Below are 56,825 nucleotides of genomic sequence, written 5' to 3'. Positions count from 1 at the left end.
ACAAGATCACCATGGTGGCCTTCGACGCCGCGGGCGACCCGGACGCGTACCCGGACTCCGGTGAGCCGTGGCAGCCGCTGAAGCTGTATTACAACCAGGGCATCTCCCGGGCCCGGATCGAGGCGCTGCACGAGGGCATGCTCAGCCGCGGCCTGGAGTCGCCCTACGGCGAGTGGCTGGAGCGCTGGGGCGACCGCGACGAGCGGGACATCACCACGCGCATCCCGTGCGCCGACTGGTTCGAGACCCGCGACCGGGCGCTGATCGCGCACGCCACCCAGGTGGACCCGGACGGCTTCTGGTTCCGGGTGCCGATCTCGGTGCAGCGCGAGGTGTGGCCGACCGAGGACTACGAACTGGTCCGCTCGCTGGTGGACACGGACCTGCCCGAGGACGACCTGTTCGCGGGTGTGCGGGTCGGCGTGCGGAGCTGACCGGCGGAGTCGCGAGGACCTCGGCGTATCTCGGGGTGACCTCGGCGTACCTCGGGGTGACCTCGATGGCCGCGGTACGACCCGAACGAGGGCCCGGAGAGCATCTCTCCGGGCCCTCGGTGCATACGTCCCGCCGATCGGGTGTCACTCTTGTTCACAAGGGGTTCCGATCCAGGAGGTAGTTCGTCATGACACCGCTCGCGCTCCAGCTCGCGGTCGAGGAGAGCAAGGTCACGCCCGGCCTGCTCGGATTCGTGGTGGTCGCCGCGATCGCGGTCGCCACCTGGCTCCTGCTCAAGTCGATGAACAAGCAGCTCAAGCGGGTGGACTTCGAGGAGAGCGACAAGCCGGCGGTCAAGTCCGACGCCGAGGCCGACGCCGAGGCCGACGCCAAGCGCAAGGAAGGCAACGGGGCACCGGTGGCCTGAGCGGCCGACGGCGTCGCCCCAGCCGGATCGTCTGGTGGCAGCGGGCCGATGCGCGCTTTCCGCTCGCGCGCGGTCGTACCTCCCGGTGCGGGTCCGGGACGAACGGTGGGTCGTCCCACTCGGCAACGGGACCGGTGGGTAGGTCGCGTTCGAGGTCGGCCAGGAGGGCGAACCACGCGGGGCCGTCGGCCGACCGGGCGGTCGCGAGCGTGCCGTTGGCGACCGCCCACGCGGACACGCCCTAACGGTAGAAGGTCCGCCCCCCGGGGCCGGAGGACACGGACCAGACCTCGCTGATCAAGCCGCCGGTGAGCCTGAGGGTGTCGGTTCCGCTCCTTGCCACGGGCCGGCCGTCGGCGTCCGTGTAGCCGGCGCGATACGGCCGGGCAACCAGGCCGGTCGGAGCGCCGTCGCCGGATCGCAGGTCCACGACCGGCGAGCCCTCGGCCTCGAAGCGCAGGCCGGGCCGGCTTCGGTGCCAGGCCGCGATGATGTCGGCGAGTTGCCGCGGAGTATGGGCATCGTCGAAAGCTTCGGTGCCCGGCTGGGCATAGCGCAGAGTGAATTCCGGGGCCATGATCTTCTCGGCGAGGTCGAGGCCGCCGTTCCACATGGCCGTCCACTGGTCATAGGTGCGGATGCCGAACTGCCGCACGTCGTTGTCGCTCATGAAGAGGCCCTCTGTCCCGGGTCGGATGGATCAAGCTCGCGACTCTAACGAGGGCTCCTGACAACCGCGTTGGCCGGCGGACCCGGCAAGCGAGAACAGTCGCTCGCTGAGCACCCTTCCCGCGCTTCGGACCGAACGCCACCCCGCCTCGTCGGTCTCCACCTGTCCGCCGACAGACCCGCACCGACGCTGGTGACCATGGCCGGTGTCCCGCTCGGCCGCCGTTCGCCCAACGTCGGACGACGATCCCGCCCGCCCATCCGGTCGACCCCGGGAGGGCCCTCCCGCGATTTTGGGGTGGGGCGCGCGAGGATGGCTCCATGCCGAATCGTCTCGCTGGGTCCACATCGCCGTACCTCCTGCAACACGCCGACAACCCCGTCGACTGGTGGCCGTGGGGGGAGGAGGCGTTCGCGGAGGCGCGCCGCCGTGACGTCCCGATCCTGCTCAGCGTCGGATACAGCGCGTGCCACTGGTGCCACGTGATGGCCCACGAGTCCTTCGAGGACGAGGCCACCGCCGCGATCGTCAACGCGAACTTCGTCGCGATCAAGGTCGACCGCGAGGAGCGCCCGGACGTGGACGCGGTCTACATGGAGGCCACGGTCGAGATGAACCGCGGCCAGGGCGGCTGGCCGATGACCGTGTTCGCCACGCCCGACGGGGAGCCGTTCTACTGCGGCACCTACTACCCGAGCGAGGCCCGCCGGGGGATGCCCTCGTTCCGGCAGGTGATGTACGAGATCAACAAGGCCTGGGTCGACCGCAACGACGAGGTGCGGCGCACCGGCCTCCAGATCGCCGCCTCCCTGGCCGCCCCCCGCGATCTGCACACCGGCGGCGAGGCACCGACCGCCGAGGACCTGGACGCGGCACTGACCCTGCTCGCGCGCGACTACGACGCCACGCACGGCGGCTTCGGTGACGCGCCCAAGTTCCCGCCGTCGATGGTGCTGGAGTTCCTGTTGCGCCACCAGGCCCGGACCGAGTCCGAGGCGGCCCTGGAGATCGCCCAGGAAACCTGCGAGGCGATGGCCAGGGGCGGCATCTACGACCAACTCGGCGGCGGCTTCGCGCGCTACTCGGTGGATGCGGCGTGGGTGGTGCCGCACTTCGAGAAGATGCTGTACGACAACGCTCAGCTGATCCGGGTGTACACCCACCTGTGGCGGGCCACCGGGAGCGAGTTCGCGCGCCGGATCGCGCTCGAGACGGCCGACTTCGTGGTCCGTGAACTGCGCACTCCCGAGGGCGCGTTCGCTTCCGCGCTGGACGCGGACAGCCTGGACGCGCAGGGCCGGTCGGTGGAGGGCGCGTTCTACGCCTGGACCCCGGCCCAGTTGATCGAGGCGCTCGGCGAGCAGGACGGCGCGTGGGCGGCCGAGGTGTTCGCGGTGACCGAGGAGGGCACCTTCGAGCACGGCATGTCCGTACTGCGACTGCTCGACGACCCCGAGGACATCGAGCGACTGACCGACGTACGGGCGAGGTTGCTGGCGGCACGCGCGGAGCGGGCCCGGCCGGGCCGCGACGACAAGGTGGTGGCCGCGTGGAACGGGCTGGCCATCGCGGCGCTGGCCGAGGCCGGCACCCTGTTCTCCCGCCCCGACCTGCTCGACGCCGCGCTCGCGGCGGCCGACCTGCTGCTCGCGGTGCATCTGGGCGGCGACGAGGACGACGAACTCGGCGACCGGCTCGTGCGCACCTCGCGCGACGGCCGACCGGGGCCGAACGCGGGTGTCCTGGAGGACTACGCGGACGTGGCCGAGGGCTTCCTCGCGTTGTACGCGGTGACCTCGGACGATGCGTGGCTGACCTTCGCCGGCGTGCTCGTGGACGTGGTGCTGGGGCACTTCGTGGACGAGGACGGCGCGCTGTACGACACCGCGGACGACGCCGAGGAACTCTTTCGCCGACCGCAGGACCCCACCGACGGGGTCACCCCGTCGGGCTGGACCGGCGCGGCCGGCGCCCTGCTCGGCTACGCGGCGCACCTGGGTTCGCCCGAACACCGCGAAGCCGCCGGCCGCGCGCTGGGCCTGGTCCGGGTGCTGGCCGCCCGCGCCCCGCGCGCGATCGGCTGGGGCCTGGCGGTCGCCGAGGCGTGGTTGGACGGGCCGCGCGAGATCGCCGTGGTCGGCCCGCGCGACGACGACGCGACCTGGGCGCTCTACCTGACCGCGCTGATGTCCACCGCCCCCGGCGCGGTGGTCGCGATGGGCGACCCGGCCGAGGAGTCGCCAGTGCCGCTGCTGCGCGATCGGCCGCTGGTGGGCGGCCGACCGGCGGCGTACGTGTGTCGGCACTTCACGTGCGATGCCCCGGTGACCGATCCGGAGCAACTGGCCGAACAGGTCCTGGCCAAGGCGGTGGCCCGGGCCTGACATCGGCGCTGCGGCGGCGGGGTCACGGGCTGTCCCGCAGCCCCGCCTCCAGCATCGCCAGGGCTTGGTCGACCAGCTCGACCAAGTCCTCGGTACAGCCGTTCCGGGCCCAACCCATGATCGCCTCCGCCATCGCCGCGTTGATCGAGGCGCCGGCGACCCGCAGTTCCAGATCGTCCGCCGAGCGCCCGGTACGAGCGGCGAACGCCTCGGTGATCAGGACCCAGGTCTGCATCTGCTGCTCGTAGGTGCGCCGGCGCAGCGCCGGGACGTTCAGCACCAGCGTCATCCGGGTGGCCATTTCCTCGCGATCCACGCGCAGGATCTCGCGCAGGGCGTCCAGGACACCGGTGCGCACCACCCGGACCAAGCTCGCGCCCTTGGGCGCGGTCCGCAGGATCTCCACCAGCAGGGGGTCGTACTCGTCGGTGAGTACGAGGTCTTCCTTGGTGGGGAAGTAGCGGAAGAACGTACTGGGTGAGATTTCCGCGGCCTCGGCGATCTGGTCGACGGTGGTCGCGTCGTAGCCGTGCTCGCGGAAGAGCCGGTAGGCCTCCCGGCGGATCGCCTGGCGGGTCTTGATCTTCTTGCGCTCGCGCAACCCCAGGGGCGAGCCGGGCAGGTCAGGGATGGAGGACTCCTTCGCGGTCATGCCCCGATTCTCCCGGTCCGGTGGGGCCCGGCGCCGGCACAGGGGTGGCGACGGTTCGGCGAGGGAGGAAGATCGCCACCGCGACGGCCATCAGCACCGAGGCGACGCCGCAGATCAGCAGACTCAGGTCCATGCCGTGCACGAACGCGTCGCGGGCCGAGTCGAGCAGCGCCGGGTCCCCGGTACGGCCCGCCGCCTTGACCGCGCCGCCGATCGAGTCGCGCGCGGTGTCGGCGATCTCGTCGGGGCGACCGTTCGTGTCGATCCGGTCCAGGTACGCGGACGCCAACACGCTGCCCAGGATCGCCACCCCGAGTGCGCCCGACACCTGACGCAGGGTCTGCACCAGGGCCGAGCCCATCCCGGAGCGTTCCGGTGGCAGATTGGCCATCACCGCGTCCATCGCTGGCACCAGCGACAGCCCGATACCCAGGCCGGTCACGACGAGCCAGGCCGCCGTCCATCCGTACCCGTCCCCGGTCGAGCCGGTCGAGCCCATCAGCAGCCCGCCGCCGAGCAGGAGCAGTCCGCTGGGGATGACCGCCTTGTAGCCGAACCGCAGCACGAGCTTGTCGCCCGCCAACGAGGTCACGAACAGCCCGCCGAGCATCGGCAGCAGGCGCAGGCCGGTACCGAACGCGTTGTGCCCGTCCACGCCCTGGAACCGCTGTGGCACCAAGAACAGCACGCCGGCTATCGCGAAGGAGGGCACCAGGGCGGCGACTGTGGCCCACAGGAAGTTGCGGTCGCGGAAGAGCCGGAAGTCGATCATCGGCTGTCGGGCCCTGGTCTCGCGCACCACCACGCTCACCAGCAGCAGCGCCGCCGCGCCGAACAGCACGAGCACACGCGCGTCGGCCCAACCCCACTCGGGCGCCTCGATCAGCGCGAAGATCAGCGTGGTCAGCCCCGCGACCACGAGCACTGTGACCGCGATGTCCACCTTCGGAGCGCTCGCCGAGCGGGACACCGGCAGCAGGAATCCGCACACGAGCAGGGCCAGCGCGACCATCGGGATGTTGATCAGGAACACCGAACCCCACCAGAAGTGCTCCAGCAGCAGCCCGCCGAGGATCGGCCCGAGCGGGATGCCCAGGGCGGTGCTCGCGGCCCAGACCGAGACCGCCTTGCCGCGTTCGGCGGCCGGGAACAGCGAGGGCAGGATGGACAGCGACAGCGGCATGATGAACGCCCCGCCGATGCCCATCAGGGCGCGCGCCGCGATTACTCCCTCGACCGAGCCGACCAGCGCGCCGACCACCGAGCCCAGGGCGAATATCGCGAGCCCCACCAGCAGGAAGAGCCGCCGGCCGTAGCGGTCGCCGATCAGTCCGGCCGGGAGCATCAGCGCCGCGAACACCACGATGTACGAGTCGGCGATCCATTGCAGGTCGCCCGTGCTCGCGCCCAGTTGATCGCTCATCGTCGGCATCGCCACGTTGATGATCGTGGTGTCCAGGCCGACCACCAGGAGGCCGACCACCAGGGCGCCCAGCGCCCACCACCGCCTCGGGTCGGGCGGCGCGTCGGCCTCGTTCGTCCGGTCCGGCCCATGCTTCGTCGTATCCATGACAGCCCCAATTGATTGAGTGTCTCTACCTTATGACAGTAGCTCTCAAAATCTAGCGGCAGTCAGATTTCTCGGCAAAGAGCAGCCCAAGCCCGGGGGAAAACCCGGAAAAGCCCGAAGGCCCGCAACTCCGAACGGAGCGGCGGGCCTTCGGGCCGATGGGGCGAGGGGGTGATCAGCCGAGTGCCACCAGGGCAACGGCGACGAAGTGGCTCGCGAAGGCGAGCAGCGTGAAGGCGTGGAAGACCTCGTGGAAGCCGAACCACTGCGGCGAGGGGTTGGGTCGCTTGATCCCGTAGACCACCGCGCCGAGGCTGTAGAGCACCCCGCCGACGACCACCAGGACCACCACCGCGACGCCGCCCTCGCGCATGAACTCGGGCAGGTAGAACACCGCCGCCCAGCCCAGCGCGACATAGATCGGGGTGTAGAGCCAGCGTGGTGCGCCGATCCAGAAGACCCGGAAACCGATCCCGGCGAGTGCCCCTATCCACACCACCCACAGCAAGATTTGGTCACTTTTGCCCAACAATAGGATGGTCAACGGGGTGTAGGTGCCCGCGATGATCAGGAAGATGTTGGCGTGATCCAGCCGGCGCAGCACCGCTTCGCCGCGTGGCCCCCAGTTGCCTCGGTGGTAGACCCCGGACGTGCCGAAGAGCATCGCCGCGGTCAGCGCGAACACGCCGCACGCTATGCGGGATTTGGTATCCCCGGCCAGGGCGACCAGGACGATGCCGGAGGCCACGGCGAGGGGAAAGGTCCCCGCGTGGATCCATCCGCGCAGCTTGGGTTTGATGGGCGTCAAGGGCGCCGTCAAGGCCTGTGCGTCCACACTCATGTCGCCGAGTGTACTTACGCCGACGTAGGTTACTGGTAGGTACGAAGTGAGACACATCACGGGAGATCTTGTCCCGGAGGGGCGCGAAACCGCACGTCTTTGGGGTTTTCGGTCCGGTACGGGGCACAACTTCCAGGTGGGGCCCTGTCCCGGGCGGTTCCGCGTCCGGTCGACCGGATAAAATCCCCGCAACCCTCAACCCCGACGCCGGGGACTCGCCGTCCCAGGCGCGAAATGGAGCGATCGTGGCCAACGAGGTCCCGACGAAACACAGGCAGCTGCTCGACTGGGTGAGCGAGATCGCCCAGCTGACTCAGCCCGACCGGATCGAATGGTGTGACGGTTCGGACGAGGAGTACCAGCGCCTCGCCGACCTCCTCGTCGAGAAGGGCACCTTCCGCAAGCTCGACGAGAACAAGCGCCCCAACAGCTACTACGCGACCTCCGACCCTCGGGATGTCGCGCGCGTCGAGGACCGGACCTACATCTGCTCCGAGAAGGAGGAGGACGCGGGTCCGACCAACAACTGGATAGCCCCGGCCGAGATGCGCACCAAGCTCGGCGGCCTGTTCGCCGGCTCGATGCGTGGCCGCACGATGTACGTGGTGCCGTTCTGCATGGGGCCGATCGGGTCGCCGTTGGCCGCCTACGGCGTGGAGATCACCGACTCCGCCTACGTCGCGGTCTCGATGCGCACGATGACCCGGATGGGCCGGGCGGTGCTGGACTTCCTGGGCACCGACGGCGAGTTCGTCAAGGCCGTGCACACCGTCGGGGCCCCGCTCGCCGAGGGCGAGGCGGACGTGCCGTGGCCGTGCAACAGCGAGAAGTACATCACGCACTTCCCCGAGGACCGGGAGATCTGGTCCTACGGTTCGGGCTACGGCGGCAACGCCCTGCTCGGCAAGAAGTGCTACGCGCTCCGGATCGCGTCGGTCATGGCGCGCGACGAGGGCTGGATGGCCGAGCACATGTTGATCCTGAAGCTCACGCCTCCCTCGGGCGCCGAGCCGAAGTTCATCGCCGCGGCCTTCCCCTCCGCGTGTGGCAAGACCAACCTCGCGATGCTCCAGCCGACCATCCCGGGTTGGAAGGTCGAGACCGTCGGCGACGACATCGCGTGGATGCGGTTCGGCGAGGACGGCCGGCTGTACGCGATCAACCCCGAGGCGGGCTTCTTCGGTGTCGCGCCGGGCACCGGCGAGCACACCAACGCCAACGCCATGAAGACCATGTGGGGCAACTCGGTCTTCACCAACGTCGCGCTCACCGACGACAACGACGTCTGGTGGGAGGGCATGACCGAGGACGCGCCCGCGCACCTGGTCGACTGGAAGGGCAACGACTGGACTCCCGAGTCGGAGACCCCCGCCGCGCACCCCAACGCGCGGTTCACCGTCCCGGCCTCCCAGTGCCCGACGATCGCGCCCGAGTGGGAGGACCCGAAGGGTGTGCCGATCTCGGCCATCCTCTTCGGCGGTCGGCGGGCCAGTGCGGTGCCGCTGGTGACCGAGTCCTTCGACTGGCAGCACGGTGTCTTCCTCGGTGCCAACGTCGCCTCGGAGAAGACCGCCGCCGCCGAGGGCACGGTCGGCGAGCTGCGTCGCGACCCGTTCGCCATGCTGCCGTTCTGCGGTTACAACATGGGCGACTACATGGCGCACTGGCTGGACATCGGCAAGGCCACCTCGGCGGACAAGCTGCCGAAGATCTACTACGTGAACTGGTTCCGCAAGGACGCGGACGGCAAGTTCGTCTGGCCGGGCTTCGGTGAGAACAGCCGCGTGCTCAAGTGGATCGTCGAGCGCCTGGAAGGGCTCGCCGACGGCGTGGACTCCCCGATCGGCGTACTGCCGACGCGGGAATCCCTGGACCTCAAGGGTCTGGAGTTCACCGACGCGGAGCTGGACCTGCTCCTGAGCGTGGACCGGGAGATCTGGAAGCAGGAGGCCGCGCTGGTCCCCGAGCACCTGGAGAAGTTCGGCTCGCACACCCCGCAGGGGCTGTGGGACGAGTACAACAAGCTGGTCTCGCGACTCGACGGCTGAAGCTGACTCGACGTCAAAATACCGGTACGCTCCGGGCCCGGCGGGATCTCTCCCGCCGGGCCCTCGGCGTTCGGAAAGCCGCCCTCGGATGAGCGCGCGACACGCCGTCCGCGAGCCGACCTTCACCGCATCTTCACGCCCGCCCTCCGCCGCGTGATGTCGAGCGGGTGTCGGACGGGAGTAGGGTTTTCGGCGCGGATGATCACGGACGGAGGAGCAGGTGGACATGGGCCTGCGGGACCTCGCATACGGCGCGTACGGCAAGCGCATCGAGGCGTCGCTCGACCGTACGGTGATACCGCGTCACGTCGGCGTCATCCTGGACGGCAACCGCCGCTGGGCGAAGGCGTACGGCGAACAGGTGGCCGAGGGTCACCGCAAGGGTGCCGACAAGATCCACGAGTTGCTCACCTGGTGTGAAGAGGTCGGCGTCGAGGTGGTCACGCTGTGGCTGCTGTCCACCGACAACCTCAATCGGCCGCCGGAGGAACTGGCCGATCTGATGGTGATCATCGAGAACGCGGTCACCGACCTGGCCGCCGCGCGCCGCTGGCGGGTGCACCCGGTCGGCGCACTGGACCTGCTGCCCGAACACACGCGCGAGGTGCTCAAGCGCTCCGAGGCCGAGACCGCGGACCTGACCGGCGTGTTCGTCAACGTCGCGGTCGGCTACGGCGGCCGGCACGAGATCGCCGACGCGGTCCGCTCGCTGCTCGTGGAGCATGCCGGCAAGGGCACCTCGATCGAGGAACTGGCCGAGGTGCTGGACGTCGAACACATTGCCGAGCACCTGTACACCCGCGGCCAGCCCGACCCGGACCTGGTCATCCGAACATCGGGTGAACAGCGGTTGTCCGGTTTCCTGTTGTGGCAGAGCGCGCATTCGGAGTTCTACTTCTGCGAGGCCTTCTGGCCGGACTTCCGCAAGGTCGACTTTCTCCGGGCGCTGCGCGACTACTCCGCCCGGCATCGCCGCTACGGCGCCTGACACCTCGTCACCGCTCCTGCTCACGGCCGGGTTTCCATCGGCATGTGATCATCCGTTTTGTGTTGGCAGTGCCTGGGACGGGAATAACCCCGTCGGGCCGGCGCACATCCGTGTGGGCCGGTGCGATATGTGGGTGACACCCCGTCACCTGCCCGGGAGGCCCTTCCGTGCACTACATGCTCCACAGTTCACGGCGACAGGAGGGCCGGGCACCCGGCCTTCGGGCCGGGGCCCGGACTCCGAGCGATCAGGGCGCACGGTGCGCGTGCCCTGAGAGGGGGCGAGGCACTCCGTGGCCACGATCCAACGCCGTGCTCCGCAGCACCGGACGTATGTCCTCGACACCAGCGTGCTCCTTGCCGATCCGTCGGCGCTCTTGAAGTTCGACGAGCACGAGGTGGTTCTTCCCGTCGTCGTGATCACCGAGTTGGAGGCCAAACGGCACCACCCGGAATTGGGCTACTTCGCCCGACACGCGCTGCGGAAGCTGGACGAACTTCGCACGCAGTACGGGCGGCTGGACGCCCCGGTGCCGATCGGGGATTCCGGCGGCACGCTGCGGGTGGAGCTCAATCACATCGACGCGACCGTGCTTCCGCCCGGATTCCGGCTGGGTGACAACGACTCGCGCATCCTGGCGGTGGCCAGGCACCTCATGGCCGAGGGGCACGATGTGACGCTGGTGTCCAAGGACGTGCCGATGCGGGTCAAGGCCTCCGCGGTGGGGCTGAGCGCGGAGGAATACCGCGCCGAATTGGTGAACACCTCGGGCTGGACCGGGATGGCCGAACTCACGGTCGACGCCGACGACATCGACGCCCTGTTCGAGCACGATCGCACGCGCATCGAGCAGGCCGTCGACCTGCCCTGTCACACCGGACTGGTGCTGGTCTCCGAGCGCGGCAAGGCGCTCGGTCGGGTCACCGCGGACAAGCAGGTCCGGCTGGTGCGCGGCGATCGGGACGTGTTCGGCCTGCACGGGCGCAGTGCCGAGCAGCGGATAGCGCTGGATCTGCTCCTCGACCCGGACATCGGCATCGTGTCGATGGGCGGCCGGGCGGGCACCGGCAAGTCGGCGCTGGCGATGTGTGCGGGTCTGGAGGCGGTGTTGGAGCGCAACCAGCACCGCAAGGTGATGGTCTTCCGTCCTCTCTACGCGGTCGGCGGTCAGGAACTCGGCTACCTGCCCGGCACCGAGAACGAGAAGATGAGCCCCTGGGCCCAGGCGGTCTTCGACACGCTGTCGGCGGTGACCACGTCCGACGTGATCGAGGAGGTCGTCGCCCGCGGGATGTTGGAGGTCCTGCCGCTGACCCACATTCGCGGCCGGTCGTTGCACGACGCGTTCGTGATCGTGGACGAGGCGCAGTCCCTGGAGCGCAATGTGCTGCTGACCGTGCTGTCGCGGATCGGCAGCAATTCGCGGGTGGTGCTCACCCACGATGTCGCGCAGCGGGACAACCTGCGGGTCGGTCGGCACGACGGGGTGGTCGCGGTGGTGGAAAAGCTCAAGGGGCATCCGCTCTTCGCGCACGTGACCCTCACCCGGTCCGAGCGGTCGCCCATCGCGGCCCTGGTGACCGAGATGTTGGAGGACCTGCCGGGCTGACGGATGCCTGATGAGGGGCCCTGTGGGGGAGTTGTTCGGCCGGCCCCGTCGGCGACGTCTCGACTGCTTCGAGACGTCGCCGACGGGGCCCTCCCGTGTCGGCATATTCCGGGTGGAAACGGTCTGGAGCGGAAAGGGAAAAGGCTTTGCCTTTCCTGGACTTGTGATGTTCGCCACGTCTTCGAAAATTGCTTCCGAATGTTTGGCTGAGGCAGGCTGCTGGACTTGTAAGACCCTCGCGTACAGCACTGCCCGACGACTTGACACATGACCTGCTGTACGCCGCCCACCGCACGTGCCGGACCAATCATTCGGCGCGCGGGCCGAAATGCTCCCTCGGGGAGCATGGGAAGACCGGGGTTGGACTCGTACACCGCTTCGACCGCGGTGCGCGCCTGTCGGAAGGAACGTGTGTGAGCCGGATCTCGGTTCGGGGGATAGCCGTGGCATCCGCCACCGCTGTCACGGCCGTTGGCGCCGTCGTCGGTTTCAGTGGAACGGGCGTTTCCGCGCCCGCCGGCGCCCAGACGGTAGACGAAGCGAGCACCACGAAGCTTCTCGAGGTTCCTGCCGCCCCCCAGGCGCAGCAACTGAGCACCGGGATCACCCACCAGGCCGACGCGCAGACCGCCGCCTACGACGAGGCGCAGCGCGTTCAGGCCGAAGAGGCCGCCCGGGTCAAGGCCGAGCGCGACGCGGCCGAGAAGGCCGCCGCGGAGAAGGCCGCGGCCGACAAGGCGGCGGCCGACAAGGCAGCCGCGGACAAAGCGGAAGCCGACCGCAAGGCGGCCCAGGAGCGCGCCGCGCGCTCCGACAACCGCGGCGCGGTGGAGAAGGTGTCGGCGTCCGCCGCCGACGCCCAGGCGATCGCCAAGTCGATGATGAGCTCGTCCCAGTACACGTGCTTCAGCAACATCGTCGAGCGGGAGAGCGGTTGGCGGGTCAACGCCACCAACCCCTCCTCCGGTGCGTACGGTCTGGTGCAGTCGCTCCCGGGGAACAAGATGGCCTCCGCCGGCTCCGACTGGCGGACCAACCCCGCGACGCAGATCAAGTGGGGCCTGGGCTACATGAACGAGCGCTACGGCAGCCCGTGTGCCGCGTGGACGTTCTGGCAGGGCCACCACTGGTACTGAGTGGACCGCGAGTCGAGCGACTCGCCTTCGGACTCGGATCGAGCCCCGTACGCCCAACGGCGTGCGGGGCTCGATCCTTTCGGTCGGGTGGGGCCGCGGGTCAGATCCGCTCGATGATCGTGCCGGACGCGTTGGCGCCGCCGGCGCACATCGTCACAAGGGCGAACTGCTGGTCGGTGCGCTCGAGTTCGTAGAGCGCGGTGGTCAGCAGCCGGCCGCCGGTAGAGCCGACCGGGTGGCCGAGGGCGATCGCGCCACCGTTGACGTTGACCTTGTCCAGGTCGGCCTTTTGCACCTGAGCCCAGGAGAGCACGACGGACGCGAACGCCTCGTTGACCTCGAACAGGTCGATGTCGGACATCGACATCCCGGAGCGGGCGAACAGCCGCTCGGTCGCGTCGTTCGGGCCGTCCAGGTGGTAGTGCGGGTCGGCGCCGACCATCGCCTGGGCGACGATCCGCGCCCGCGGGCGCAGGCCGAGCGCCCGCGCCTTGTCCTCGTCCATGATCAGCAGCGCCGCGGCGCCGTCGGAGATCTGCGACGAGTTGCCGGCGGTGTGGATGCCGTCCGGCAGGACCGGCTTGAGCTTGGTCAGGCTCTCGATCGTGGTGTCGCGCAGGCCCTGGTCGCGATCGACCAGCACGGTCTCGCCGGTGGGCTTGCCCTCGGCGTCCAGTAGGGGGGCCTCGACCGGGACCACCTGCGAGGTGAACCGGCCCTCGTCCCACGCGCGTTTGGCGTTGGCCTGCGAGCGCACGCCCAGGGCGTCCACGTCGGCGCGGGTGATGCCGCGGTTGCGGGCGATCCGCTCGGCGGCGGTGAACTGGTCGGGCAGGTCGACCGCCCAGTCCTCCGGCTTGGACTTCTGGCCGGGCTTGGCGGTGTGCCCGAGCGGGTTGCGGCTCATCGACTCGATGCCGCATGCGACTCCCGCGTCGATGGCGCCGGTCGCGATCAGTCCGGCGATCAGGTGCACCGACTGCTGGGCGGATCCGCACTGGCAGTCGATCGTGGTGCCGCCGGTGCGGTGCGGCAGGCCGGCGTACAGCCATGCGTGCTTGACGATGTCGCCGGACTGCTCGCCGGCCTGGGTGACACAGCCGCCGATCACCTGGTCGACCAGTTCGGCGTCGATCCCGGCCCGCTCGATCAGCCCGCGCTGGACAGCCGACAACAGCTGCACCGGGTGCAGGCCGGCGAGCCGGCCGTTGCGCTTGCCGATGGGGGTGCGCACGGCTTCGACGATGACGGGGTTGCCCATGGGGTCGCTCCTAGCGAGTCCTGAGTGGCCGGTCCTCGGGGCCGGGCCACGGATGGCGACGCATTTGATCCAGCCTGAACTCACCCTGCCCCAAGTGTATGACTAAGTCAAGGATATGATCCCGTCGGGTCGGCCGTCTCCCCCGGGTGCCTCGGGCTCGTACGCGTGTCGCGTCGGGTCCCGCTTCGGCTGTCGCCTCACCCCGAATCTCGCGCGCTCCGCGCTCGTTCGCACTGCGACTCGGGTCCGCAGCCGGGTGATATCGGTGGGGCTGGTGGGGCTGAAAAGGACTACCGGAACGTGAGATTCCGCCTGGGATTCCCAGGCGTACTACGCTTGGCCTGTGTTGAGCGATCGAGCGGGTGCGGAGCGTCACAACAGGCCGCGAGCAGATCGACGCGCGGAGATCATCAGACACGCCTGTGCGCTGTTCGCCAAGCGAGGCTACGGGGCCACGACGGTCCGCCAGATCGCCGAGTCCGCCGACATGCTCTCGGGCAGCCTGTACCACCACTTCCCCTCCAAGGAAGCGATGTTGCTCGAAGTGCTCGACACCTTCTTCGCGGACATCATGAGCCGGCAGCGGGCCACGGTCGAGCGCGGCGACGAGCCGATCGCCACGCTGCGCGGCCTGCTGCGGGACAGCCTCGAAGTGATCGGCAGCAGCCCCGACGCGGCGATCGTGGTGGTCGGCGAGTCGCGCCGGCTCTCCCGCAGCGAGGGCTTCGTCTGGCTCTCCGACCGCACCGCCGAAGCGTCCACGCTGTGGGGCCGGGTGCTGCGCCGGGGAGTCGAGGACGGCAGCCTGCGCCGAGACCTGCACCCCGTGCTGCTGTCGCTGATGTTGCAATCGGCGGTGTGGGGGATGGCCCAGTGGTACCGACCGAGCGGTCGCTACGACCCGGACGCGGCCGCGGGGCGCCTGGTGGACGTGTTCGTGCGCGGCGTCGTGCGGCCGGGGCACTACGCCTCCCAGCGGATCTGCAACCTGCTCGGGCCCGCGCGCTATGCGATGCCCACCCTGCGTCGGGTCGGCCCGATCGAGGACACCAGGGTCGAGGCCGAGCGGCGGATGGCCCGGGTACCGCGCCAAGCCGACGCGCGCACCCGGATCCGGATGGCCTCCAACCTGCTCTTCGAGCAGGACGGTTACGCGGGCACCACGGTGCGTCGGATCGCCGATCTGGCCGGCGTGCCGGTCGGCAGCCTCGCGCATCACATCGGCTCCAAGGAGCAGTTGCTCGGCGAACTGCTCGGCGAGTTCCTCGGCGACCTGCGCACCGCGTTCGACAGGGACGCCGCCGCGCAACCGGCGCCGGTGGAGCGGCTGGCCGGCCTGATCGGGCGGACCGTGGAGGCGCACGCGTACCACGGGGTGTCCACGGTGCTGGCGATAAACGAGGTACGCGGCGACGAACTCCCGGCGAGCCGGCTGACCGCGCAGCGCGCCAAGGTCTCCGACACCTGGACCGGGGCGCTGGTGGCCGGCATCCGCTCCGGCGACTTCCACCCGGACCTGGACCCGGTGTTCACCCAGCGGGTGCTGCGCACGGCGATCTCGACCGGGAGCCGGATCTATCGCGGGATGGGCGTGCGGGACGCGGTGGGGCTGTACCGGGAGGTCGCGCTGGCCGGGATGAGGGTGCGGTGAGCCCGCGGCGCGGCAGGTGGGCGTACGGCAGCCGACCGAGGCCGGTTCGGCTTCGGCGGGTGACCCGGCTGCACGGTCTGACCCGACTGTGGTGGGCGACGTGTGCGCTGTGGGTGATTCGTTCGCGGTGGGCGATTCGCTCTCGTTCGGTGGTGCGTTCGCGCGCACGACGATGACGTTCGCGGCTTCGGCCGGTTCGGGAAACGACGAGAGCCCGTCCCCGGGCGGGGACGGGCTCTCGCGGGTGTCGCGGGGTGTTCGCCGGTGGCAGGGCGTGCTCAGCCCTGCTCGGTCTCCAGCGTCACGCCGACCGCGTGGATCACGGCGGCGATCTTGATCGCCTCCTGGATCGTCTCGCGCGGCACGCCCTCCTTGCGCAGGACCTGCTCGTGCGACTCCAGGCACCGGCCGCAGCCGTTGATCGCCGAGACCGCCAGCGACCACAGCTCGAAGTCGGCCTTCGGGGCGCCCGGGTTGGCCATCACGTTCATCCGCAGACCGGCCCGGAGGTTGCCGTACTCCGGGTCGCCGATGAGGTGCATCGAGCGGTAGTAGATGTTGTTCATCGCCATGATCGCGGCAGCGGACTTGGCGGCGGTGAACGCCTCGTCGGACAGGCGGCTCTTGGCCTCCGGTTCGAGTTCGGCGAGCACCTTGGGGCTACGCGTGGCGATCGCGCAGGCGAGCACCGTGCCCCAGAGCGTTTGTTCGGCGAGCTTCGAGTTGCCCACGACCGAGCCCAGGTTGAGCTTGAGGTCCTTGGCGTACTCGGGCAGTGCGGCCTTCAGGACGTCGAGACCCATGGATCAGGCGTCCATCAGCTTGGCGGCGTCGAGGGTCTCGCCGCCCTTCTGCCAGTTGCACGGGCACAGTTCGTCGGTCTGCAGCGCGTCGAGGACCCGCAGGACCTCGTCGGGGTTGCGGCCCACCGAGCCGGCGGTGACCATGACGAACTGGATCTCGTTGTTCGGGTCGATGATGAAGACCGCGCGGTCCGCGACACCGTCGGCGTTGAGCACACCGGCGGCCGAGGACAGCTCGCGCTTGAGGTCGGACAGCATCGGGAACGGCAGGTCGGTCAGGTCCGGGTGGTCCTTGCGCCAGGCCAGGTGCACGAACTCGGAGTCCACGGACACGCCGAGCAGCTGCGCGTCACGGTCCTGGAAGTCCTCGTTGAGCCGGCCGAACGCGGCGATCTCGGTCGGACACACGAAGGTGAAGTCCTTCGGCCAGAAGAACACGACGCGCCACTTGCCGTCGTAGGACTTGTTGGTGATCTGCTCGAAGGCCTTGTCCGCCTCCAGCGACACAACGCCGGTGAGGTCGTACTCGGGGAACTGGTTACCGACAGTAAGCACTGGGTCTCCTCCGCGAAGGGTCCGGGAAGGCAGGTTCACCATCCCGGTCGGACGTACGTTGATCACGATGCCACAGCGGAATTGATAGATGAAATAAGCAATGACTCAGTCATTGATCGTGATCACTTATCAGTGGCTTTTGCGAGGAAATTCCCAGCTCAGCGCGTGCGCTCGTGCGTTCGACCGCCGGTCGGCGTCGGCGGGATGGGCGGAGGAGGAGCCTACGCGCCGTTCGGCCGAACGCCGAATCGGGACATTGCGATGATCTTGCAATCGACCCGGCCGACACGAGCGGACCCACGGTCCGTGCGCCGAACGGTGGCTGCGGGAATTACCCACCGTGACTCCATTACCGGCGGGCGGGCGGGGCTGCGACGGCGCACGTGGCACTTTCTGCGCCAGGAATGCTCGACGTGGCCCGGTGGCATGGCCTGGTGGCCTGGTGGCTCGGGGCTCGGCGGTCCGGTGGCCTGGATTCGGCGGCTCCGTGGTCCGGCGGCTCGGCGGCCGGTGGTCCATCAGGGCGGCCCACGCCGGTTGTGGGCCGTGTCGGAAGGCACCCGGCACCGCCTGAACGCCGAGGGGCCTACCGATCCGCGGCGGCCGTGTGCACATCACTTCCCGCACGGGCAAGCCCATCCGTGATCCCGGGCCCGAAGCGCTCCGCTTCGATCGGTGCGCCGCGCTGGTCACCGTCGCAGGGGGTCAGTTCCCCGTTGCGCGTAGTTCGTCGTTGGTCTCCTGGTAGGCCTCCGTCGCGCGTTCGAAGTAGTCGAACAGCACGGCCAGTTGCTCCGGGGTGTAGCGGCGCATCAGGTCGCCGATGCGGCGCCGGGCCGGGGCCATGGTCTCGTCGAGGGCGGCCGGCTGGGCAACCGGTTCCACGATGACCTTGCGCCGGTCGTCGGGGGCAGGGGTGCGCCGTACGTAGCCGGCCGCCTCCAGGCGGTCGATCAGGCGCGTGGTCGGCCCGGTCGTGAGTCCCGTGCGGGTGACGATCTCGCCCGGGGTCATGGCGCCTGCGAGTTCGAGGATGTTGAGCAGGTGCAGGTCGGACGGACCCAGACCGCACGTCTTGGCGCTCGCGAGGCCGTGGAGCGTCACCGAACTCAGGTAGCGCCGGTAGACGTTCCCGGCGTCGAATCGGACGGCAGGCGTTGACACGGGCGCACTCCCTTTCTAGTCTCTTCCTCAGAGAAGAGAAATCTTCTAGGCAGAATCTTCTTCCCGGAAGCTATCACTGGAGGGTCCGACATGCCCGAGGCCATCGACACCATGCTCACCACCGCCACCCCGGACACCGCCGACACGCACACCGTCGACACCACGGCGGCCGACACCGCGTCGATCAAGCGGCTCCTGGGGCGGGTGGACGCGGCCTGGGGGCAGGGCCACGGGGCGGCCTACGGCGCCGGCTTCACCGCCGACGCCACGTACATCACCTACGTCGGAACCCTCTACCGCGGCGGCGACGAGATCGGCCGCGCGCACCAGGCCCTGTTCGACAGCTTCCTCAAGGGCACCCGGATCGCGAGTGTCGTCGAGGAGATCCGCTTCCTCGGTGTCGACGCGGCCGTGGTCGTCACTCGCGGCGACACCTACAAGGGCGACAAGGTTCCGTCCGCCGACAAACTCGCGAAGATCCAGACGTACACGGTGGTCCGCGAGCCGGGCGGCGACTGGCGCGTCGCGGCGTTCCAGAACACGTTGCGCAAGCCGCTCATGGAGAAGGTGTCCTTCCGGATGCAGCCGAACAGCCGGCCCGCCGAAGACCGGTGACGGTGCCACCGACAACCACGTCCTCATCGGCCACACCCATGCCCCCGTCCACACCAGCGGACCCCGTCCCCAGCTCTACGGAATCGAACCCATGACTGTCAGCGAAGAGTACCGTCGCCCGCCGCAAGATCCCCTCGAATCAGGCGTGTTCGCGCGCCTCGCCCGATTCGCCCATCGGCGCAAGTGGCTCGTCCTGGCCCTGTGGGCGGCCGTCCTGGTCGGCGCATGGGGCCTCGCCTCGGCGACCGGGAGCGACTACCACGAGGACTACTCGATACCCGGCGCGCAGTCCCAGAAGGCCGTCGACCTCCTGGAGAAGCACGGTTCGGCGCAGGCCGGCGACACGCTGGAGATCGTCGTACGGTCCGATGGCGACCTGCGCGACGCGGGAACCCGGCAACATTTCGAGACCGTGCTGCGGCAGGTGGCCGGCGCACCCGGGGTCGCGCAGGTGCGCAGCTGGTACGACGAGCCGTCGGCAGTCGCTCCCGACGGGCACATCGGCTACGCAACCGTGCTTCTCGAAGGCACCTCGCAGGACCTCTCGAAGGCCGACACCGAGCAGATCCAGCGGATCGCGGAACAGGCCGAACGGCCGGGAGTCCAAGTTGAGTTGGGCGGCGAGGCGGCGCGCGTGCTCGGTCAGGCCGAGGGCGGTGGCGCGGAGGGCGCGGGCATCCTTGCGGCGCTCGTCATCCTGGTCTTCCTCTTCGGCACGCTGATCGCGGCCGGGCTGCCGATCGTCACGGCGCTCTTCGCCGTCGGCTCCTCGATGGCCGTCGTCGTGGCCGCCTCACAGATCTTCACGATCGCCGACTGGGTGCCGTTCGTGATGATCCTCGTCGGCCTCGGGGTCGGCATCGACTACGCCCTGCTGATCTTCGCGCGCTACCGCGGCGAACTGGTCAAGGGCGCGTCGCCCGAGCAGGCCGGCACGACCGCGCTCGACGCGGCCGGCCGTACCGTTTTCTTCGCGGGCTGCACCGTCATCCTCGCGCTGCTCGGGCTGGTCGCGCTGGGCCTGGGGTCGTTGCAGGGCATGGCGCTGTCCGTCGCACTGACCGTGCTGGGCACGATGCTCGCGTCGATCACCCTTCTGCCCGCGCTGCTGGGCATCTTCGGTGATCGCTTCGCCCGGCAGTTCCGGGCTCGCGCCGCCAAGCGCGTGGCGAAGAAGAGGGCGCCCGAGGGCACCATGTGGCGACGGATCGGCGGTGCGGCGCAGCGTCGTCCGCTGATCGCGCTGCTGGTCGCGGTCATCGCGCTCGGCGCACTCGCGGTCCCCGCGCTCGACATGCGTCTTGGCTTCTCGGACGCCGGCAACGATCCGTCCGACAGCACCGGCCGCAAGGCATACGACCTGCTCGCCAAGGGCTTCGGGCCCGGCTTCAACGGGCCCCTCGTGGTGGTCGTCGACGAGGGCGGCGGCACCGCGGCGGCGGCCGGCGCCCAGGCGGCCGGCGTACTGCGCACCACCCCGGGCATCGCGGCGGCGACCGACCCGATCCCGACCGCGGACGGCCGGGTCGCGACCATCGTGGTCTTCCCGACGTCGTCGCCGCAGGACGAGCGGACCTCGAAGCTGGTGGGCGAACTCCGCGACGACGTACTGCCCGCGCTGACCACGGCCACCGGAGCGACGTACCTGGTCGGCGGTGCGACGGCGGGGGCCGAGGACTACGCCGACAAGGTCGCCGAACGCATGCCGCTGTTCATCGTGATCGTGGTCGGACTGTCGATCGTGCTGCTGATGGTGGTCTTCCGGTCGATCCTGATCCCGCTGAAGGCGGCGGTGCTCAACCTCCTGAGCATCGGATCCGCGCTGGGCGCGATGTCGCTGGTCTTCCAGCACGGCATGCTCGGCGCCGAGGCCGGGCCGATCGAACCGTGGGTGCCGGTCGTGATCTTCGCGATCGTCTTCGGCCTGTCGATGGACTACGAGGTGTTCCTGATCTCCCGGATACACGAGGAGTGGCGGCGCACGAAGGACCACGGGCGGGCCGTGCGCGAGGGTCTCGCGCACACCGGCTCGGTCATCACCGCCGCCGGGGCGATCATGGTGGTCGTCTTCAGCGCATTCGTGCTGAGCCCGCAGCGCGCGCTGCAACAGCTGGGCTTCGGGATGGCCGTCGCCATCTTCGTGGACGCGGTCGTCATTCGTTGCCTCGTCGTCCCGGCCGCGCTGCAACTGATGGGCCCGCGAGCCTGGTGGCTCCCCGCCCCGCTCGCCCGCCTGCTCCCCAAGGTCGACGTCGAGAAGCACGGCTGAACCAAGAGCCATGAGCAGGGTCGGAGCAGCCGCTCCGACCCTGCTTTCGCGTCCGCCGTCCGTCGCACCCGGCGTCTCGCCCGCTCTTCGCCGACCTTCCGGTCGCCCTCGGCCCTGTTCGAGAGGGTCGGACGGGACCCGGTCGTTCAGTCCGCAACCGGCTGCGTGCGCCAGAAGTCCACGGCTTCCAGGAAGGTCGGGTCGGAGACCAGCCGGGCCACCTGTTCGCTGGTGACGGGCGGCGCCGCGTGGGTTCGCACGTCCGAGAGCATGCCGAAGAACACCTCCGCTCCGTGGTAGCCGAAATTCGCGATCGGAATCGCCGGGGACGTGCTGCCCGCGTCGGGCGCGATGTTGCCGACCGAGATCAATGTTCCGTCCGGAAGCCGCCCGTCGACACACGGAAGCGCCGGGGTCTGCGACTCCCGCTCGGCACAGGGCATGCTCCAGGCACCCCCCGGGCGGGCCTCGGCAGGGACGGCGGGCAGGTCGACCCGTACGGTGATCTGGTAGCTCTCGTCACCGGAAACCAGGCGATACGCGTTCACGCTGTTGTCCGGAATGACGATCCGGCCCACGTCCGGGGGCAGCAGCTTCGTGATCACATCGGCGAGCTTCTGTTTGAAGGCGTAGCGCAGTTCGACCTCGGACCGGGTGAACTGCCGGGTCTTGCCCTTCTTCGTCGGCGTCACGTGCATCGTCGGATACGCCGTCGTCGGCGCGGCGAGCGGCTGGTCGGTCGGCCAGTTCGCCGGATGCAGCGGCAATTCGCCAGGCTGTGAACTGCCCTCCCGGCCCGTGTCGCTGCCCGCCCATGGCGCGAGCAGCAGGGTCGGCGCCGCGATCGCCGCGACCGATGCGACGCCCACCACACCGATCAGCGCCCGGGCCCGAAGCCGCCGCCGGCGCCCCTGCCGCACCGCGCCGGGCACCAGGTCCGGCAGCGGGGGAAGTTCGATCGTCGCCCGATCCAGCACCATCCGAAACTCCTGATCAGCACTGTCTTCACGCAGCATGACGATCCCTCAGCTCTCCGTCGAGTACAGGTGGAGGTCTCCGAGTTCGGCCCGGAGTTTGGCCATCGAACGGGCGCACTGGCTCTTGACGTTGCCGGTGCTACAGCGCAGCAGCGCGGCGACGCTCTCCACGCTCAGGTCCTCCCAGTAGCGCAGGATGACCATCAGGCGCGGCTTGGGCGGCAGCGTGTCCAGCGCCGCGAGCAGGGTCAGCCGCAGGTCCGGGTGCTGTCCCGACTCGGGCGCTCCCGACCCGAGTTCGTGTGCCTCGTGTTCGCGTTGCCGGCCGCGCTGCTCGCTCAGGAAGGTGCGGCTGAGCACGGTCTTGGCATACGCGTCCAGGTTCTCCGCGCGACTCGCCCGCTTCCAGTGCCGGAACAGCTTGGCCAGCGTGGTCTGGGCCAGGTCCTGAGCCCGATCGGCATCCCCGCACAGCAGATACGCGGTGCGATAGAGCTGCTGTTGGCGCGCCCGTGCGTACTCCTCGAAATCTCGTCGGCCGGTTGTCGGCATCTCGACCCCCTCGTTGTCACCCCGTTCAGAGCGACCGAGAGCCGAAAGGGTTGCACCCGAGATCGAGCGGATCACAAAACACGTCGGGCCCGACCGAAGTCGGGCCCGAGTCCTGCGGAAGCGGCTACGCGATGCGCACGTTGTCCGCCCAGTCGTCCGGGAGTTGCGGCAGCGGCCAGGCCGGGTCCGGGCGCCAGTTCTCCCAGCCCTGGTCGAACGGCGCGCCCCAGGTCCGGATCGCCTCGACGGCGGACCGCCCCTCCGCCTCGATCGCCTCGACCTGTTCGTCGGTGAGCCGGCCCGCCTCCCGGGAGGCGGCCAGTTCGTCCTGGTCCTTGTACTCCCAGCGCCGGTCCGGGGTGACCCACACGTCCAGCACGTGGTCCTCGGTGTCCACCCCGCCGGACCATCGGGTGCGCGGGCGTTCGAGGTTGACGTACCAGCCGGAGAAGCGCCAATCCGCCTGCCAGAACAGCCAGACCGACCACGGTTCGTCGGGTCGGGCCAGCATCAGCACCCCGGTTCCGGTCCACTCGACGATCGAGGGGATTCGGCCGAGTCGGAATCTGCGTTCGATCGGCGCCGTGCGGATGTCCGATCCGTCCGGCAACATCGGCTTGACCCGGGAGGTGCCCCCGGCCAGCCAGACCGCGAGTTGGTTCGGGTCGTCGCGAACGACGGTCACCGGACGGCAGTCCAGGACCTGGTCGCCGCGCAGATAGCGCCACAACACCTGGTCGCCGGGAGACCAGGTGCCGGGCGCGGAGCGGGGATCCTCGAAGTGCTCGTGCATGCGCAGGATGTTAGACATGACCTTGATTTACCCAGCGCCCGTAACACCTGACCGTGAGTCATGTTACGGGTGGGCCATCATGCGAAGAACATCACGGGTGTGTGCGTACGCCCCTTCGCCGCGCGTACGGCGGGCGGCGCGCCGCGTCACGGATGGGTCATCCCGAGCACGTCCAGCGCTGCGTCGAGTTCGGCCTCGGTCAACCGGCCCGCCGAGACGTGGCCGCGCTCGATCACCACCTGCCGGATCGTCTTGCGCTCGGCCAGCGACTGCTTGGCGATTTTCGCCGCCTCCTCGTAACCCAGGAAACGATTCAGTGGAGTGACCACCGACGGGGACGACTCGGCGTACTCGCGCATCCGTTCCACGTCAGCCTCGATGCCCGCCACCGCACGATCGGCCAACACCCGCGTCACGTTGCCGAGCAGGCGGATCGATTCGAGCAGGTTGCGGGCGATCACCGGAAGCATCACGTTGAGCTCGAAGTTGCCCGCCGCGCCGCCGAAGGCCACCGCCGCGTCGTTGCCGATCACCTGCGCGACCACCTGGCCGACCGCTTCCGGGATGACCGGGTTGACCTTGCCCGGCATGATCGAGCTGCCCGGTTGCAGGTCCGGCAGCCGGATCTCGGCCAGCCCGGTGCGCGGTCCCGATCCCATCCAGCGCAGGTCGTTGACGATCTTGTTCAGGCCAACCGCGATGGTACGCAACTGGCCGGACAGCTCGACCAGTCCGTCCCGCGCGCCCTGTGCCTCGAAGTGGTCGCGAGCCTCGGTGAAGGCCAGCCCGGTGGAGGCCGCGATCTCCGCGATCACCCGCGCCGAGAAGCCCGGCGGGGTGTTGATGCCGGTGCCCACCGCCGTGCCGCCCAGCGGCAGTTCGGCCACGCGCGGCAGGCTCGCCTGCAAGCGCTCGACGCCGTGCCGCACCTGCGCCGCGTAGCCGCCGAACTCCTGCCCCAGGGTCACCGGTGTGGCGTCCATCAGGTGCGTGCGCCCGGACTTGACCACGTCGGCGAACTCGGTCGCCTTCGATTCCAGGGTGGACGCGAGATGGTCGAGCGAGGGGATCAGCCGGTGGGTGACCGCGAGCGCCGCCGCGATGTGGATCGAGGACGGGAACACGTCGTTGGACGACTGGGACGCGTTGACGTGGTCGTTGGGGTGCACGTCCCGACCCAGGCGCTCGGTCGCCAGGGTGGCGAGCACCTCGTTCATGTTCATGTTCGAGGAGGTGCCCGAGCCGGTCTGGAACACGTCCACCGGGAACTGGTCGGCCCACCGACCGGTCACCACCTCGGCTGCGGCCTGCTCGATCGCCTCCGCGGTGTCCTTGTCCAGCACGCCCAGTTCGGCGTTCACCCGTGCCGCCGCGCCCTTGATCCGGGCCAGCGCCTCCACATGTGCGGGCTCCAGACGCTGCCCGGAGATCGGGAAGTTCTCGACGGCGCGCTGGGTCTGCGCCCGCCACTTGGCGGCGGCCGGCACCGGTACGTCGCCCATCGAGTCGTGCTCGATGCGGAACTCGCCGGTCGAATCTGCGGACGGTGCTGCCTCGGACATCGCTGTCGCCTCCTGGATGAGCGTTCCCACGCCACAACGGCCCGCCGGCTCGACCTGTTCCGGTCGAGAGCCCAGGGTGGGTCACTACCCGGTCAGCAGGACGTGCAACGTGCGCGGCCCGTGTACGCCCTCCACCCGCTGCAGTTCGATGTCGCTGGTCGCCGACGGGCCGGAGATCCAGGTCTGCGGGCGGCGTGGATCCAGCCGGGCGATCGCCTCCGGCACGGTGCCCACGATCTGGTCGGCGCGCACCAGGCACAGGTGGTAGTCGGGCAGCAGGGTGAGCGCCCGACGACCCTGGTCCGGGCCGGTGTCCAGGACGATCGTGCCGGTCTCGGCGATGGCCAGCGCACATCCGGTGGCTACCGCGTCGATCTCGCCGAGCGCGTCGTTGTCCAGCGCGGGCGAGTCCACCACCAGTTCGACACCGAGCCGGGTCAGCCAGGCGAGCCTGCGCCCGGGCGGCACCACCAGTCGGGTGACGCCGGCCGCACGCAGCAGGCCGCTCGCGGCCGACAACAGATCCTGGGCGTCGTCCACACGCAGCACGGTGGCCTCGTAGTCGGCGACCCGCTCGGCGAACCGGCCGACCACGTCCAGGCCCGCCGGGCGCTCGCGCCGATACGCCCGTCGCACCGGCGGCGGCTTGGGCCGGTCGTCCAGGGCCGTGCGCAACCGGTCCAGGATCACCGTACGGGCCTCGTGGTCCGCCTCGTATCGCTCCACCTTCATTCCTCCAGACCGCCGTCGGTGCGCTTGTACCAGGAGCGGAACGACTCGGCCGGCGGCGCGGGCGCGTCCCGGTCGGCGAACCACGCGCCGACCGGACCGGTGAACCGCTTGGGCAGCGGGATCCGGCCGATCACGCCGTGCCGAGCGAACCGCGCGCCGACCCCGGCCACGTGCTGCGCGAAGCCGATCCGCCACGGCTTCTCGAAGGTCCACCGCACCGCCTTCATGCCGATCTCCTCGGCCCGGTCGTGCGGTCCGCGTCCGCCGTCCACAACCTGTGCACGAAGATGCACGAGCACCTCGGGGATGTCGATCCGCACCGGGCACGCGTCGAAGCACGCGCCGCACAGCGAGGATGCGAACGGCAGCGACGCGGTCTGCGCGTCCACCGGGTGCGCCGCGATGCCGCGCAGCTGCGGGGTGAGGATCGCGCCGATCGGCCCGGGATACACCGACCCGTACGCGTGTCCGCCGGTGCGCTCGTACACCGGGCACACGTTCAGGCACGCCGAGCAGCGGATGCAGCGCAGCGCCTGCCGGCCCACCGGGTCGGCCAGCACGTCGGAGCGGCCGTTGTCGAGCAGGATCAGGTGGAATTCCTGCGGGCCGTCGCCGGGGGTGACGCCGGTCCACATCGAGGTGTACGGATTCATCCGCTCGCCGGTCGAGCTGCGCGGGAGCAGTTGCAGGAACACCTCCAGGTCGCCCCACGTGGGCAGCAGCTTCTCCACGCCGAGCACGGTGATCAGCGTCTCGGGCAGGGTCAGGCACATTCGCCCGTTGCCCTCGGACTCGACCACGCACACCGTGCCGGTTTCGGCGATCGCGAAGTTGCCGCCGGAGACCGCGACCTTGGCGCGCAGGAACTTCTCCCGCAGATGCCGGCGCGCGGCGGTGGCCGGCGCGCCCGGCTCGTCGGCCAGGCGCTCGGGCGCCGGTTGGCCGACCCGGCCCATCTCGCGGACGAAGATCTCCCGGATCTCGGCCCGATTGCGGTGGATCGCGGGCACCAGGATGTGCGACGGAAGATCCTCGCCGAGCTGCACGATCAGCTGCGCCAGGTCGGTCTCCCACGCGTGGATGCCCGCGTCGGCCAGCGCGTTGTTCAGCTCGATCTCCTCGGTGGCCATCGACTTGACCTTGACCACCTCGTCCACGCCCTTGGCCCGGGCGATCGCGACCACGATCGCGTTCGCCTCGGCCGCGTCGCGAGCCCAGTGCACGACGCCGCCGGCCGCGCGGACCGCGACCTCCAGGTGTTCGAGGTGGTCCGGCAGCCGGGCCAACACGTCGTCCTTGATCGCCTCGCCGGCGCGGCGCAGCAGTTCCCAGTCGGGCAACTCGGCGACCACCTCGTCGCGCCTGGCCCGGATGGTGTGCGTGGCCGCGCGCAGGTTGGCCCGCTGGACGTCGTTCGCCAACTCCGCGTGCGCGGCCTCCGGGAACGGGGGCATCCCGACGAATGTGGGTTCCCTGCGTACGGATGCGGTCATCGCGTCACCTCCGGTCCCAGGGCCTGCTCGGCGGCGAACTCGGATCCGGTGTCCAGGCCCGGCCCGTACGGCGGCACGTCCGGCAGTGCCTCGGTGCAGGCCAGGATGTCCGCGAGGTGCAGCACGCGGATGCCCGCTTGTTGGCGCGAGATCAGTCCGCCGATGTGGGTCAGGCACGAGTTGTCGCCCGCGCACAACACCTGCGCACCCGATTCCAGTGCGGCGCTCACCTTGTCGTTGCCCATCGCCACCGAGGTGTCCACGTTCTTGACCGCGAACGTGCCGCCGAATCCGCAACATTCGTCCGCGCGCGGCAGGTCCACCAGGGTGAGGCCGCGGACCGCGCGCAGCAGCCGGGTCGGCCGATCGCCCACCCGCAGCAGGCGCAGCGAGTGGCATGTGGGGTGGTAGGCGACGCTGTGCGGGAAGTAGGCGCCCACGTCGGTTACGCCGAGCACGTCGACCAGGAATTCGCTGAACTCGTACACCTTCGGCGCGACCCGCGCCACGCCGGCCGGCAGTGCGCCGCCCGCCTGTCGGGCCACGCTCGCGTGGTACTCGCGCACCATCGCGGTGCACGACCCGGACGGCACGACCACCGCGTCGTAGCCCTCGAAGGCGTCCACGAAGGACCGCACCAGCGGCACCGCGTCCTCGCGGTAGCCGGAGTTGAAGTGCATCTGCCCGCAGCACACCTGGCCGTACGGGAACTCCACCTCGTGTCCGAGGCGCCGCAGCACCCGGACCACGGACTTGCCGGTCTCCGGGAAGAGCGTGTCGTTGAAGCACGTGATGAAAAGGGCAAGGCGCACAATTGACCTCCGCGATCGACTGTACGGATGTCCTCCGCAGGCGCTTGGCCAAACCTGCCGCGCGCGTCCGGTCGTGTGACGAAGGGGGATCGGGGAGATCGGCGATCGGGGCCGGGCATGCCCTTGTGCCGGACCGGCGGGGTCGTACCACGTAGGGTCGGCGCATGAGTCTCCGGACGGCACTCGGCCGCCCCTTCGCCGTTGCGCGTTCGCGGTTGACCACGCGTCGATCACGTGTCCTGGCCGGTGTCCTGGCCCTCGTGGTGGTGATCATCGCGGCCCTGGGGTTCGGTGCCCTGGTCCGAGACGACCCGGTGGCGGCCGTACCCGCCGCCGAGCAGCGCATCGACGTCGCCGCCGGGCCGGGCGATTCGGCCCGGATCGGCATCGACACCACGCTGTTCCTGCCGCCGGGAGCGCACGAGCGGGCGCCCGCCGTGCTGCTCGCGCACGGATTCGGCGGCAGCAAGGCCGAGTTGCGCCGGGACGCGGAGGCGTTGGCCCGTTCGGGGTACGTGGTGCTGACCTACTCGGCGCGCGGCTTCGGCGGCTCGGCCGGGCAGATCATGCTGGACCAGCCGGACTACGAGGTGGCCGACGCGCGGGCGCTGATCGACTGGCTGGCGGCCCGGCCCGAGGTGCGGCTGGACGCCCCGGGCGACCCGCGGGTGGGCGTCGCGGGTGCCTCCTACGGCGGTGCGCTCGCGCTGCTGACCGCGGCCTACGACCCGCGGGTGGACGCGATCGCGCCGCAGATCACCTGGCACGACCTCGCCGACGCGCTGCTGCCGAACGCGGCGGGCGACGGGCCGGCCGACGGGGTGTTCAAGAAGATGTGGGCCGGACTGTTCTTCTCGTCCGGGACCACCCCGCTGGGCACGCTCGCCCCGATAGACGCGCACACCGGCTGCGGCCGGTTCGCCGAGCAGGTGTGCGCGATCTACCGCGAAGTGGCCGTCGGGGGTAGGTCCACCCCGCAGGCGGTCGACCTGCTCCGGCGGGCCAGTCCGACGTCGGTGGCGGACCGGATCGCGGTGCCCACGCTGCTGATCCAGGGCCAGAACGACTCGCTGTTCCCGCTCGACCAGGCCGACCGCAACGCCGCCGCGATCGCGCACAACGGCGCGCCGGTGGAGGTGGTGTGGACGGCCGGCGGGCACGACGGCGGCCGGCCGCAGAGCGCGATGGTGCGCGATCGTGTCACCGGGTGGTTCGACCGGTGGCTGAAGCCGCTCCAGGCCGTGCCCAAGGCCGGTGCGCCGACTCCCGCGGGGGAGTTTCGGGTGACCCGCTCGGGCGGGGTGGACAGCGCCACGCGTGAGCAGCGGCTGCGGATCGCCGACACCGACCGCTACCCCGGCCTGGGCGGTACCCGGCAGCGGGCGGTCGCGCTGGCCGGGCCGGAGCAGACGGTCGCCAATCCGCCGGGGGGTGCGCCGACCTCGGTGTCCGGGCTACCCGGGCTCGGTCTGCTGTCCGGCGCCGGCAGCCTGGGCGCGCTCGCGTCGGGGGCGGGCGACCTGGGCGGGATCGCGTTCGACCTGCCGGGGCAGAGCGCGTTCTTCCAGAGCGAGCGGTTCGACCAGAGCACCTGGATCACCGGCTCGCCGACGGCTCGGGTGCGGGTGTCCGGCGCCGACGACATCGTGTTGTTCGCGAAGCTGTACGACGTCGCGTCGGATGGCGGCACCGTGTTGCCGCACCAGCTCGCGGCGCCGATCCGGGTGACCGGTGCGGCGGCCGGGCGGGACGTGGAGATCCGGTTGCCGGTGATCGACCACCAGGTCGACTCGGGCCACCGGCTGCGGCTCGTGCTCACCGCGACCGACCTGGGCTTCGCGTCGCCGAACGCGCCCGCGAGCTACCGGGTCGCGCTCGCCGGTCCGCTGACCGTGCCGTCGGTGCCGCAGTTGCACGTGGCCTCGACCGGCTACCCGTGGTGGACGTGGGGCCTGCCGCTGATCGCGGTGCTCGTCGCGCTCGCGCTGCTGCTCACCGGGCGGCGCCGGGCGGCGGCGGCCGTCCCGGATCCGGCACTGGCCGAGGTGCCGCTGCAGATCCGCAATCTGACCAAGCGCTACAAGGGCGGCAAGCTCGCCGTCGACGACCTGTCCTTCCAGGTGGAGGCGGGTCAGGTGCTCGGTCTGCTCGGCCCCAACGGGGCGGGCAAGACGACGACGCTGCGGATGCTGATGGGGCTGATCCTCCCGGACGGCGGCGGGATAAGGATCTTCGGCCGGGTGGTCGGGCCCGGTGCGCCGGTGTTGTCCCGGCTCGGCTCGTTCGTCGAGGGTCCCGGCTTCCTGCCGCACCTGTCCGGCCGGGAGAACCTGTCGCTGTACTGGCGCGCCACCGGGCGCCCGCACGCGGACGCGCACTTCGACGAGGCGCTGGAGATCGCCGGGCTGGGCGAGGCGCTGGATCGCAACGTGCGCACCTACTCGCAGGGCATGCGGCAACGGCTCGCCATCGCACAGGCGATGCTCGGCCTGCCGGACCTGCTCGTACTGGACGAACCGACCAACGGGCTCGACCCGCCGCAGATCCGGGCGATGCGCGACGTGCTGATCGGCTACGCGGCCACCGGCCGTACCGTGGTGGTCTCCAGCCACCTGCTGGCCGAGGTCGAACAGACCTGTACGCACGTCGTGGTGATGCACCGGGGCAGGCTGATCGCCTCCGGCCCGGTCGCCGAGATCGTCGGCAACGGCAACACGCTGGTGATCGGAACTCCCGTCCCGGACCTGGCGATCGCGACCCTGAAGGATCTGCCGGGCGTGGGCTCGGTGGAGCCCGAGGAGGGCGGCGTGCTCGTGCATCTCGCGGGTGCGCGAACCTCGGTCCTGGTGGCCGAACTCGTCGGCGCGGGCGTCGCGGTGGACCGGGTGACCGCGCGCCGCCGCTTGGAAGACGCGTTCCTGACGCTCATTGGGGAGTCCTGATGACCCGCACGCTCCCCGATCTGCCGACCGACGAGGGCGCGCACCCGATCCCGGGCGCGGCGCACGCGCACGGCTATCGCCCTCGGCACACGCTGCCGGTCTGGGTCGAGACCGTCCGCCAATTCCGGCGCCGGCGCACCCTGTTCATGATCGGCCTGTTGCTCGTGCTGCCGTGGATCCTGGTCGCCGCGTTCAAGATCGGCGGCGATCCGTCGGCGGACGCGGTGCCCACGCTGGTGGACGTGGCGACCAAGAGCGCGCTCAACTTCACCGCGTTCACGCTGTTCGTCTCGACGGGCTTCCTGCTGGTCGTGGCGGTGGCGCTGTTCTGCGGCGACACCGTTGCCAGCGAGGCGAGTTGGTCCTCGCTGCGCTATCTGCTGGCCGCGCCGGTGCCGCGGGCGCGGCTGCTGCGGGTCAAACTGGTGGTCGCGCTCGGCTACAGCGTGCTGGCCCTGGTATTGCTGCCGCTGATGGCGATGATCGCGGGCACGATCGCGTTCGGCTGGGGCCCGTTGGATCTGCCGGTGGGGGCGTCGTTGCCCACCGGCGAGGCGCTCGGGCGCATGTCGGTCGTGGTCGTCTACGGCGTGGTGGCGCAACTGGTGGTGATGGGCATCGCGTTCTGGCTGTCCACGGTCACCGACGCGCCGCTGGGCGCGGTGGGCGGCGCGGTCGGCCTGGTGGTGGTCTCCAACATCGTGGACGCGGTGACGGCGCTCGGGTCGTGGCGGGACTACCTGCCCACGCACTGGCAGTTCGCGTGGGTAGACGTGCTCCAGACCGACCCGCAATGGGACGGCATGATCAAGGGCGCCGCGGTCTCGGTCGCCTACGCGGTGGTCTTCCTGGCCCTGGCCTTCCGCCATTTCGGCCGGAAGGACATCGTGTCGTGAGGTCGGCGGGCGCGCCGGTGGTCATGGGCGGCGAGCCGCGGACGTGCGGACCGGGACCCTACTCCACCACCCGCACCGGTAGCCCGCCGACCGCGCGCCGCAGGGCGACCGCCAGGTTCGCGAACTCCTCGCCCCGTCCCGTGCTGGAGCGCAGCACCAAACCGATGCGCCGGTACGGGGCGGGTGCGGCGAACCGGGACACCGCCAGTTGTGAGCCCGGCCGGGTCTCCACGTCGATCGCGGTCTGCGGCAGCAGGGTGACGCCCAGGCCGCCCGCGACCAGCTGGACCAGGGTGGGCAGGCTCGCGGCGCGGGTCGCGCCGGCCTCGCCCGCACCCACCTCGCGGCACACGTCCAGGGCCTGGTCGCGCAGGCAGTGGCCCTCGTCCAGAAGCAGCACGTCCAGGCCGCGCAGCGCGGAGCGCGGCACGTCGGACCGGCTCGCCAGCTCGTGTCCCTCGGGCACGACCAGGGTGAAGTCCTCCTCGTAGAGCGGGATCTCCTCGACGCCCGAGATGCCGGAGGGCAGCGCGAGGAGCAGCAGGTCCAGTCGACCGCCGGTGAGGCCGTCCAGAAGCGAGCCGGTCTGCTCCTCGTGCACGTACAGCCGCAGCTCCGGGTATTCCTCGCGGACCAGCCGCAGCAGCGCCGGCAGCACGTACGGGGCGACCGTGGGGATCACCCCCAGGTGCAGCGGGCCGGTGAACGGGCGACGTGCGGATTCCGCCTCGTCGACCAGATCGGCCAGCGCGTCGAGTACCCGCCGGGTGTGCCGTGCGACCCGCTCGCCGGCGGGGGTGAGCAGGACCCGGCGCGTGGTGCGCTCCACCAGCTGGGTGCCCAGCGCCTCCTCCAGCGCGACGATCGCTCCCGAGAGCGCGGGCTGGCTGGTGCCCACCGCGGCGGCGGCATCGCGGAAGTGCAGGTGGTCGGCGACCGCGGAAAAGGCTCTGAGCTGCGACAACGTCGGCGTGCGAGTGCTGATGTACATCACCTGTCGAATGGGTGCGGACGGTCGATGCCACTGTTCTTCCACGATAGGGCAACCGCTTCGATCGGCCCGGAAGCGCACTCGCGGCCGGCCGGCGCGGGCGGGGTTGTCAGGCAAATGCCTTCATTTCCCGTCTACCCACCGGTAGCTTTCTTTCGCTTCACAGTGCCCAAGTCCCCTTTGGGTGGCTCGTGCGTGTTCCTTCCATGCCACGAAGGCGAGGGTGCATGTCCACATTCGAGCGTGTGCGCAACAAGGTCCTACCGGTGGCGCTGATGGCGACCCTGATCGGCCTCACCGGCGGCCTGCCGGGGCAGGCGGCGGGCGCGACCGCGGCCGGCCCCGCGGCCATCGCGCTGTCCCCCCAACTGGAGGCGATCCGGCAGAGCGAGGCCCAGGCGCTGTACGGGAGCACCGGGGTCAAACCATTGGCCGAGCGCAAGACCTCGCTGATCTCGCTCGGCGACAGCGAGATCCAACCAGAAGTGGTGGCGCAACCCCGCCACGGGTCAGCTGCACAGCCTCAAGGACCCGGCGTTCTGCCTCGACAATCGCGGGGCCACGGCGCCGGGGGCCGGGATGGGCATCTGGCGCTGTGACGACGCGCACGGCGCGTATCTGAACAACCTGCGCTTCGACGTGGGCGCGGACGGCCGACTGGTCAGCCGGGTCTCCGGGCTGGTCGCGACCGCGCCGGCTGCGGGCAACGGCGCGGTCACCCAGCAGCCGGCCGGTGCCTCGGCCACGCAGCAGTGGACGGCGGGCGCCTCGGTGTCGCTGCCGTACTCGGTGATCCCGTACGACGCCTACTGATCCGGCGTCGAACACGCGGCCCCCGCCCCGAGCACGGGCGGGGGCCGTGGTGCGCCGCCCGGTTCGGAGCGGGTCAGTCCGAGTCCTTGCGGAAGCGGTCGCGCTCCGGCTCCCCCGGGTACTTGCGGAAGCGGTCGCCCGCGTCGCCGGGTCGGGGCTCGCCGTCGAACTCGCGCCGGCGCTGTTCCTTGCGGCGCTTCGCCTTGACCATCACACCACCCATGATGGCCAGGCCCTTGACCACCACAACGGGTGCGCGCGGATCGTCGGTGTACTGCTCGTGCACGTCGAAGCCACCCATGAAGCCGAACCCGTGATCGCGGACGGTCACCCCCTCCGGGATTCGGATGTCGATGCCGCCCCAGAGCGCGAACACGTTGATCACCAACTCGGGTTCGTCGAACACCGCGTCGGTGAGGTCGATGTCCACGCCGCCCATCACCGCGACCGCGTTCAGCTTCGAACCCGCGCGCCAGCGGCCCTTGCGGGTGGAACTGCTCCAGAACGCGAACATGTTCGACCGGGCCGGGTGGGGCGGCACCGTATTGGCCGCTGCGGGCTCGTAGCCGATCGGGCCGGGCGTCGGGAGATCGGCGATCAGCGGTTCGAGTTGACGCAGCGTCTTCGCGGCCAGCGCCGCGTCCACCCGCTCCGCGTGTTCGTCGGCGGTCAGGCGGCCCTCGGCGAGCGCGTCCCGCAACACGTTCACGTAGCGGTCGCGGTCGGCGTCGGAGGCCCGCAACTCCGGAGTGGGCGGCTGGGCTCGACGCTCTGGGCTGTTGTCCACGGGGTAAATCTAGCTCGGGGGCGCAACGGCGGGGAGTACGGACCGGGCGAGCAGTCGGACCGCCTCGCGCAGTCGGTCGGGCGAGAGCCCGGCGTAACCGATGATCACCGCGGGCGGGCCGCCGGCGAACACACGCATCGTGGCCATCGGCTCCACCCGCACGCCGTGCTCCCGGGCCCGCCGCGCGGTGGCCGATTCGTCGGAGCCGGGCGGGAGTTCGACGTAGAGGTGGATGCCTGCGGCGATGCCGTGCACGCGGGCCGCCGGCAGGTGCTCGGCGAGCGCCTCGGCCACCGCGTCGCGGCGGATCCGGTAGTGCGCGCGCATCGTGCGTAGGTGGCGCTCGTACGCCCCGGTGGCCAGCATCCGGACCAGGGTCAGCTGGGGGAGGGTGGCCGAGCCCAGGTCGGCGTTGGTCTTGAGGTCGTGGATCCGCTCGATCAGCGGGGCGGGCAGCACCGCCCAGCCCAGCCGCATCCCGGGCGCCAGCGCCTTGCTGGTCGAACCCAGGTGCACCACCCGGTCCGGGGCCAGACCCTGGAGGCAGCCGACCGGGTCGCGGTCGTAGCGGAACTCGGCGTCGTAGTCGTCCTCCACGATCAGCCCGTCGTGCGCGCGGGCCCAGTCGACCAGGGCCGCGCGACGGCGGGGCGACAGCACCACGCCGGTGGGGTACTGGTGGGCGGGGGTGACCAGCACCGCGCGGGCGCCGGTGCGGGCCAGCGCGTCGACGTCGATGCCCTCGGCGTCGGTGGGGGCGTACGCGACGGTGAGGCCGTGGGTGGTGAAGATGCCGCGCTGGCGATCGCTGGAGGGGTCCTCCACCGCGAGTACGTCCAGGCCGAGCCGGCGCAGCGCCTGGGAGACCAGGGACAGGCCCTGGGCCACGCCGTTGACCACCACGATGTGTTCGGGGCGGGCCTGCGCGGCACGGACCCGGCCCAGGTAGTCGCTCAGCGCGACGCGCAGTTCGCTCGTGCCGGAGGGACCGGGGTAGTCGAACGCGGCATGCGGGGCGGTACGCAGCACGTGCCGGGCCGCGGCCGACCACGCGGCGCGCGGGAACGCGGACAGGTCGGGCACGCCGGGCTTGAGGTCGTGGGTGATCGGGATCGTCGGATCGCAGCCTGCCGGGTCTGCCGGCTGCGGCGCCGTGCACGCCGCGGTGACCCGGGTGCCGGAGCCGTGCCGCGAGGTCAGATAGCCCTCGGCGACCAGCTGCTCGTACGCGTCGACGACCATGCCGCGGGAGACGCCCAGGCTCTCCGCGAGCGCCCGGGTGGACGGCATGCGAAAGTCGGCCGGGAGTCGGCCGGAGCGGATCGCGGCTCGCAGGCCAGCCTGCACCTGGGCGCCTAGTCGGCCTGCGGATCGGTCGAGGTGGACGAGGAGTTCGCGCACTCGGGACACCTGCCCTCGGGGTTCGGGAGCCGGGTGGTCCGTCGGCGACCTGTCGGCGATCCGGAATTGGTCCGGTTTTTCGGCTCGGAAGTGGCTCTGTCGAGGAATCCACCGGCTTCCTAACGTTACGTCACATGAAGTCCTCCTCGATGTCCCCCCGCTCGATCGGCCTGGTGTGCGCTGCGTCCGCACAAGGGCTGATCGGTGCTGCCGCCGGCGTCTCCGCGGTGTTGTCCGACTATCCGGTGACCGGAGGCCAGATGCTCCGGTACGCGGTGGCCGCGCTCGTGCTGTTCGGGGTGCTGCGGCTGCGCCGGATCCCGCTGCTGCGGCCGACCCGGCGGGAGCTGGTCCGGCTGGGGCTGCTCGCGCTGTGCGGCCAGACCCTGTTCAACCTGTTCCTGTTCGCCGCGCTGGACCGGGCGGATCCGGCCACGGTGGGCAGCATCCTGGGCGCCACGCCGCTGCTGCTGGTGTCGGCCGCGCCGGTGCTGGGCGGGCGGCGACCGAGCCGGTCGGTGCTGCTCGCCTCGCTCGTGGTGGTCGCGGGGGCGGCGGTGGTGCAGGGGCTCGGCGGTGGCACGGCGCTCGGGTTGTTGTTCGCGTGTGGGGTGGCGCTGTGCGAGATGGGCTTCACGCTGATCGCGGTGCCGCTGCTGCCCCGGCTGGGGGCCTGGCGGATCGCCGCGTACGCGACCGCGATGGCGATTCCGCAGATGCTGGTGGTCGGGGCGTTCACCGACGGCACCGAGCTGATCCGGATGCCGTCGGGGACCGAGCTCGCCGCGCTGCTCTACCTGGCGCTGCCGCTCACCGCCGGGGCGTTTTTGCTGTGGTACTCGGCACTGGCCCGGATCGAGCCGGAGCGGGCCGGGCTGTTCATGGGCCTGGTGCCGGTGACCGCGGCGATGTCCGGTCTGGTCCTGGGCACCGGCGCGCCGACCATGGGGCAGTTCGGCGGTGCGCTCCTGGTGGGGGCGGGCGTGGTCCTGGGCATGCGGTCCGAGCGCGGCGACCGGGCGAAACCGGAGGCGCCGGCGGAATCGGTGGCAGCGGCGGCACCGGAAACGGATGCATTCGGGGAGCCGGCCGAGGAAATTTCCGCGCGGCCCGCAACATCCGTGGGCCCGCCGCCCACAAACCGATGAAAACCTTCATCGGACCGAGGAGTGCGACTTGGACGGGCCCACTACCCGGGAGGTGACCGGGATCGCGCGCGACCCGGCCCTGCTGGAGGCGTTCTATCGGAGAAACATCGACGCGGTGAATCGTTTCGTGGCCCGCCGGGTCGGCGATCCGCACGTGGCCGCCGACCTGACCGCAGAGGTGTTCCTCGCCGCGCTGGACTCGGCGGCGGCCTACCGCGGTGGACCCGGCGGTGAGCGGGCCTGGTTGTACGGGGTGGCCCGCAACGTGATGGCGAGCGAGCGGCGGCGGGCCGCCCGGGAGGTGGACGCGTCACAGCGGATAGCCGGCCGGCGACTGCTCGACGCCGACGACCTCGTGCGGATCGAGGAGCGGCTGGACGCCGAGGCGGCGGCCCGGCGGATGTATCTGGCGATCGAGCGGTTGTCGGAGGCCGATCGTGCGGTGCTCGAACTGGTCGGCGTCGACGGGCTGGACGTGGCCGAGGCGGCGGCGGCGCTCGGCATTCGGCAGGTGTCGGCCCGGGTGCGGTTGCATCGGGCCCGGCGGCGACTGAGGCAGGAATTGCACACGGACCGGGGGCCGATCGCACCGGTGCCCTCCGGTGACCCGGGTACCGGGCACCCCCGACCCCGGACATATCCGCGGGACACCCCTGGGACGGCTTTGCGAGCGGAGGCGAAGGCATGAGCACCTTCGAGGATCGACTGCTGGACGAGTTGCAGAAGGTCGCCGCCGCCGGTGACGTGCCGGCCGAGGCCGAGCAGCCGCGCCGGCGGTTCGCGCGCAACCGGCGCACGGTGTTCGGCCTGGCCGCTTCGGTGCTGGTCGCGGCCGGCATTGCGATCGGTGGTGTCCCGCTCCTCGCCGACGGCTCCTCGGCCGAGGCCCAGCCGTTCAGCGTGATCAGGAAGGACGACGGGCGGATCCTCTTTCGAGTGGTCGAGTTCCGTAACGCCAAGGCGCTCGAACAACGACTCCGGGAACTGGGCGTCTCGGTGGTCGTGGACTACGTGCCGGTGGACAAGCAGTGCCGGGGGCCGCGCTTTCGCGAGTACGAGATGTCGGGCGACGACCTCACCGCGATCTACCACTGGGAGGATGCCAAGCCGAAGAACGGCGACCGGCTCGACGATGCCGAGATCGCCCACCTCGTCCAGGGCTGGCACGAACTGGTCCCCGGCCTGATCCCGCCGGGCACCACCCTGGTGATCAGCGAAGGGGTGAACGACGACGAGAAGTGGGGCGGAGCGACCGGTACGTACGCCCTGGCCATCGGCCCGGTGGCGCCCTGCGAGCTCGAACCCAGGCCCGGCTATCGTCTGCCCTCGAAAGAGGAACGCGACGCCCCGTACTCGCCCGGCGCGCACTACCCCCCGACCCGGCCGGCGACCTCGGCGCCGTGATCGGTTCGGGCCGCTCTACCCTGGACCAGGCCCCGTTACCGCATGAGTGAGGATCACGATGCCCGCCCCTGACAACACCTTCAGCGCCTACACGGATCTGCTGCCGCTGGGGGAGGACACCACGCCGTACCGGCTGCTGACCGCCGACGGCGTGTCCACGTTCGAGGCGGGCGGGCGTCGGTTCCTCAATGTCGATCCCGAGGCGATGACGCTGCTCGCGCGGACCGCGATGCGCGACATCTCGCACCTGCTGCGGCCCGGCCACCTGGCCCAGGTCGCGCGGATCCTGGAAGACCCCGAGGCTTCGGCCAACGACCGCTTCGTCGCGCTCGATCTGCTCAAGAACGCCAACATCGCCGCCGGCGGTGTGCTGCCGATGTGCCAGGACACCGGCACCGCGATCGTGATGGGCAAGCGCGGCCAGCACGTGCTTACCGACGGGCGGGACGAGGAGCACCTGTCCCGCGGCATCTCCAACGCGTACACCGAGCTGAACCTGCGCTACTCGCAGATGGCCCCGCTGACCATGTGGGACGAGAAGAACACCGGCAACAACCTGCCCGCCCAGATCGAGCTGTACGCGACTCCCGGCGAGGCGTACAAGTTCCTGTTCATGGCCAAGGGCGGCGGCAGTGCCAACAAGTCGTACCTCTACCAGGAGACCAAGGCCGTCCTGAACCCGCAGAGCATGCTGCGCTTCCTGGACGAGAAGATCCGCTCGCTGGGCACCGCGGCCTGTCCGCCGTACCACCTGGCCATCGTGGTCGGCGGCACGAGCGCCGAGCACGCGCTCAAGACCGCGAAGTACGCCTCCACCCGTTACCTGGACACGCTGCCCGGCCAGGGCTCGCCGCTGGGCCACGGCTTCCGCGACGTCGAGTTCGAGGCCGAGGTGTTGGCGCTGACCCAGCAGATGGGCATCGGCGCGCAGTTCGGCGGCAAGTACTTCTGCCACGACGTGCGGGTGATCCGACTGCCCCGGCACGGCGCGTCCTGCCCGGTGGCGATCGCGGTGTCCTGCTCGGCCGACCGTCAGGCGCTGGCCAAGATCACCGCCGAGGGCGTGTTCCTGGAGGAGTTGGAGACCGACCCGGCCAAGTACCTTCCGGACACCACCCACGAGGACCTGGACGACACCGTCGTACAGATCGACCTCAACCGGCCGATGAGCGAGATCCGCGCCGAGTTGTCCAAGTACCCGGTCAAGACCCGGCTGTCGCTGACCGGGCCGGTCGTGGTCGCGCGCGACATCGCGCACGCGAAGATCAAGGAACTGCTCGACGCGGGCAAGCCGATGCCGCAGTACCTGCGCGACCACGCGGTCTACTACGCGGGCCCGGCCAAGACCCCCGAGGGCTACGCGTCGGGTTCGTTCGGTCCGACCACGGCCGGCCGGATGGACTCCTACGTCGAGCAGTTCCAGGCCGCGGGCGGCTCGTTCGTGATGCTGGCCAAGGGCAACCGCAGCAAGCAGGTCACCGACGCGTGCAAGACGCACGGCGGCTTCTACCTCGGCTCGATCGGCGGCCCGGCGGCACGGCTGGCACAGGACTGCATCAAGAAGGTCGAGGTGCTGGAGTACCCGGAGCTGGGCATGGAGGCGGTCTGGAAGATCGAGGTCGAGGACTTCCCGGCCTTCATCGTGGTCGACGACAAGGGTCAGGACTTCTTCGGCCAGCTGGAACCGTCGCAAACCTTGATCAACCGCATCCCGGTGCGCAAGCCGTAGCGCTCCCACTGCACGCCAGGCGTCGCTCGGACCACGCTTGGACCTCTCGCCCCCGGCCATGCGTCGGGGGCGTCGTGCTTCCGTCAGGAAGCAAGGGCGGGGCACGCGGGTGTGGGGCCGAAGCAGGTTTCCCGTTCCGGAAAGTGAAGAAGCTTGACCCGGCATCCGGCGCCAAAGCAGCATCGGACGTGACGAAGAGCGGCCCACACGAGGGGGATCAATGGCGCTGACCAAACTTGTCAGTGATTGCCGAGAGGGGCCGTGTCCCACCTGGTGGCGGACAGAGGACGGGCGGTACATCGTCCAAGGGTTCAGGGTTCTGGATTCGGAGCGTCTTGCTCAGCTTGGCTTGCCTGAAAACGAAACAGCGGTAGAGGTGTCAGCGGAACTGCTTGAAGGATACTTTCGTGTTGCTGACCGGTGATGACTTCAACGATCTCTTTCGCTCGTTCGAAGCGTCTGCCTTCAAGATGGAGACCCGAGATTTCTATGATGTCGAGGGGGAGCGGACAGAGTTCCGCCTGTTCCTGGACGGCGGGCGGATGCCGGAAGAATGGCACGATAACCCCTGGGTTCGAGAAATCGTGGGCGCCGGCAAAACGATGAGTCGCGTTCATGTTCTTCGATCGCCTCTCACCGACTATCTTCGGTTCGAACTGGGATGGGGGTATCCCGGGAACATCGCAGCCGGTGAAAATATCCAAATTGTCGACCTGACGGAGAAGGCCGTGGATGGCCTCCCGGATCACGACTTCTGGCTCTTCGACGACAGTCGCATTTATCGCATGCATTACACCGATGGTGGAGAGTTCATCGGTGCTGCTCCGCTGGCTGATGAATCGCTGGAAACGTATCGCAGCTACCGAGATACGGCTCTCTTTCACGGAGAACCCTACCTGTCCTACTGGGCGCGGGCACAGGCTTGACCGGGGTCGAACTTTGACACCGCGTCGGGCAAGTTGGCCTTACGGCCGGAACTGGACAAGTGCCGGGCATTCCTCCGCCCCGGCGACACCCTCGTAATCACGCGCCTTGACCGGCTGGGCAGGTCTCTCTCACACCTGATCGAGCTGGTAGCGGAGTTGGGCAAAGCAGGGATCGATCTGAAGGTAACGGAGCAGAGCATCGACACGACGTCGCCGGGTGGGCGACTCGTCTTCCACATGATCGCTGCGGTCGCGGAGTTATGACAGAGACACAGATTCAGCCGGCGCGTCAGATGTACGACGCGAAGACCCACACTGTGCAAGAGATCGCCGACGCCTTCAACGTCGGCAGGGCGACCATCTACCGCCACCTGGAGAAGGACGCCCCGGACAGGACATCCGTCAACCTCTGAACTCTGTTCCACCGCCCTTGCGAGAGCGTGCGACTCAACTCACTCCATAACGGGACCGGCTGCCGAAAACCGCTGGCCCAGGGGCCTCTGATGACCGCATTCCAGCCGAGTGCCGTCGGCATCCACCACTGCGTAGTCGAGAACGATCCTGGCAGGGTCGCCGTTCTCGTAGAGCCACACGGTAATGCGATCCTTCGACACGAAGGTTTCGAACCAGACGTCGACGTTGTCCGACTCCGGCCCGACAGTGAAAGCCTCTCCAGGCTTCATCCAGTAGTCCTCGGCGAGCGGTTCGATGAAGAGACAGAGGTCGCTGCCACCCTCGTTCCCCACGGGCATCCTGTTGCGTCCCACTCGTCCCCCAAGGATCGCCACCTCACGAACGTCTACAGGCTAACCGAGGAGTCTTCTACCGCCCTTGCGGGCGCGCGTGGCGCTCCTGCCTACGCCCTGAACTGTTTGGCCAGTAAGAGGAACAAGGGTCAGGACTTCTTTGCCGACGTGACCGTGCCGACCTTCCGGATCAACCGGCGCGCCTGAGCTCGGCCGGGGGATCGGCCGTCGGGGGCCGAGGGCTCAGGGGCCGGTGAGTTCGGCGTTGATTCGGGCGGTGATCAGGGTCAGTACGCGGCCGGCGGTGGCCAAATCGTCGGCCGGGATGTCGGCGTAGGCCCGGCGCATGACCGCGCCGATCGCGCCGGCGATCTCGGCGTGGCGGGCCCGGCCGGTGGTGGTGAAGCCGATCCGGGTCGGGGCGTCGGAGGGTGCTTCCAGCAGGCCGGACTCGATCAGGTCGGTGATCGTGGTGTGGGAGGCGACGGCGTCGATCTTCAGGGCGCCCGATGTCCTGCGGGCGAGGTCGTCGCGCTCGACGGTGTCACTGCCCGTGCCGGCGAACTTGAGCGTCACCCACTGGCGGTAGTCGGCGCCCGTGCCGGCCAGGATGCCGTCCAGGACGGCCCGGTGCGCGTTCTCGGCTTGGCCCAGGATCTGCGGGTTCAGGGCGGGGGCGGCGGTGGTGGTCATGACTGCTCCTCGGGGTCGGTGTCGAGCGGTGTGCCGAGCAGGGCCGCCAGCTCGGCGGTGAATGCCTTGGTGCGCGGACTTCCCGGGCCGCCCAGCGGGGCCAGGAAACGTTCGTGCAGGTCTTGGACGATGGCGATCGCGCGACCGGTGACCTCGCGTCCGTGCTCGGTGAGCGTCAGCCGGATCGCCCGGCTGTCGGTGGCGTCCCGGGTGCGCTCGATCACGCCCGCGCCTTCCAGGGCCCGGGCCAGCTTGGAGACGTAGAGCGCCTCCATGCCTGTGTGGTCGGCGAGTTCGCGTTGGCTGGGGCGCCGTCCGGAGCGCTCCATGCCGTACAGCGAACCCAGCAGCGAGTACTGCGCGTGGGTCAGGCCCAGCGGTCCGACGGCCCGATCGACCGCCACCCGCCACTTCATCGACAGGCGCCAGACCAGGAAGCCGGGTGTCGCGCCCTCGGTTGCTGTACTCATGAGAAATACAGTACATGGCTACTATATACATGACTACTGTTTTCGAGAGTCGCGGCGCGGATGGCAGCGACGGCGGCGACAGCGACAGCGGGATCGCTCCGCGCCGATGCCGGCCCACGCCGGGTGTGTCACTCGCTCGCGCGGGCCGCCCGGATCGCTTCGTCGCGGGTCAGTGCCGCGCCCCGGGTGTAGTACGCGGTGAACTCGGGCCCGGTCACCGCGGCGCGGATTGCCGCCTCGGTCGCGAAGACGTCCGTGTCGACCCGGTTGCCGCCGCGCAGTACGGCGGCGGCGCCGAGCAGGAGCGCGGCCCGCCGTTCGTCCCCCGCGTGTGCCGCCGACTCGGCCAGGCCCAGTACGGCCGCCGCGGCGCCCACCGCGCTGGCCGGCGGGCTGAGCGCGGCGTCCAAGGCCGCGCGATAGTGCTCGTGCGCGGTCGCCCGGTCGCCCTCGGCGGCGGCGATCCGGGCCAGGCCGACCCAGGCGAGCGAGCGCGTCTCCAGGTACCACATCGCGGCCTCCGGGTCACCATGGAGGGCCTGGCGGTACAGCACGGTCGCCGCCGTCGGGTCGCCCGTCAGCCGGGCCACGTCGCCCAGACCGCGCAGTGCCATGCGGACCTTCAACGGCGCACCGGTGCGGCGCGCGAGCTCCTCGGCCCGGGCGAATCCGAGTCGGGCGGGCGCGGTCCGACCGGCCCGTAGATCCAGGTCGGCACGGCAGTTCAGGAAGTCGATCAGGTCCTCGATCGAGCCGAGCTCCGAGGCCAGTGCGATCGCCTCGTCGATCAGCTCGGCCGAGCCGGCGGAGTCACCACGCCAGTCGGCGAGTTTCGCGAGCGGTTCGAGGACGTTGGCAAGCCCCCACCGGTCGCCCACCGCCCGGAATCCGTCGGCCGCCGCCGAGAGCGGGCCGGCCGCCGCCTCGGCGTCGCCGATGAACAGCGCGAGATAGCCGGTGCCCAGCAACCCGACCGCGCGCGCCCACGGATCGTCGGCGGCCTGTGCCGCGTGCGCCTGCGAGTCGGACCGGTCGGGCCCGCCGACCAGGGCCCACTGCACCATCAGCGCGGGATGCCGCAGCGGACGGCGGATACCGCTCATGATGACCGCGGCCCGATCCAGCGCCGCATCGAGCAGGAGGCCCCCACCAGCCCCGGGAGCCGCCGCCGCGTTCACCACACACAACACGTACTCCTCGGCGAGGTCGGAGTTCGCCGGGAAGTCCGCGCCCGGCCTGATTCTGTTTGTCACCGCCGTGAAGAGTTCGGCCGAGCGGGACGAGTTGGCGCCGCGGGTGCCGCCGAGCCACCACGACCAGGTGAGGGCGGCGTGCAGGCGCAGCGCGAGTTCGTGGTCCGCGCCGATGGCCCAGCGCAACGCGGCGTCGGCGTTGCCCTGTTCGGCGGTGAGCCGGCGCAGCAGGGCGAGCTGGTCCGGGCCGCGCAGGCCCGCGTCCGCCTCGTCGGCCAGGGCCAGGAAATATTCGGCGTGCGCGCGCCGTACCCGCTCCTCCTCGCCGGCCTCGGCGAGCCGGGCCACGCCGAAGGCGCGGATCGTCTCCAGCATCCGGAACCGGCCGCCGTCCCCGTCCGCCACGGTGACCAGCGACTTCTCGGCCAGCCCGGCGAGCAGGTCGTCGGCCTCGTCCGTGGGGACACCGCACACCGCGGCGATCGCGGCCAACGTCGCGCCGCCGGCGAACACGGTGAGCCGGCGGGCGAGCGCGCGTTCGTCGGGATCGAGCAGGTCCCAGCTCCACTCGACGACCGCGTGCAGCGTGCGATGCCGAGGAGTCGCGGTCCGGCTCCCGCGCGAGAGCAGTCGGAACCGGTCGTCCAGCCGCGCGGCGACCTCGGCCAACGGCAGCGTGCGCAGCCGCGCGGCGGCGAGTTCGATGGCGAGCGGCAGTCCGTCGAGCGCGGCGCAGATCCGCGCCACGTCCGGCGCGTTGTCGGTGGTGATCGCGAAGCCGGGCCGCACCGCGGAGGCACGTGCGGCGAACAGCTCGACCGCGGGCGCCGCGCGCAGTGTGTCAAGGTCGGCACCGGCGGCGGGCAGTGCCAGTTGCGGCACCGGGCACAACACCTCACCGGTGATACCCAGCGGTTCGCGGCTCGTGGCCAGGATCCGGACCCCCGGGCAGCCGTCCAGCACCCGGTGCGCGAGCGTGGCCGCGCCGTCCACCACGTGCTCGCAGTTGTCCAGGATCAGCAGCAGCCGACGTTCGGCGAGCACCGCGACGATCCGCGCGCCGGGATCGCTCTCGGTCCGCGCGTTTACACCGCCCGCCTCGCGGATGCCCAGCGCCGCCGCCACCACGTGCGACAGCGCCGCGTCGTCGGCGGCCCGGGTGAGGTCGACGAAGCACACCTGCTCGACGGTGCGCGCGGCGGTCTCCACGGCGAGTCGGGTCTTTCCGGTGCCGCCGGGCCCGGTCAGCGTGATCAACCGCGCGCCGGCCGACCCGGTCAGCCGGGCCAGTTCGTGTTCGCGGCCGACGAAGCCGGTGAGCCGGCCGGGCGGCGCGGCGAACTCCGGCACCGGCAGCGGTGGTTCGGCCAGCGGCGCGCGCGGCGGCGGCAGCACCGGTGCGGGCGGCCCGCCGAGTTCGCCGCGCAGCACCGCGACCTGCACCGCGGCCAGTTCGGGGGAGGGGTCGGCGCCGAGCTCCTCGGCGAGCACCCGGCGCAGGTCCTCGTACACCTCCAGCGCCTCGGCCTGCCGGCCGCTGCCGCTCAGCGCCCGCATGAGCAGCCCGCGCGGACGCTCGCGCAGCGGGTGCGCGTCGACCAGGACGCGCAACTCCGGGATCGCCCCGCGCAGCCCGCCGAGCGCGATCTCGGCCTCGACCCGGTCCTCGGCCGCCGTCACCCGCAGCTCCTCCAGGCGGGTGGCCCGCGCGCCCGCGTACGGCACGTCCGCCAGCGCCGGCCCCCGCCACAATGCGACCGCCTCGCCGAGCAGCGCGGAGGCGGAGGGGTGTTCGCCCGCCGCGAGCGCCTGCCGACCGGCCCGAAGCAGCCGCTCGAACCGATGCGCGTCCACCGCCTCCGGATCCACCGCGAGCCGATATCCGGTCGTGTGGAACTCGATCGCCTCGACCTCGCCGGCATGCGGACGAAGCCCGCGGCGCAGCCGGGACACGTGCGACTGCAACGCGTTCGCGGCCCCCGCCGGCGGGTCCTCGCCGTACAGTCCGTCGATCAGTCGCTCGGTGGGCACGATGTGTCCCGCGTCCAGCAGCAACAGCGCGAGCAGCGCCCGCGCTCCGGGCCCGCCGACGGCGACCGGGCTCCCGTCGGGCAGTCGAACGTCCACCGGTCCCAGGATGCCGAAGATCATTGGGCGATTATCCCAGTCAGAGTAGGAACCTACCGAGCGTCCGCGGCGCGGGCGCGGCGTCGCGAGAGCCGGGCGGCCGGTCCCGGGGCGCGCGCCGGATGTCCTTGACGTTTCCTTACGGTTACTTGTCGTCGCCTTGTCGTGCCGGCGCGCATGGGTGGGATCGACTCGGGTAGGCCTCCGACACACCCGACCCGAGGAGAGCAGCGTGACGGAACCGATCGACATAGTCCGCGGAACCCGCACCGCGACCTGGACGCCCCCGGTGGCCGGCGCGTGTGCGTCCGCGGATCGGCAGTTGTTTCTCGGTTACCCCGGCGAACCCGTCGTCGCCCGTCTCGCCCGCGAGGAGGACGCCAAGCGCGTCTGCGCGCGCTGCTCCGTCCTGCTCGAGTGCCGTGCGAGCGCGCTGGCCGAAAGTGCTCCGGTCGGCGTCCGCGGCGGCCTGACCGCGAACGAGCGCGGCGCGGTGCGTCGCCGCCGTGCCCATCACTGACCCGGCGTCAACTCGCGTGCCGGTCCGCCTCGCCGACGATGTGGTCGCGCGGGGTGTCCGTGGTCAGCCGGGCCAGCTTGTGCAACAGCGCGGTCAGTTCCTCGGATTGCTCCGGTGACCAGTCCGCCATCACCTCGGTGAGGATCTGTCGACGGGCCTCGACCAGCGCCTCCAGCGTCTCGTGGCCCTTGGCGGTGAGCGTCATGGTGCCCTCGCCGAGCCGCTCGATGAAGCCGGCGAAGGTCAGTTCGTCGGCGTACCGGCGGACCCGGTCCTGGGACTCGTGGAGTCGGCCCGCGAGGTCGGGGATGGAGATGGGGCCCAACTGGTCGAGTTGTACGAGGCCGTAGGCGCAGGGCACGGACAGGTTCACGCCCGAGCGTTGGAGCATGCGTTCGTAACGGGACCAGCCGTTCTCCCGGCGCACCATCTGCGCCATCGCGCGCTCGATCTCGTCCACCGAACTGCGCGAGGTCGGCGACATCAGCGGCGTGCGCTCGGTCTCGCGGGTGGCCTCGCGCAGCGGGACCTCCTGGAGCAGGAAGGACAGCAGGAACGCGACCAGCACGACGCAGGAGGCGACCAGGAACACCGTCTGCAACGACTGGGCGTAGGCGTGGACGAAGCCGGTCTTGGACGCGGGCGGCAGCCTGTTCAGGTCGGCCGGGTTGATCGCGGCCGACGATCCGGGGCTGGTTCCCGGCGGCATGCCCTCGCCGCGTGCTGCGGCCTCCCGCAGGTGCACCGTGAGCCGGTTGTTGAAGATCGTGCCGAAGATCGCCGCGCCGAACGAGCCGCCGATGGACCGGAAGAAGGTCGCACCGGCGGTGGCCACACCCAGGTCCGCGTAGGGCACCGAGTTCTGCACGGCGAGCACGATCACCTGAATGACCAGGCCCAGACCGATGCCGAAGACCAGCATGTACAGCGATGACGCGGCCGTGGTGGTGAACTCGTCCATCCGTGACATCAGGAACATGCCCACCGCCATCACGGCGGTGCCCACGATCGGGTAGATCTTGTATCTGCCGGTCCGGCTGATCAGTTGCCCGCTGAGGATCGAGGTGATCAGCAGGCCGCCCATCATCGGCAGCAGCCGCAGGCCCGATTCGGTGGGCGTGGCGCCGTTGACGACCTGCATGAACAGCGGCAGGAAGCTCAGTCCGCCCATCATCGCGAAGCCGACGATGAAACCGATGCCCGCGGTCACCGAGAAGATCCGGTTGCGGAACAGCTTCAGCGGCAGCACCGGCTCCCGCGCGCGCCGCTCGACGGCGACGAACCCGGCGAGCAACAACACCGCGGCCACGCCCAGTCCGACGATCTGTGCCGAGGCCCACGGATAGGTGGTACCGCCGAAGGTGCTGAGCAGGACCAGGCAGGTGGTGCCGCCGGCCAGCAGCGTGATGCCGAGATAGTCGATGCTCGGCCTGGTGTGCATCTCCTTGGTGTGCAGCGCGGCGGCGATCACCACCAGCGCGATCACGCCGATCGGCACGTTGATGTAGAACACCCAGCGCCAACTGAGGTGGTCCACGAAGAACCCGCCGAGCAGCGGCCCGGCCACCGAGGTGACCCCGAACACCGCGCCGAACAGGCCCTGGTAGCGCCCGCGCTCACGCGGCGGCACCACGTCGCCGATGATCGCCTGGGACAACACCATCAGGCCGCCGCCGCCGAGTCCCTGGATCGCCCGGAACGCGATCAGCTCGAACATGCCCTGGGCGATGCCGCACAGCACCGAGCCGATCAGGAAGATCACGATCGACGCCTGGTAGAGCTTCTTGCGCCCGAACAGGTCGCCGAGTTTGCCCCACAGCGGCGTGCTCACGGTCGAGGCGAGCAGGTACGCGGTGACCACCCACGACAGGTGATTGAGCCCGCCGAGGTCGCCGACGATGGTCGGCAGCGCGGTGGAGACGATGGTCTGATCGAGCGCGGCCACCAACATCCCGAGCATCAACCCGGTCAGGATCAGCCCGAGCCGGGGCGTCGCCGCGGTCTTCGCCCGGTTGCTGCCGTTGCCTTCGGCGGTCCTGGCATGCCTGCGGCGCGGCGCGCTCATCCGGGGCCTCCTTGATCGATGCTCAAGGAGAATCCCCACTAATAGGTACAAAATCCGCACCTATTAGTGGGACAGGAGGCGTGGGCCGCATGCACCCGAGCCTGTACTTCGAACGCCGACCGAGCCGAAATCAGCCCGGCCGGCGTTCGAGGCCACTCGGCCGAAGGCCGGGTCTCATATCCCCGGCCGCACGGCCCTAACGCGCGTGGTCGAAGTCGATCGCGCTGTACGCCCGCAGCTTCGCGAGCCGGTGCTGGCTGTCGATCTGCCGGATCGTGCCGCTCTTGGAGCGCATCACCAGCGACGACGTGAGCGCCGTGCTGGAGCGGTACCGCACCCCGCGCAGGAGTTCGCCGTCGGTGATGCCGGTCGCGACGAAGAAGACGTTGTCGCCGCGGACCAGGTCGTCGGTCAGCAGCACGCGCGACAGGTCGTGCCCGGCGTCGATCGCCTTCGCCCGCTCGGCCTCGTCCTTGGGCCACAGCCGGCCCTGGATCACGCCGCCCATGCACTTGATCGCGGCGGCGGCGATGATGCCCTCCGGCGTGCCGCCGATGCCGAGCAGCAGGTCGACGCCGGTGCCGTCCTTGGCCGCCATGATCGCGCCGGCCACGTCGCCGTCGGTGATGAACTTGATCCGGGCGCCGGCCTCGCGGATCTCCTTGACCATCGAGTCGTGTCGGGGCCGGTCCAGGATGCAGACCGTGACGTCCTCCACGGCGCTGTGCTTGGCCTTGGCCACCCGGCGGATGTTCTCCGCGATCGGCGCGGTCAGGTCCACCACGTCGGCCGCTTCCGGGCCGGTGACCAGCTTCTCCATGTAGAACACGGCCGAGGGGTCGTACATGCTGCCCCGCTCGGACACGGCCATCACCGCGACCGCGTTGTTCATCCCCTTGGCGGTCAGCGTGGTGCCGTCCACCGGGTCGACCGCGACGTCGCACTCGGGTCCGGAGCCGTCGCCGACCCGTTCGCCGTTGAACAGCATCGGGGCGTCGTCCTTCTCGCCCTCGCCGATCACCACGACACCGTTCATCGACACGGTGTGGATCAGGCTGCGCATCGCCTTCACGGCGGCGCCGTCCGCGCCGTTCTTGTCACCTCGACCGACCCAGCGGCCGGCCGCCATCGCGGCGGCCTCGGTGACCCGGACGAGTTCGAGTGCGAGGTTGCGGTCCGGGGCTTCCGGTGCGACTTCGAGCTGCGGAGGTACAGATTGGTCCGTCATCTGGCGGGCCTTCCTGTAGGGGAACCGGTCCGTAACCACGAGGGGTGCCCTGATCCCCCGGGGCCGTACGTCATCGCTGCGGGTGGCACGGCGATTGCGCGGCCCCGAGTCCGGACTGGTTCCAACGGGATTGCCCCGATGTTATCGGTGAGCGGTGGTATCGGTGCAGGTAGCCCGTGCAAAACGAGACGGCGCGCAATGCGACCATGGTCGGGTGGCGAGGAAGTCGGGTCGAGAGACCGTTCGGGACATGGTTCTTTCCTTGGGAGCGTGCGGCCTGGTGGTCGGCGCGCTATTCCTGGTGGCGCCGCACAGCGGCGCGGATCCGGTGAAGCGGGTGTCCTACGAACTTTCCTTCCGGCAGGCGGCCCGGGTCTCGCCGTACCCGCTGCTCGCCCCACAGGGGCTGAGCGAGCGGTGGCGGGCGACGTCGGTGAACTTCGAGGGGTTCGACCGCAACCAGACCACGTGGCACATCGGCTTCATCAACCCCAACGACAAGTACGCCGCGGTCGAGCAGACCAACGGCTTCACCGACGAACTCGTCCGGGACAAGGGCAAGCGCGGGCAACCGATCGGCAACCGGGACGTGGCCGGTGAGCAGTGGAAGGCCTACGACGGTTCCAAATATCGCTCGCTGGTCCGGGTGCGCGACGGCGTGACCACGATGGTCACCGGCAATGCGACTTTCGAGGATTTGACCGTTCTCGCCGCATCCCTGCGAACTGCCGCCGGCTGAGCCGAAAGCCGGCGGATCCGCCGGACGTATCGGGGCTACTCGGGCATTCGACTGCACAGGATGTACAGAGACCTGTAAAGATTCCGTAAAGACCACACGTCTTCCTCTGCCCCGCGCGTTACTCCCGCCCCTAGGGTCCGGAAGCCCGGCCGAACGTGTGTCGGCATCGTCGTGACCCGACGGTTGCCGTCGTATGTCCGCCGGGCTTTCCGAGTCGGCCCGACGTCGTGTGCGCTTGATCAGATCCCGCGCGACGTCGCTTTGCGTCCGGGGATCGCTCCCCGGTCGGAAAGGGGAGCACGTTGAGTCCAGCGATACCCGGGAGGGGCCCGACGCCTGCGATCGGCGTCCGGCGGGTCAAACGCCGTGTGGCATTGCTGTCCGTATCCGCGCTAGCGATCACGGGACTTGCCGCCACGACCGCCCCTTCGACCTCGGCCGCGCCTACGCGCGTCGACACGACACGCGCGGTGTGGAATCCGGGCCCCGAGGACCACTACGTCAACTCCGTCGACGCGGCTGTCGACACCAGTGCGCTGCCCGGCGATCCGGCCAAGGCCGCGTCGCTGAAGGCGCAGAACGCCGCGGCCGACCGCAAGAACTCCGACGGCAACCCCCGTGCCGCCGCCCAGATCAAGGCACTCGAGGCCGAGGCCGGGCGTACCGGCAAGAGCCCGGCCGAGATCAAGGCCGAGCGCAGCGGCAAGCCCGTCGACGCCAAGCAGACCGCGAAGTTGCTGACCGTCCTGGTCGAGTTCAACGACAAGGCCAACGACGACTTCTCGGGCTTCAAGCGACCGACCAGCGTTTCGGACCCGACCTGTGTCACCGAGCCCCCCGGCACCATCAAGAACGGGCCGCTGCACAATCAGATTCCGAACCCGGCGCTGAACCCGAACGACAACAACTCGCAGTGGGCGCCGAACTTCGACCAGACCCACTTCAACAAGATGCTCTACTCCAAGGAGGGCATCACCGAGCGCATGCGCACCGACCTCACGGGGCCGGACGGCAAGCCGGGCATCAGCCTCGCGGGCCAGACCATGCGCAACATGTACGAGGAGATGTCGGCCGGAAAGTACTCGGTTTCCGGCGAGGCGACGCCGTGGGTCAAGGCGCCGCACTCCGAGGCCTGGTATGGCGCGGGCGCCTGCGGCAACGCGCGGCAGGACAACAGCGGCAGCCCGGACAACCCGCTCGGCGCGCAGCGGCTGGCGATCGACGCGGTCGACGAACTGGCCAAGCAGCAGCCGAACTTCCCGTGGGCCGACTACGACAAGGAAGACCCGGGCGACGCCGACCACGACGGCAACACCCAGGAGTCCGACGGCGTGGTGGACCACCTGGTCCTGGTGCACGCGGGCAAGGACAAGTCGGCCGGCGGCGGCGCCGAGGGCACCTACTCGATCTGGGCGCACGCGAGCACCGTGCTCTTCGGCCACCAGGTGCCCGGCAGCAACATCAAGATCGCGAACTACATCGTGCAGCCCGAGGACTCCGGAGTGGGCGTGTTCGCCCACGAGTTCGGCCACGACCTGGGCCTGCCCGACCTGTACGACAACTTCAGCGCCGGCGAGACGGACCTGAACTTCTGGGACCTGATGTCGGCCGGTTCGCACACCGGTGCGCTGTTCCAGTCGCAGCCCGCGCACATGGGCATCTGGGACAAGTACGCGCTCGGCTGGCTGACCCCGGACCTGGTCAAGGTCGGTGACCGGCCCAAGGTCGCCACGCTGGGCCAGGCCGCCAAGACGCCCAAGGGCACCTCACGGGGTATCCGGGTGAACCTGCCGAACAAGCAGGTCCAGGTCGGTACGCCGCACGGCGGTCAGAACATGTGGTATTCCGGCCAGGACCAGGCTTGGGCCGACGTCCGGATCGAGCGGAACATCGCGGTGCCCGCGGGCACGGACGTGAAGTTCTGGATGTGGAACGACTACGTCATCGAGCAGGACTGGGACTTCGGCTTCGTCGAGGTGTCCACCGACAACGGTGCCACCTGGAAGCAGCTCGCGGTCAAGGACGAGTCCGGCAAGCTGGTCAGCACGCCGGCGGACTACCCGGACCCGACGAAGAACCTGGCCACGTTCCGCAAGACCAGCGGCCTGACCGGCGACAGTGGCGGGTGGCGGCACGACAACGTCGACCTGACCGCGTACGCGGGCCAGAACATCAAGCTGCGGCTGGACCTGAACACCGACGCCGCGTTCATGGAGAAGGGTTGGTTCGCCGACGACTTCTCGCTCACCAACGGCGCCACCACGGTGTGGTCGGACGACGTGGAGAGCGGCGACAACGGCTGGACCGCGATCAAGGGCACCAACGCGATCACCAGCGGCAACGGCTGGGGTCGGACCAGCGGCACCTTCGAGCGGGAGCAGTACTACCTGCTGGAGTGGCGCAACCTTTCCGGCTTCGACGAGGGCCTGAAGTACGCCTACACGTCCGGCGTGAACGGCAAGACCAACCGGGTCCCGTACAACGCACCGGGCATGCTGGTGTGGTTGCGCGACAACCAGTACCAAAACAACGGCGTCAACTTCAACATCGACAACGGGCCCTCGTGGGGCCCCAAGGGCGAGCTGTTGATCGTCGACTCGCACCCGGACCCGCTGCGCTACACCGGCGATGCCAAGGCGCAGTTCCCGCAGCCCGACCCGAACACTGCGAACATCGAGAAGCGGAACGTGTTCGCCAACCTCCCGACCCGGCCGCAGGCCGCGAACGCGGCGTTCGGCTTCGTCAAGACGTCGCCGTTCACGGACTGCATCCCCGGCACCGCCTACTGCACCTCGTTCCAGGCGCAGGCGCCGGTGACGCTGTTCACCGACACGCTCGGCTGGGCACCGGGCACCGAGCTCTACAAGGGCCGGGTCGTGCCGAAGGACCGCTACGGCTCGACCGTGGTCCCGGCGAAGGGGCCGTACACGACCAAGGTCACCAAGGCGGACGGTTCGCTGGACCGGGACAGCTTCGGCAAGCTCTTCCACGGTTCCGAACTGGGCACGGGCAACCCGGGCTTCGACAAGGGCTACGGCGTGACCGTGCTGCCGGTGCTCCCGCTGCCGGGCAACTCCGGTGCGGTGGTCTGGATCCTGCCGGCCCAGAAGTAGCTGCTCCACCCCTGATCACCCGCTGATGGTGTGGCCGGTGGTCGGGTGAACCGGAAGGGGCGCTCCCGAATTTCGGGAGCGCCCCTTCTGTCGTTCGCCGGCCGTCGCCGTCGGATCAGTCGTCCTCGTCGGACTCGTCCGACCCGGCTCCAGCGCGCTCGGCGCGGACCGCCGCGTCCAGCCTGGCCCGGGCGCCGTCGAGCCACTGCTCGCACACCACGGCGAGCTGCTCGCCGCGCTCCCACAGGGCCAACGACTCCTCCAGGGTGATACCGCCGGTCTCCAGGCGGCGCACGACCTCGATCAGCTCGTCACGGGCCTGCTCGTAGGCCGGTGCCTCGTCCGGCACGGATGCGGTCTGCTCGCTCATGCCGCCAGCTTAGGTCCCCCGACCAGGACCCGAGCGCGGCTCACGGCCGGGCCGAGGTGATCCGCACGGCGGCCCCGCGCTCCGGGTGCTCCCGCGACAGCGGCCCGACCAGCGTGGCCGAGGCGCCGTAGGCGAGGTCCGGGCCGGGATCGCCGGTGCCGAGCACGGAGCCCTGGTACGGGACTCCGTAGTGCGCCGGATCGGGCGCGCCGTCCGGCGTGACCACCCGGGTGCTGTACGGACCGCGCGCGGGCACCACGGTGGACCCGTCGGTGAAGCGGTCCACCGGCGCGCCGTCGACGTACTCGACCCCCGGGGCCCAGCCGCGGTCGTCGCCGAACGCGCGGACCGGCTCGCGGGCTGCGAAGTCCTGACACCACGCGCCGTTGCTGTGGCACGCGCCGAACGCCGGCGTGGGCAGGAAGCCGAACGCGGCGTCCGCGGACTGCGCCCGGCTCTCCAGATTCTTCCGGGGGTTGCTCTTGACCCGATGGTGCTCGCCCGCCTCGCCGGTCCACCGGCGCGGATCCGGATGCGCGTCCACGAGCAGCGTCCGACCCTTGGCGCCGTAGCTGGGCGGCGCGCTCAGATTGAAGTTCACGCCGTTGTTCTGATACTCGGCATCGCGCAGCCACACCAGCATGCCGGGTACGTCGTAGCCCAACCGGCGCACCCGCACGCCGTGGTCGTCGCTGTGCTCGGCGGTGTACGCGAAGTTCAGGCCCCGGTCGAAGCCGACCGGTGCGCGCCACTCCATCAGGTAGTACTGCTCGCGCTCGACCTCGCCGGAGGTCCGGCCCCAGCCGGCCCCGCGCGTCACGGTGCTGGTGCCCTTGACCGGGGTCCAGCCGTTGTCGCCGCTCTCCACATCGTCCGACCACACCGTGCCGCCGTCGGCGCCGCCGGTGAGCGCGAAGTCGTCGGCGAACCAGCCCTTCTCCATGAACGCGGCGTCGGTGTTCAGGTCCAGCCGCAGCTTGATGGCGCGGCCCGCGTACGGGGTCAGATCCACGTTGTCGTGCCGCCACCCGCCGGTGCCGCCGGTCAGGCCGTTGACCTTGCGCAGTTCGCCGAGGTTGCGGTTGGGGTCGGGATAGTCCGGCGGGGTGCTGACCAGGGTGCCCGCGTCGTCGTGCACGGCGAGCTGGCTCCAGGTCGCACCGTCGTCGGCGGATACCTCGACGAAGCCGAAGTCCCAGTCCTGTTCGATGGTGTAGTCGTTCCACATGGAGAAGGTCGCGGGTCCACCGGCGGGCACCGCGAGGTCGCGGACGATCCGGCCGTCCGACCATTCCTGGTCCCGCTCCGAGTACCACATGTTCGTGCCGCTGTGCGCGGTGCCGATCCGGACCCGCTCGTTCGGCAGGTTCACCCGCACCGCGTCCCCGGTGCCGGCCTGCGGGTCGGCGGCGGCGCCGAGCAGTACGGTGCGCGCGCCGCCGCCGACCGGGACCACGGGCGGATCGATCCAGCCCAGGACGTACTTCGACCACGCGCCCATGTGGGTGGGCATGGTCTGGAACAGCGGCCCGGCGTGCGAGCCGGAGGACATCAGGTCCCAGAAGTCGACGTCGGTGTCGCCGCCGCTGAAGTTGTCGTACAGGTCGGGCAGGCCCAGGTCGTGGCCGAACTCGTGGGCGAACACGCCCACTCCGGAGTCCTCGGGCTGCACGATGTAGTTCGCCACCTTGAGGTCGGTGCCCGGGACGGGATGCCCGCGCAGCACGGTGCTCGCGTGCGCCCAGATCGCGTAGGTGCCCTCGGCGCCGCCGCCGGCCGACTTGTCCTTGCCCGCGTGCACCAGCACGAGGTGGTCGATCACGCCGTCCGGCTCCCGGGTGTCGCCGTCGTTGTCGGCGTCGCCCGGGTCCTCCCGGTCGTAGTCGGACCACGGGAAGTCCGGCCGGGCGGCGGCCAGCGCGTCCACCGCGTCGGTGACGAACTGTCGTACGCCGCGCGGGTTGTCCGGGCTGCCGCTGTTGTCCTGGCGGATGGCGCCGCAGTGGCCCGCGGCGTACCACGCCTCGGAGTGCGGGACGCTCACCCAACCGGCCGCCTCGCCGCCGATCGAGTACGCGCCGTGCGACATCTCCCGGTACATGTTGCGCATGGTCAGGCCCGCGAGGTCGACGCCGGGCCGGCCGTCCGGGCCGGTCAGGTCGGGCCGGACCCGCTCGGTGATGCCCTCCTCGGAGTAGAGCATGCGCTCGTAGTGGGTCGGGTCGAAGTCCTTGACCCACAGCGTGTTGTTGTCCTGCCCGCCGATCGCCGGATCGGGCAGCAGGTTGTGCCGGGGGCCGTTCTTGACCGTGCCCGGCGGCTCGGTCACGCAGGTCGGGTCGGCGACACTGGTCGGTCGCTTGAAGCCGGAGAAGTCGTCGGCGGCCCTGTCGTCGAACTCGACCAGGACGGTCAGCAGCCGCGCGTCCTGCCCGGCCGAACTCGGCAGCGTGCCGAACCATGCGCTCCAGCTGATCGGCCGGCACGTCGATCAGGCCCTTGTCGGCCGCGTCCGGCACCGCAGC

At 70.2% G+C, this 56,825-nt stretch carries 51 protein-coding genes (1 of these 51 running past the window's edge); 25 read left to right on the top strand and 26 right to left on the bottom strand.

Annotated elements, in window-relative coordinates; genetic code table 11:
- Positions 1-434, top strand: the 3' portion of a protein-coding gene (mca, locus tag ABZS54_RS02710; protein ID WP_355530335.1) for a mycothiol conjugate amidase Mca. The gene continues 421 nt to the left of window position 1, outside the view; only the last 434 of its 855 coding nucleotides appear in the window; its start codon lies off the left edge, out of view; its stop codon occupies positions 432-434.
- Between the two features lie 188 nt (positions 435-622).
- Positions 623-862 carry a hypothetical protein gene (locus ABZS54_RS02705; RefSeq protein WP_355530134.1) on the top strand — a complete coding sequence of 80 codons (240 nt, stop codon included), beginning with the start codon at positions 623-625 and terminating at the stop codon, positions 860-862.
- A gap of 241 nt (positions 863-1,103) precedes the next feature.
- Here ABZS54_RS02705 and ABZS54_RS02700 read toward each other — a convergent pair whose 3' ends face one another.
- A complete protein-coding gene (locus tag ABZS54_RS02700; protein WP_355530131.1) occupies positions 1,104-1,532 on the bottom strand; it encodes a hypothetical protein in 429 nt (142 codons plus the stop codon).
- Between the two features lie 320 nt (positions 1,533-1,852).
- Here ABZS54_RS02700 and ABZS54_RS02695 point away from each other — a divergent pair, with 320 nt between their 5' ends.
- A complete protein-coding gene (locus tag ABZS54_RS02695) occupies positions 1,853-3,916 on the top strand; it encodes a thioredoxin domain-containing protein (RefSeq protein ID WP_355530128.1) in 2,064 nt (687 codons plus the stop codon).
- A 22-nt stretch (positions 3,917-3,938) separates the two neighbouring features.
- On the opposite strand, the gene ABZS54_RS02690 is transcribed toward ABZS54_RS02695, so the two are convergent.
- The 3 genes from ABZS54_RS02690 to ABZS54_RS02680 all read right to left on the bottom strand — a co-directional run bounded on the left by ABZS54_RS02690 (position 3,939) and on the right by ABZS54_RS02680 (position 6,979).
- Complete coding sequence (locus ABZS54_RS02690; RefSeq protein ID WP_355530125.1) at positions 3,939-4,568, bottom strand: TetR family transcriptional regulator; 630 nt, start codon at positions 4,566-4,568, stop codon at positions 3,939-3,941.
- Positions 4,540-6,138: an MFS transporter gene (locus tag ABZS54_RS02685; RefSeq protein WP_355530122.1), complete on the bottom strand. Its 1,599-nt coding sequence runs from the start codon at positions 6,136-6,138 to the stop codon at positions 4,540-4,542. The genes ABZS54_RS02690 and ABZS54_RS02685 overlap by 29 nt, the downstream gene beginning before the upstream one ends.
- 175 nt (positions 6,139-6,313) lie before the next feature.
- Positions 6,314-6,979, bottom strand: coding sequence for a hemolysin III family protein (locus tag ABZS54_RS02680; protein WP_355530119.1), 666 nt, complete (start codon positions 6,977-6,979; stop codon positions 6,314-6,316).
- A gap of 245 nt (positions 6,980-7,224) precedes the next feature.
- Here ABZS54_RS02680 and ABZS54_RS02675 point away from each other — a divergent pair, with 245 nt between their 5' ends.
- The 4 genes from ABZS54_RS02675 (at position 7,225) to ABZS54_RS02660 (ending at position 12,760) form a co-directional block, all read left to right on the top strand.
- Positions 7,225-9,027: a phosphoenolpyruvate carboxykinase (GTP) gene (locus ABZS54_RS02675; RefSeq protein ID WP_355530116.1), complete on the top strand. Its 1,803-nt coding sequence runs from the start codon at positions 7,225-7,227 to the stop codon at positions 9,025-9,027.
- Between the two features lie 226 nt (positions 9,028-9,253).
- Entirely contained in the window at positions 9,254-10,015 is a 762-nt protein-coding gene (locus ABZS54_RS02670) for an isoprenyl transferase (RefSeq protein WP_355530113.1), read from the top strand.
- 292 nt (positions 10,016-10,307) lie between these two features.
- Positions 10,308-11,624 (top strand): PhoH family protein, encoded by a 1,317-nt coding sequence (locus ABZS54_RS02665; protein ID WP_355530110.1) that lies wholly within the window; start codon positions 10,308-10,310, stop codon positions 11,622-11,624.
- A 413-nt stretch (positions 11,625-12,037) separates the two neighbouring features.
- Positions 12,038-12,760, top strand: coding sequence for a transglycosylase SLT domain-containing protein (locus tag ABZS54_RS02660; protein ID WP_355530107.1), 723 nt, complete (start codon positions 12,038-12,040; stop codon positions 12,758-12,760).
- A 100-nt stretch (positions 12,761-12,860) separates the two neighbouring features.
- Here ABZS54_RS02660 and ABZS54_RS02655 read toward each other — a convergent pair whose 3' ends face one another.
- Complete coding sequence (locus ABZS54_RS02655; RefSeq protein WP_355530104.1) at positions 12,861-14,021, bottom strand: steroid 3-ketoacyl-CoA thiolase; 1,161 nt, start codon at positions 14,019-14,021, stop codon at positions 12,861-12,863.
- Positions 14,022-14,364: 343 nt separating this feature from the next.
- Between ABZS54_RS02655 and ABZS54_RS02650 the strand changes: the two genes are divergently transcribed.
- On the top strand, positions 14,365-15,672 hold the full coding sequence (locus ABZS54_RS02650; protein ID WP_355530101.1) for a TetR family transcriptional regulator: 1,308 nt from the start codon (positions 14,365-14,367) through the stop codon (positions 15,670-15,672).
- Positions 15,673-15,950: 278 nt separating this feature from the next.
- Here ABZS54_RS02650 and ABZS54_RS02645 read toward each other — a convergent pair whose 3' ends face one another.
- The 3 genes from ABZS54_RS02645 to ABZS54_RS02635 form a co-directional block, all read right to left on the bottom strand.
- On the bottom strand, positions 15,951-16,475 hold the full coding sequence (locus ABZS54_RS02645; protein ID WP_355530099.1) for an alkyl hydroperoxide reductase: 525 nt from the start codon (positions 16,473-16,475) through the stop codon (positions 15,951-15,953).
- A gap of 3 nt (positions 16,476-16,478) precedes the next feature.
- Positions 16,479-17,030 carry a peroxiredoxin gene (locus ABZS54_RS02640; protein WP_078976832.1) on the bottom strand — a complete coding sequence of 184 codons (552 nt, stop codon included), beginning with the start codon at positions 17,028-17,030 and terminating at the stop codon, positions 16,479-16,481.
- Between the two features lie 705 nt (positions 17,031-17,735).
- Complete coding sequence (locus ABZS54_RS02635; RefSeq protein WP_355530096.1) at positions 17,736-18,194, bottom strand: MarR family transcriptional regulator; 459 nt, start codon at positions 18,192-18,194, stop codon at positions 17,736-17,738.
- Positions 18,195-18,284: 90 nt separating this feature from the next.
- Between ABZS54_RS02635 and ABZS54_RS02630 the strand changes: the two genes are divergently transcribed.
- Both ABZS54_RS02630 and ABZS54_RS02625 read left to right on the top strand, forming a co-directional pair.
- Positions 18,285-18,809, top strand: a complete 525-nt coding sequence (locus tag ABZS54_RS02630) for an SgcJ/EcaC family oxidoreductase (protein ID WP_355530093.1) — start codon at positions 18,285-18,287, stop codon at positions 18,807-18,809.
- Between the two features lie 91 nt (positions 18,810-18,900).
- Complete coding sequence (locus ABZS54_RS02625) at positions 18,901-21,078, top strand: MMPL family transporter (RefSeq protein ID WP_355530090.1); 2,178 nt, start codon at positions 18,901-18,903, stop codon at positions 21,076-21,078.
- Positions 21,079-21,224: 146 nt separating this feature from the next.
- Here ABZS54_RS02625 and ABZS54_RS02620 read toward each other — a convergent pair whose 3' ends face one another.
- The 7 genes from ABZS54_RS02620 to ABZS54_RS02590 all read right to left on the bottom strand — a co-directional run bounded on the left by ABZS54_RS02620 (position 21,225) and on the right by ABZS54_RS02590 (position 27,999).
- Positions 21,225-22,094: a hypothetical protein gene (locus ABZS54_RS02620; RefSeq protein WP_355530087.1), complete on the bottom strand. Its 870-nt coding sequence runs from the start codon at positions 22,092-22,094 to the stop codon at positions 21,225-21,227.
- Between the two features lie 9 nt (positions 22,095-22,103).
- Entirely contained in the window at positions 22,104-22,607 is a 504-nt protein-coding gene (locus ABZS54_RS02615; protein ID WP_355530084.1) for a SigE family RNA polymerase sigma factor, read from the bottom strand.
- Positions 22,608-22,731: 124 nt separating this feature from the next.
- Positions 22,732-23,418, bottom strand: a complete 687-nt coding sequence (locus ABZS54_RS02610; RefSeq protein ID WP_355530081.1) for a DUF402 domain-containing protein — start codon at positions 23,416-23,418, stop codon at positions 22,732-22,734.
- Between the two features lie 128 nt (positions 23,419-23,546).
- Positions 23,547-24,962: a class II fumarate hydratase gene (locus ABZS54_RS02605; protein WP_355530078.1), complete on the bottom strand. Its 1,416-nt coding sequence runs from the start codon at positions 24,960-24,962 to the stop codon at positions 23,547-23,549.
- Positions 24,963-25,046: 84 nt separating this feature from the next.
- Complete coding sequence (locus ABZS54_RS02600; protein ID WP_355530075.1) at positions 25,047-25,694, bottom strand: LUD domain-containing protein; 648 nt, start codon at positions 25,692-25,694, stop codon at positions 25,047-25,049.
- Positions 25,691-27,187 carry a lactate utilization protein B gene (locus ABZS54_RS02595; RefSeq protein WP_355530072.1) on the bottom strand — a complete coding sequence of 499 codons (1,497 nt, stop codon included), beginning with the start codon at positions 27,185-27,187 and terminating at the stop codon, positions 25,691-25,693. The genes ABZS54_RS02600 and ABZS54_RS02595 overlap by 4 nt, the downstream gene beginning before the upstream one ends.
- A complete protein-coding gene (locus ABZS54_RS02590) occupies positions 27,184-27,999 on the bottom strand; it encodes a (Fe-S)-binding protein (RefSeq protein ID WP_355530069.1) in 816 nt (271 codons plus the stop codon). The genes ABZS54_RS02595 and ABZS54_RS02590 overlap by 4 nt, the downstream gene beginning before the upstream one ends.
- A gap of 164 nt (positions 28,000-28,163) precedes the next feature.
- On the opposite strand from ABZS54_RS02590, the gene ABZS54_RS02585 reads away from it, so the two are divergent.
- Together ABZS54_RS02585 and ABZS54_RS02580 are read left to right on the top strand one after the other, a co-directional pair.
- Entirely contained in the window at positions 28,164-30,941 is a 2,778-nt protein-coding gene (locus tag ABZS54_RS02585) for an alpha/beta fold hydrolase (RefSeq protein ID WP_355530066.1), read from the top strand.
- Entirely contained in the window at positions 30,941-31,837 is an 897-nt protein-coding gene (locus ABZS54_RS02580) for an ABC transporter permease subunit (RefSeq protein ID WP_355530063.1), read from the top strand. Before ABZS54_RS02585 ends, ABZS54_RS02580 begins: the two co-directional genes overlap by 1 nt.
- Positions 31,838-31,895: 58 nt before the next feature.
- Here ABZS54_RS02580 and ABZS54_RS02575 read toward each other — a convergent pair whose 3' ends face one another.
- Positions 31,896-32,828, bottom strand: coding sequence for a hydrogen peroxide-inducible genes activator (locus ABZS54_RS02575; RefSeq protein WP_355530060.1), 933 nt, complete (start codon positions 32,826-32,828; stop codon positions 31,896-31,898).
- 227 nt (positions 32,829-33,055) lie between these two features.
- Between ABZS54_RS02575 and ABZS54_RS02570 the strand changes: the two genes are divergently transcribed.
- Together ABZS54_RS02570 and ABZS54_RS02565 are read left to right on the top strand one after the other, a co-directional pair.
- Entirely contained in the window at positions 33,056-33,427 is a 372-nt protein-coding gene (locus ABZS54_RS02570; RefSeq protein ID WP_355530057.1) for a hypothetical protein, read from the top strand.
- Positions 33,342-33,641, top strand: a complete 300-nt coding sequence (locus tag ABZS54_RS02565) for an RICIN domain-containing protein (RefSeq protein ID WP_355530332.1) — start codon at positions 33,342-33,344, stop codon at positions 33,639-33,641. Before ABZS54_RS02570 ends, ABZS54_RS02565 begins: the two co-directional genes overlap by 86 nt.
- A 73-nt stretch (positions 33,642-33,714) precedes the next feature.
- Here ABZS54_RS02565 and ABZS54_RS02560 read toward each other — a convergent pair whose 3' ends face one another.
- On the bottom strand, positions 33,715-34,428 hold the full coding sequence (locus tag ABZS54_RS02560; protein WP_355530054.1) for a DUF1707 domain-containing protein: 714 nt from the start codon (positions 34,426-34,428) through the stop codon (positions 33,715-33,717).
- 9 nt (positions 34,429-34,437) lie between these two features.
- Complete coding sequence (locus tag ABZS54_RS02555; RefSeq protein ID WP_355530051.1) at positions 34,438-35,775, bottom strand: PLP-dependent aminotransferase family protein; 1,338 nt, start codon at positions 35,773-35,775, stop codon at positions 34,438-34,440.
- 188 nt (positions 35,776-35,963) lie between these two features.
- Here ABZS54_RS02555 and ABZS54_RS02550 point away from each other — a divergent pair, with 188 nt between their 5' ends.
- The 7 genes from ABZS54_RS02550 (at position 35,964) to ABZS54_RS02520 (ending at position 41,449) form a co-directional block, all read left to right on the top strand.
- Positions 35,964-36,977: a DMT family transporter gene (locus ABZS54_RS02550; RefSeq protein WP_355530048.1), complete on the top strand. Its 1,014-nt coding sequence runs from the start codon at positions 35,964-35,966 to the stop codon at positions 36,975-36,977.
- A gap of 28 nt (positions 36,978-37,005) precedes the next feature.
- Positions 37,006-37,665, top strand: coding sequence for an RNA polymerase sigma factor (locus ABZS54_RS02545; protein WP_355530045.1), 660 nt, complete (start codon positions 37,006-37,008; stop codon positions 37,663-37,665).
- Positions 37,662-38,381, top strand: a complete 720-nt coding sequence (locus ABZS54_RS02540; protein ID WP_355530043.1) for a hypothetical protein — start codon at positions 37,662-37,664, stop codon at positions 38,379-38,381. The genes ABZS54_RS02545 and ABZS54_RS02540 overlap by 4 nt, the downstream gene beginning before the upstream one ends.
- Positions 38,382-38,439: 58 nt before the next feature.
- A complete protein-coding gene (locus ABZS54_RS02535) occupies positions 38,440-40,110 on the top strand; it encodes a fumarate hydratase (RefSeq protein WP_355530040.1) in 1,671 nt (556 codons plus the stop codon).
- A gap of 407 nt (positions 40,111-40,517) precedes the next feature.
- Positions 40,518-41,036, top strand: a complete 519-nt coding sequence (locus ABZS54_RS02530; RefSeq protein ID WP_355530037.1) for a DUF6879 family protein — start codon at positions 40,518-40,520, stop codon at positions 41,034-41,036.
- Positions 41,037-41,069: 33 nt separating this feature from the next.
- Positions 41,070-41,300, top strand: a complete 231-nt coding sequence (locus tag ABZS54_RS02525) for a recombinase family protein (RefSeq protein WP_355530035.1) — start codon at positions 41,070-41,072, stop codon at positions 41,298-41,300.
- Positions 41,297-41,449 carry a helix-turn-helix domain-containing protein gene (locus ABZS54_RS02520; protein WP_355530032.1) on the top strand — a complete coding sequence of 51 codons (153 nt, stop codon included), beginning with the start codon at positions 41,297-41,299 and terminating at the stop codon, positions 41,447-41,449. The genes ABZS54_RS02525 and ABZS54_RS02520 overlap by 4 nt, the downstream gene beginning before the upstream one ends.
- 39 nt (positions 41,450-41,488) lie before the next feature.
- Here the strand turns inward: ABZS54_RS02520 and ABZS54_RS02515 are convergent, their stop codons facing one another.
- From ABZS54_RS02515 to ABZS54_RS02500, 4 genes are all read right to left on the bottom strand, one after another.
- Entirely contained in the window at positions 41,489-41,788 is a 300-nt protein-coding gene (locus ABZS54_RS02515) for a hypothetical protein (protein WP_355530329.1), read from the bottom strand.
- Positions 41,789-42,025: 237 nt separating this feature from the next.
- The gene (locus tag ABZS54_RS02510; protein WP_355530029.1) at positions 42,026-42,475 is read right to left on the bottom strand and encodes a MarR family transcriptional regulator; all 450 of its coding nucleotides are present in this window, start codon (positions 42,473-42,475) and stop codon (positions 42,026-42,028) included.
- The gene (locus ABZS54_RS02505) at positions 42,472-42,945 is read right to left on the bottom strand and encodes a MarR family transcriptional regulator (protein WP_355530027.1); all 474 of its coding nucleotides are present in this window, start codon (positions 42,943-42,945) and stop codon (positions 42,472-42,474) included. The genes ABZS54_RS02510 and ABZS54_RS02505 overlap by 4 nt, the downstream gene beginning before the upstream one ends.
- Before the next feature lie 128 nt (positions 42,946-43,073).
- Positions 43,074-46,289, bottom strand: coding sequence for a BTAD domain-containing putative transcriptional regulator (locus ABZS54_RS02500; protein WP_355530024.1), 3,216 nt, complete (start codon positions 46,287-46,289; stop codon positions 43,074-43,076).
- Between the two features lie 265 nt (positions 46,290-46,554).
- Here ABZS54_RS02500 and ABZS54_RS02495 point away from each other — a divergent pair, with 265 nt between their 5' ends.
- Positions 46,555-46,785 (top strand): WhiB family transcriptional regulator, encoded by a 231-nt coding sequence (locus tag ABZS54_RS02495; RefSeq protein ID WP_355530326.1) that lies wholly within the window; start codon positions 46,555-46,557, stop codon positions 46,783-46,785.
- A gap of 7 nt (positions 46,786-46,792) precedes the next feature.
- Here the strand turns inward: ABZS54_RS02495 and ABZS54_RS02490 are convergent, their stop codons facing one another.
- Positions 46,793-48,850 (bottom strand): MDR family MFS transporter, encoded by a 2,058-nt coding sequence (locus ABZS54_RS02490; RefSeq protein ID WP_355530021.1) that lies wholly within the window; start codon positions 48,848-48,850, stop codon positions 46,793-46,795.
- 196 nt (positions 48,851-49,046) lie between these two features.
- The gene (gene glpX / locus ABZS54_RS02485) at positions 49,047-50,078 is read right to left on the bottom strand and encodes a class II fructose-bisphosphatase (RefSeq protein ID WP_020556582.1); all 1,032 of its coding nucleotides are present in this window, start codon (positions 50,076-50,078) and stop codon (positions 49,047-49,049) included.
- A 214-nt stretch (positions 50,079-50,292) separates the two neighbouring features.
- Between glpX and ABZS54_RS02480 the strand changes: the two genes are divergently transcribed.
- Together ABZS54_RS02480 and ABZS54_RS02475 are read left to right on the top strand one after the other, a co-directional pair.
- On the top strand, positions 50,293-50,817 hold the full coding sequence (locus ABZS54_RS02480) for a DUF4245 domain-containing protein (protein ID WP_355530018.1): 525 nt from the start codon (positions 50,293-50,295) through the stop codon (positions 50,815-50,817).
- Between the two features lie 470 nt (positions 50,818-51,287).
- Entirely contained in the window at positions 51,288-53,930 is a 2,643-nt protein-coding gene (locus tag ABZS54_RS02475) for an immune inhibitor A domain-containing protein (protein ID WP_355530015.1), read from the top strand.
- A 115-nt stretch (positions 53,931-54,045) separates the two neighbouring features.
- Here the strand turns inward: ABZS54_RS02475 and ABZS54_RS02470 are convergent, their stop codons facing one another.
- Together ABZS54_RS02470 and ABZS54_RS02465 are read right to left on the bottom strand one after the other, a co-directional pair.
- Positions 54,046-54,300, bottom strand: coding sequence for an exodeoxyribonuclease VII small subunit (locus ABZS54_RS02470; protein WP_355530012.1), 255 nt, complete (start codon positions 54,298-54,300; stop codon positions 54,046-54,048).
- A 40-nt stretch (positions 54,301-54,340) separates the two neighbouring features.
- Complete coding sequence (locus tag ABZS54_RS02465) at positions 54,341-56,707, bottom strand: immune inhibitor A domain-containing protein (RefSeq protein WP_355530323.1); 2,367 nt, start codon at positions 56,705-56,707, stop codon at positions 54,341-54,343.
- On the opposite strand from ABZS54_RS02465, the gene ABZS54_RS02460 reads away from it, so the two are divergent.
- Positions 56,604-56,825: hypothetical protein (locus ABZS54_RS02460; protein WP_355530009.1), on the top strand; the 222-nt coding region annotated here is incomplete at its 3' end. The two genes, ABZS54_RS02465 and ABZS54_RS02460, sit on opposite strands and share 104 nt — an antisense overlap.

The sequence above is a fragment of the Embleya sp. NPDC005575 genome (genome assembly GCF_040605455.1).
In the GTDB taxonomy this organism is placed as follows: Bacteria; Actinomycetota; Actinomycetes; order Streptomycetales; family Streptomycetaceae; genus Embleya.
The sequence above is the reverse complement of the archived record's forward strand: the minus strand, read 5'-3'. Positions and strand labels throughout refer to the sequence as shown.

What these genes read in the sequence shown, in the direction of transcription:
- ABZS54_RS02705 (WP_355530134.1), top strand. Translation starts at nt 623, where the DNA reads ATGACACCGCTCGCGCTCCAGCTCGCGGTCGAGGAGAGCAAGGTCACG.
- ABZS54_RS02700 (WP_355530131.1), bottom strand. Translation starts at nt 1,532, where the DNA reads ATGAGCGACAACGACGTGCGGCAGTTCGGCATCCGCACCTATGACCAG.
- ABZS54_RS02695 (WP_355530128.1), top strand. Translation starts at nt 1,853, where the DNA reads ATGCCGAATCGTCTCGCTGGGTCCACATCGCCGTACCTCCTGCAACAC.
- ABZS54_RS02690 (WP_355530125.1), bottom strand. Translation starts at nt 4,568, where the DNA reads ATGACCGCGAAGGAGTCCTCCATCCCTGACCTGCCCGGCTCGCCCCTG.
- ABZS54_RS02685 (WP_355530122.1), bottom strand. Translation starts at nt 6,138, where the DNA reads ATGGATACGACGAAGCATGGGCCGGACCGGACGAACGAGGCCGACGCG.
- ABZS54_RS02680 (WP_355530119.1), bottom strand. Translation starts at nt 6,979, where the DNA reads ATGAGTGTGGACGCACAGGCCTTGACGGCGCCCTTGACGCCCATCAAA.
- ABZS54_RS02670 (WP_355530113.1), top strand. Translation starts at nt 9,254, where the DNA reads ATGGGCCTGCGGGACCTCGCATACGGCGCGTACGGCAAGCGCATCGAG.
- ABZS54_RS02655 (WP_355530104.1), bottom strand. Translation starts at nt 14,021, where the DNA reads ATGGGCAACCCCGTCATCGTCGAAGCCGTGCGCACCCCCATCGGCAAG.
- ABZS54_RS02645 (WP_355530099.1), bottom strand. Translation starts at nt 16,475, where the DNA reads ATGGGTCTCGACGTCCTGAAGGCCGCACTGCCCGAGTACGCCAAGGAC.
- ABZS54_RS02630 (WP_355530093.1), top strand. Translation starts at nt 18,285, where the DNA reads ATGCCCGAGGCCATCGACACCATGCTCACCACCGCCACCCCGGACACC.
- ABZS54_RS02625 (WP_355530090.1), top strand. Translation starts at nt 18,901, where the DNA reads ATGACTGTCAGCGAAGAGTACCGTCGCCCGCCGCAAGATCCCCTCGAA.
- ABZS54_RS02620 (WP_355530087.1), bottom strand. Translation starts at nt 22,094, where the DNA reads ATGCTGCGTGAAGACAGTGCTGATCAGGAGTTTCGGATGGTGCTGGAT.
- ABZS54_RS02615 (WP_355530084.1), bottom strand. Translation starts at nt 22,607, where the DNA reads ATGCCGACAACCGGCCGACGAGATTTCGAGGAGTACGCACGGGCGCGC.
- ABZS54_RS02610 (WP_355530081.1), bottom strand. Translation starts at nt 23,418, where the DNA reads ATGTCTAACATCCTGCGCATGCACGAGCACTTCGAGGATCCCCGCTCC.
- ABZS54_RS02605 (WP_355530078.1), bottom strand. Translation starts at nt 24,962, where the DNA reads ATGTCCGAGGCAGCACCGTCCGCAGATTCGACCGGCGAGTTCCGCATC.
- ABZS54_RS02600 (WP_355530075.1), bottom strand. Translation starts at nt 25,694, where the DNA reads ATGAAGGTGGAGCGATACGAGGCGGACCACGAGGCCCGTACGGTGATC.
- ABZS54_RS02595 (WP_355530072.1), bottom strand. Translation starts at nt 27,187, where the DNA reads ATGACCGCATCCGTACGCAGGGAACCCACATTCGTCGGGATGCCCCCG.
- ABZS54_RS02585 (WP_355530066.1), top strand. Translation starts at nt 28,164, where the DNA reads ATGAGTCTCCGGACGGCACTCGGCCGCCCCTTCGCCGTTGCGCGTTCG.
- ABZS54_RS02580 (WP_355530063.1), top strand. Translation starts at nt 30,941, where the DNA reads ATGACCCGCACGCTCCCCGATCTGCCGACCGACGAGGGCGCGCACCCG.
- ABZS54_RS02575 (WP_355530060.1), bottom strand. Translation starts at nt 32,828, where the DNA reads ATGTACATCAGCACTCGCACGCCGACGTTGTCGCAGCTCAGAGCCTTT.
- ABZS54_RS02570 (WP_355530057.1), top strand. Translation starts at nt 33,056, where the DNA reads ATGTCCACATTCGAGCGTGTGCGCAACAAGGTCCTACCGGTGGCGCTG.
- ABZS54_RS02550 (WP_355530048.1), top strand. Translation starts at nt 35,964, where the DNA reads ATGAAGTCCTCCTCGATGTCCCCCCGCTCGATCGGCCTGGTGTGCGCT.
- ABZS54_RS02540 (WP_355530043.1), top strand. Translation starts at nt 37,662, where the DNA reads ATGAGCACCTTCGAGGATCGACTGCTGGACGAGTTGCAGAAGGTCGCC.
- ABZS54_RS02535 (WP_355530040.1), top strand. Translation starts at nt 38,440, where the DNA reads ATGCCCGCCCCTGACAACACCTTCAGCGCCTACACGGATCTGCTGCCG.
- ABZS54_RS02520 (WP_355530032.1), top strand. Translation starts at nt 41,297, where the DNA reads ATGACAGAGACACAGATTCAGCCGGCGCGTCAGATGTACGACGCGAAG.
- ABZS54_RS02515 (WP_355530329.1), bottom strand. Translation starts at nt 41,788, where the DNA reads ATGCCCGTGGGGAACGAGGGTGGCAGCGACCTCTGTCTCTTCATCGAA.
- ABZS54_RS02510 (WP_355530029.1), bottom strand. Translation starts at nt 42,475, where the DNA reads ATGACCACCACCGCCGCCCCCGCCCTGAACCCGCAGATCCTGGGCCAA.
- ABZS54_RS02505 (WP_355530027.1), bottom strand. Translation starts at nt 42,945, where the DNA reads ATGAGTACAGCAACCGAGGGCGCGACACCCGGCTTCCTGGTCTGGCGC.
- ABZS54_RS02500 (WP_355530024.1), bottom strand. Translation starts at nt 46,289, where the DNA reads ATGATCTTCGGCATCCTGGGACCGGTGGACGTTCGACTGCCCGACGGG.
- ABZS54_RS02490 (WP_355530021.1), bottom strand. Translation starts at nt 48,850, where the DNA reads ATGAGCGCGCCGCGCCGCAGGCATGCCAGGACCGCCGAAGGCAACGGC.
- glpX (WP_020556582.1), bottom strand. Translation starts at nt 50,078, where the DNA reads ATGACGGACCAATCTGTACCTCCGCAGCTCGAAGTCGCACCGGAAGCC.
- ABZS54_RS02470 (WP_355530012.1), bottom strand. Translation starts at nt 54,300, where the DNA reads ATGAGCGAGCAGACCGCATCCGTGCCGGACGAGGCACCGGCCTACGAG.